This is a genomic window from Arthrobacter sp. 2RAF22 (assembly GCF_052115325.1).
GTDB lineage: Bacteria > Actinomycetota > Actinomycetes > Actinomycetales > Micrococcaceae > Arthrobacter.
This window is the reverse complement of record NZ_JBFRGL010000012.1, coordinates 56658-111078: the sequence shown is the minus strand read 5'-3', so window position 1 is coordinate 111078 and position 54421 is coordinate 56658. Positions and strand designations below refer to the sequence as shown.

Sequence of the window (54421 nt, the reverse complement as noted above, 5' to 3'; positions counted from 1 at the left end):
TTCATCAACGGCTGGATCCTGGTCAAGACGAAGCTGCCGTCCTTCATCGTGACGCTCGCGACGTTCCTGATGCTCACGGGCCTGAACCTGGCCCTGACCCGGCTGATTGGCGGGTCCGTGTCCTCGCCGTCGATTTCCAAGCTGGACGGGTTCGAGTCGGCGCATGCGGTGTTCGCGTCGTCGGTCAGCATCGGCGGGGTCGAGGTGAAGATCACGGTGTTCTTCTGGATCATCCTGGTCGCGATCGCGTCCTGGGTGCTGCTGCGCACGAAGGTGGGCAACTGGATCTTCGCCGCCGGCGGGGACGCGAACGCTGCCCGTGCGGTGGGTGTCCCGGTGACCAAGACCAAGATCGGCTTGTTCATGGCGGTGGGGTTCTGCGGCTGGGTCCTGGGCATGCACAACCTCTTCGCGTTCGACGCGGTGCAGTCCGGTGAGGGCGTGGGCAACGAGTTCCTGTACATCATTGCCGCGGTGATCGGCGGCTGCCTGCTCACCGGCGGGTACGGTTCCGCGGTGGGCGGGGCGATCGGTGCGTTCATCTTCGGGATGGCGAACAAGGGCATCGTGTACGCSCAGTGGAACCCGGACTGGTTCAAGTTCTTCCTGGGCCTGATGCTGCTGCTGGCCACCATCGTGAACCTCATCGTCAAACGCCGCGCAGAGCTCAAGTAGAAGGGGCGCAAGAGAATGAATGCCAAACAGATCGACCAGCAGACCCTGCTCAAGGATGAGAAGGACCCGCTGACCCACACYCCCGTGCACCTGCTCTCCCTGGACGCGGTGGGCAAGCACTACGGGAACATCATCGCCCTGCGGGACGTGACCATGGCCGTGGACAACGGCCGGGTCACCTGCGTGCTGGGGGACAACGGCGCGGGCAAGTCCACGCTGATCAAGATCATCGCCGGCCTCCACCAGCACGACGCCGGGGTGCTGAAGATCATGGGGGAGGAGCGGAAGTTCAACTCCCCCCGCGACGCCCTGGACGCCGGCATCGCCACGGTCTACCAGGACCTGGCCGTGGTGCCGTTGATGCCGATCTGGCGGAACTTCTTCCTCGGCTCGGAACTGACCACCGGCTGGGGCCCGTTCAAGTCCATGGATGTCCAGAAAATGAAGGACATCACGCTCAAGGAACTGGCCCAGATGGGGATCGACCTGCGCGATGTGGAACAGCCCATCGGCCAGCTCTCCGGCGGTGAACGCCAGTGCGTGGCGATCGCGAGGGCCGTGTACTTCGGGGCGAAGGTGCTGATCCTGGACGAACCCACCGCCGCGCTGGGCGTGAAGCCATCGGCTACTACGACAAGAAGGACATCACCCTGGACGAACTCACCGCCCAGATGGCCGGCGGCGCGGAACTGGCCGAACTCGCCCACGAACTCGAACAACTCGGCGGACACACCCAAGCCCTCAAGGAAGTCCAAGCCGAAGTCGCCGAAGTCGCCGACGCGGCATACGAGAGCAACACCAAGCGCCACTAAGCGCGAACGTTTACAACCTGATGGAGCAACCATGGAAATGCTAATAGCCGGAAACTGGCGCGGCGCCGCCGACGGAAGGACCGAGGAAGTCCGCTCGCCCTACGACGGCCGGACGATCGACACAGTCCCCGTTGCGACGGTCCAGGACGCCCAAGCCGCCCTTGACCGTGCCGAAATCGGCGCCCACCTGCAAAGGACAACACCGGCCCACGTGCGTGTCGATATCCTCCTGCGCGCGGCCGCCCTGGCGGATGAACGTGCCGAGGACATTGCCCAGACTATTAGCGCCGAATCCGGCAAGCCCATCACGGAAGCCCGGGGCGAGGCCAGTCGCTCCGGGAACATCATCCGCCTCGCCGCCTACGAAGGGAGCCAGCTGTACGGCTCCACGCTTCCTTTGGACGCAAACGCCGGGACGGGTTTGGACAAGATCGGCTTCACGTTGCGGCAGCCTGTGGGCATCGTCGTCGCCATCACGCCGTTCAACTACCCGGCCCTGCTGGTGTTGCACAAAATTGCACCCGCGCTGGCAGCCGGTAACGCCGTCGTCCTTAAACCGGCCCGCGCAACGCCGCTGACGGCGCTGAAGCTGGCGCAGTGCTTCGTCGACGCCGGCCTGCCGCCCGACGCGCTGTCCGTGATCACCGGGCCCGGCAGCTCCCTGGGCGACGTGCTTGTGACGGACCCGCGGGTCCGCAAGGTGTCCTTCACAGGCTCCACCAGCATCGGAACGCGCATCAGCTCGATCGCGGGCGTGAAGAAGCTGTCCCTTGAGTTGGGTGCTTCGTGCCCGGTGATCATCCTGCCGGACGCCGACCTCGAACTCGCCTCCACTGCGGTGGCGGCTGGCGGCTACGTCAACGCAGGCCAGGTGTGCATTTCGGTGCAGCGGGTCATCGTTGACCGCCGCGTCGAGAAAGACTTCCTGGACGCGCTGGTCCCGAAGGTCGAAGCGATCGCCGTGGGCAACCCCAAGGAAGAGGATACGCGCCTTGGCTCGCTGATCTCCGAAGAGGAAGCCTCACGCGTCCACACCTCGATCCTCGAGGCCCGCCATTCCGGCGCCCGTGTCCTCACCGGCGGTGACCGTGACGGCGCCGTGGTGACTCCCGCCGTCGTTGCCGGCGTCGACCCCCGGTCGCCGCTGAGCCGGAACGAACTGTTCGGGCCCGCCGTCGCGGTCTCCTCCGCGCCGGACATGGAAAGCGCCATCGCGATGGCCAACGACAACGAGTACGGACTCGGCGCGGGAATCTTCACGAGCGACGTCGCCGGTGCGGTACAGGCCATGCGGCAGATCGACGCCGGCAACATCCACATCAACTGGTCGCCGCTGTGGCGGGCCGACCTCATGCCCTACGGCGGCTTGAAAGGCAGCGGAATCGGCAAGGAAGGCGTCCGCTCTGCTGTCCAGGAAATGACCGAAGAGAAGACGGTCGTCCTGCACGGGCGCCCCTGGTAACGACGACAACGGGAATAAGGCAATGACCACCACACCATCGCAGACCATCAGGCTCACCACGGCCCAAGCGGTCATCAAGTACCTCTCGGCACAGTATTCGCTCGCCGACGGCGTCCGCCGCCGCTTGGTCCCCGCCGCCCTAGGCATCTTCGGCCACGGCAACGTGGCAGGCCTCGGCCAGGCACTGGACGAACTGGCCGACGACATGCCCTTCATCCAAGGCCGGCACGAGCAGTACCTGGCGCATATCTCCACCGCATATGCCAAGGCGAGCCGCCGGCAGGCAGTCCTCGCCGTCACGGCGTCCATCGGCCCGGGCGCGCTCAACCTCGTGACCGCCGCCGGCCTGGCAACGGTCAACAGGGTCCCGCTCCTGCTCCTGCCCGGTGACACCTACGCCACGCGGCACCAGGGCCCTGTGTTGCAGCAACTGGAGCACCCCACCGAGGCAGATGCCACGGTCAACGATGCGTTCCGCCCCGTATCGCGCTTCTTCGACAGGATCAACCGCCCGGAGCAGCTCCTGACCGCCCTTCCGCAGGCAATGCGCGTGCTCACGAGCCCCACGGATACGGGAGCCGTGGTCATTTCGCTGCCCCAGGACGTGCAGTCGCACGCCTACGACTTCCCGGCAGAATTCTTCGAGCCGCGCGATTGGAAGATCCGGCGTCCGCTTCCGGACCTGGAAGAGGTCGACGACGTCGCCCGGCTCATCCGTTCGGCCGAGCGTCCCGTGATTATCGCCGGCGGCGGCATCCACTACTCCGACGCCCACGCGGCGCTCGAGGCGCTGGCAGGCCAGGTCGGAATTCCCGTCGTCGAGACCTTCGGCGGCAAGGGCGCCGTGACCAAGGACGAATGGTGGCAAGTGGGCGGCGTCGGGCTCGAGGGCAACTTCGCGTCCAACACCCTGGTCAAGCAAGCCGACCTGGTCCTCAGCGTCGGCACGCGCCTCACCGATTTCGCTACCGGCTCCCAATCGATCTTCGAAAACCCGGACGTCCGATTCGCGTCCTTGAACATCGTGGACACCGATACCCGCAAGCAAGGCGCCACCGGCATCCTCGCGGACGCCCGCTTGGGCCTGGAGGCACTTGCCCGGGCACTGGAGGGCCACAGCACCGCTGAAAGCTGGCAGGAAACAGTCCATTCCGAGAAGGCGAAGTGGGCGCCCATCCGGTCCCAATGGCTCGACGCCGACACTGCCTACCGCCCGGAAGACCACCCGGACGCGCCGGTCACCGGAGCCGTCCTGACCCAACCGCAGCTGATCGGACTGATGCAGGAGCACGCCCGCTCCGGCGACACCATCATCGCCGCAGCAGGAGGACCTCCCGGTGACCTGCAAAAAGTCTGGGATGCCACGGGCAACCGCAATTGCCACCTGGAATTCGGTTTCTCTTGCATGGGTTACGAAATCGCAGCCGGCATGGGCGTCCGCCTGGCCGAGGGCAACAACGACAACCGGGTGGTCACCTTCATCGGTGATGGCACGTTCCTCATGGCACCCACGGAAATCCTCACCGCGGCCCAGGAAGGCCTCAACGTCACGGTTGTCGTCTCCGAGAACCACGGCTACCAGGTCATCCACCGCCTGCAAATGAACCGCATGGGACGCGAATTCGGCAACGAGTTCCGCTACCGCACCACCGGTGGCAGCGTCGCCGTCGACGACGCCCCCAATGCGCGGCTGGACGGCGACTACCTCAAGGTGGACCTCCGGCAGATCGCGGAAGGCCTGGGTGCCCTCGCCATCCGGGCCACCACGGCGGCAGAGGTCCGGGAAGCGCTGGCCTCCACGCGCGATACCCAAGGACCCGTCGTGATCGTGGTGCCCACTGTTCCCCACGTGGACCTGCCTGGCGGCGACGTCTGGTGGGACGTAGCTCCCGCGGAAGTGTCCGGACAGGAATGGGTCCGTTCATTGCGCTCGGACTACGAGAAGGCAAAGAGCCGCCAGCGGTGGTTCGGATGAGCGACTCGGGTGGCCGCAACTACGACGGCGGACCGCTCGACGGCGGCCGGCTGCGGCGCCGCTTGGCGGCCGGAGAGGTGACCCTGGGAACCTTTGTTGGCATGGCATCCGCAACCGCGGTGGAAGTGTGCGCCGCTGCCGGCGCGGACTGGGTGCTCGTCGATCTTGAGCACGGTTCCGGCGGTGAGGATGCGGTCCGCGACGGTGTCCTTGCGGCCGCAAGCTACGGCGTCCCCACCCTTGTTCGAGTGGAGAGCGGAGAACGGATACGCATCGGCCGGGTCCTGGACCAAGGCGCGGCAGGCATCATGGTGCCCCGCCTGAATTCGGTGGAGGAAGCCGGCCAAACCGTGAAGCACATGCTGTATCCGCCGTACGGCGACCGCGGCGTGGCAACGTACAACCGCGCGTGCCGCTGGGGCATGGACCGGGCTCCGCTGACCGCAGACCAGCAATCAGCCGTGGGAATCGTCCAGATCGAAACCCTGGACGCACTGGAGAACGTGGAGGAGATCGCGGCGCAGGACGGCGTGGATGTCCTTTTCGTCGGACCGATGGACATGTCCTTCGCTTTGGGTGTCCCGATGCAACTGGACAGCAATGTCTTCCAAGAGGCACTCCAGCGGGTAGTCGCGGCCGCGCAACTGCACAACAAAGCTGCCGGCATCCTCGCGGTGGACGGCATGGCGGCGGCCAAGTACGTCCGCCAAGGCTTCCGGTTCGTGGCCATCGGCTCGGACTCCACCATCATGGCGGCGGCGTTCCGGGACGCCTTCGACACAGCCCGCAACTGACAAGAATTTTCAACGAGAAAGGCATGAACGTGAGCCCAGAATCCCGCACAGTCGGTGTAGGCCTTATCAGCGTCGGATGGATGGGAAAGCTCCACTCGCGCGCCTACCAGACGGTCCCCTACGCCTACCCCGAGCTTGGCTTGACCACCAAGCTCGTCATCGCGGCGGACACAGCGCCGGACCGGGTGGACTACGCCCGCGATGTCCTCGGCTTCGCGGAAGGAACCACCGACTACCACGATGTCCTGAACCACCCGGACGTCGATGTCGTTTCCATCTGCGCCCCCAACTTCCTGCATGCCGAAATCGGCATCGCGGCTGCCAAAGCCGGCAAGCACTTCTGGATCGAAAAGCCTGTTGGACGCGGCTACGAAGAAACCGTAGCCGTGCAGGAAGCCGCCGTGGAGGCCGGCGTCGTGACCTCCATCGGCTACAACTACCGCCACGCCCCGGCCGTGGAGCACGCCAGGAAGCTCATCGCGGACGGGCGCCTTGGGCGCATCACGAACGTCCGCGCAGTGTTCTTCTCCGGATACGCTTCCGAGCCCAACGGCGCTTTGTCCTGGCGCTTTGACCGGAAACTCGCCGGCACCGGCGTGCTGGCGGACTTGTTCAGCCACGCAACCGACCTGTGCCAATATGTAGTTGGGCCCATCGCCGAGGTAACCGCGCTCACAAGCACGGTCTACACGCAGCGCCCCAAGCTGGCGATGGGGTCAGGGACGCACTTCGCGGTGATCGAAAACGGTGAAATGGGAGAGGTCGAGAATGAGGATTACGCTGCAGCGCTGGTCCGCTTCGGCCCGTCCGCCCGCGGGGCAGGCGCCGTCGGCACCATCGAATCCTCGCGCGTTGCCGTTGGACCCGAATGCGGTTACCAGATCGAAGTCTACGGGACCGAAGGCTCGCTCAAATGGGACTTCGAGCGCATGAACGAACTCAAGGTCTGCCTGGGCCGCAACAACGACGAGCAAGGCTACACCACGGTCAACGCCAGTCCCCGTCACGGCGATTACGCTCACTTCCAGCCCGGGCCCGGCAACAGCATGGGTTTTGACGACCTCAAGGTCATCGAAGCCAAGAAGTTCCTGGTCGCCGTCACTGGAGGAGCACAGGAAAACTCCAACATCCACGACGCCGCATCGGCCGCTGCCATTGTCAGCGCCGCCGAAGCGTCCTCGCTGTCAGGTCAATGGCAGAAGATCGAGGAAATCCACGGCACCACGGCAGCGCGGGCATAACCATGGCACCTCCATCCGCCCGGCGGCCGACGATCATGGACGTGGCAGAACGCGCCGGCGTTTCCAAGTCCTTGGTCTCCCTCGTGCTGCGCGACTCACCGCGCGTCAGCGACGAACGCCGCCAGCGGGTGCTCAAGGCTGTTGAAGAGATGGGCTTCGAGTTGAACCTCGCAGCCCGGTCCCTGGCAACACGGGACAGCGGAACCATCGGTGTGCTGGTCAGCGACATGCACAACCCGTGGGCCTTTGACGTCGCAGACGCCGCACGGACCGTACTTGAAGAGGCCGGGCACACCGTCCTCTTCAGTGCGGTCACCGCGGCGGGCAGGGGAGTGGACCAGTCCATCCTCCAGGCCTTCCGGGACTTGCGGGTCGCGGGCCTGCTCGTCGTCGGAACCGTGCCTGACAAAGCACCGTTCAGCCGTGCCGTTTCCGGCGGGGCTGTGGTCTTTGCAGGTGGCGGACCGGACTACATCGATACCGCCGATATCGTGCGGAGCGACGATGCCCTCGGCATGTCCATGGTTGTTGAGCACCTGATCGCCCAGGGACACGAGAACATCGTGCACCTTGGCGGCCTGGGTGGCTCGGTTGGCCGCGAACGCGTGGACGGGTATTCGGCGGCAATGGAAGAGCACGGTCTGGCCCGTTATATCCGCGTGGTCGACGCCGACTTCTTCCAGGAGTCCGGCTATGTTGCCGCCCAAAGGGCGCTTGGTTCCCGCTCCACGCACCAGCGCCCCACGGCGCTGGCCTGCATCAATGACCTCGCCGCTTTTGGTGCCATGACCGCTGCCGATGAACGCGGCGTCGAAATAGCCGTCACCGGTTATGACAACATCGCGCTCGGTGCAATGCCGCGCCTGGGACTGACCACCGTTGACCCGGACAGCTCCACCATTGGCGTCACAGGGGCCAAGACCCTCCTGGAACGCATCCATGGTGAAGGCAGCGGCTTCGTCCACCATTCCGTCACGCCCCACTTGGTCGTGCGGAAGTCCAGCCTCCTGGGCCTTTAAAACCGAGGCCTCTAACACCTCGTAACTACGCCGTTTTCGGCGCAGCCCCATACCTCCACATCTTCAAGGATGACGATGGCTTCCATAACCACACCCCAAATCTTCGTCGCTCTCGGCAGCGTTGAACCCGACCTGGTGGAACCGCTCCTCTCTGAACACCAGCGACTCATTCAGGACCCCACCGACGAGGACCTGGCCAACGCCGATGCAGCAATTGTCAGGGCCGCCTACCGCGTGGACCGGGAACTGTTGGACCGCATGCCGGCGCTCAAAGTCATCGCCCGGACCGGCGTCGGAACCGAGCTCGTGGACGTCGCCGAGGCCAATCGACGGGGAATTCCGGTGGTCATCACGCCCGGGAGCAACACCGCCTCGGTGGCCGAAGGCGTGTTCGCCCACTTGCTCGCCCTGGTCAAGAAGCTCTCTCCGCTGACCGCGCTGGTCCGTGAGGGACGCTGGGAGCAGCGGGCCGCCGTCGGCGTCGGAGACCTCGAGGGATTCACGCTCGGCATCATCGGATACGGCCGCATTGGCCGCCGGGTGGCGCGGATCGCCGAAGCCTTCGAGCTCAAGGTCCTCGCCTATGATCCGTTCGCGGAGGTTCCCCCGGAAATCCGGTGCGACACCGTAGAGGAGCTCCTTGAGGGCAGTGACTTCACTACCCTCCACGTGCCCCTGACACCCGAAAACCAGAACCTCATCAACGCGGACCGCCTCAAAGCCATGAGGCCCGGAGCGGTCCTCATCAACTGCAGCCGTGGAGGCCTCATCGACCTCGACGCCGCCCACGAGGCGCTGCAGTCGGGACACCTGTCCGGTCTAGGCCTGGATGTGTACGATCCCGAGCCACCCGCGCACCACCCGCTGTTCGACCACGAAAACGTGGTCCTGACTCCGCACTTGATGGGCTTCACACGTCAAGGCATGGCGCACACCGTCAGGGACGCCGCCCAGGGTGCGGTGGACGTCCTCGCCGGCCGCGCGCCCGCGGCGGTGGCCGGGCCATGACCGGTCCCTCAGTTGAGCATGTCCCCTTCAACTCTCCAGAACCAAGCCAAGGCCCCGGTCTTCTCCGGGCAACCCGCTAGAAAGGACCCCACATATGTCCACTGATCGACCCCTCAAAGTCGCGCTGTTCGGATCGGGCCGTATCGGGCAAGTCCACGCCCGGAACATCGCTGCCCACCCGGACCTGGAATTGGCCTGGATCGCCGACCCCTTCATCGAAGGGGCCCGCACGTTGGCGGCGGGGACCGGAGCCATCGCCGTCGAGACTGCCGACGAGGTCTTCGCGAAAGGTGACCTTGACGCCGTCGTGATCGGCTCGCCCACCARCACGCACGTCGAGCTGATCTCGCGTGCCATGGCGCAAGGCGTGGCGGCCCTCTGCGAGAAGCCAATCGACCTCGACATCGACCGTGCGCTCGCATGCCGCGACGTGATCAAGGGAAACAACACTCCCCTTATGCTCGGGTTCAACAGGCGCTTCGATCCCAACTTCGCGGCCATCCACCGCCGTGTTGTGGCGGGCGAGATCGGCCGCCTCGAACAGCTGACCATCATCAGCCGCGACCCCGCGCCGGCCCCGGCCGCCTACATCGCCACCTCGGGAGGGATCTTCCGGGACATGAGCATCCACGACCTGGACATGGCCAGGTTCTTCGTGCCGGACATCATCGAAGTTTCCGCTGCCGGTGCCAACGTGTTCTGCGACTACATCGAGGAAGCCGGTGACTTCGACTCCGTGGTCATCACCCTCCGGGGACGCGACGGCGAACTTGTCACCATCACCAACTCCCGCCACAGCGCCTACGGCTACGACCAGCGACTGGAGGCGTTCGGCAGCGAGGGGATGCTCAACGCGGGCAACGTCAGCCCGACGACGGTGCGCAAGTACGGTGCTACCGGCACCGAAGAGGCGGACGCCTACCTGCCGTTCTTCCTGGAGCGTTACGCCGAGGCCTACCGGAACGAGCTGGACAGTTTCGCCAAGGCCATCCGCTCGGGCACTGCCTGCAGCCCGGGATTCGACGACGGCCTGCAGGCGCTAGCCCTGGCCAACGCGGCCGAGGAGTCCGCCCGTTCGGGCCGCGCAGTCAAGATCGAGAACTCAGTCAAGGTCGAGAACTCAGTCAAGATCGGGCACCCGTAGCCATGCCACTTCTCCAAGACAAAGTGATCCTCATCAGCGGAGGTACCCAAGGTTTGGGGGCCGGCGTCGCACGACGCGCAGCTGCCGAAGGTGCGGCCGGCATCGCGGTCACCGGGCGGAACGCGGACTCAGGTGAACGGCTCGCCGCGGAGCTCACAGCCTCCGGCGTCGAGACCCGGTTCATCAAGACCGACCTCGCCGACGTCGAACAGGCCCGGAACTCGGTGCTTGAGACGATCAACGTCTTCGGGCAACTCGACTGCGCGGTCAATGCGGCCGGCCTGACCACCCGCGGCACCATGCTGGACACCACGCCCGAGCTTTTTGACGCGCACATCGCGGTGAACCTGAAATCGCCGTTCTTCATCATGGCCGAAACCATCAAGCATCTTTGTAGCAGGGGTGTGCCAGGAAGCATCGTGAACGTCATCTCCATCGCTGAACTTGGCGGGCAGCCGTATTTGGCGCCGTATGTGGCCGCCAAGGCCGGCCTGGCCGGGGCGACCCGCAATGCGGCGCATGCGCACCGCTGGGACAAGATCCGCATCAACGGGCTGGACATCGGCTGGACCGCCACGGACGGGGAAGCCGAAACCCAAAAGAAATTCCACGGCGCAGGGGAGGACTGGCTCGAAAAGGCCAACGCATCCGTCCCCATGGGAAAGCTCGGGCAAGTGGACGAGATCGCCGAATTCATTGTCTTTCTCCTCTCCGACAGGAGCGGTGTTGTCACAGGCTCGGTCATCGACTGGGACCAAAACGTATACGGAGGATCAGATTGAGCACCATCACCAAGCGCCTTGCCGCAGCACCCATCTCCTGGGGCGTCTGTGAAGTCCCCGGATGGGGCCACCAGCTCGAGGCCGACAGGGTCTTGTCCGAAATGACCGCCCTGGGCATCAGCGCCACCGAGTTCGGCCCCGCCGGCTTCCTCCCCGAGCAGGCCACCCAACGCGCGGAGGTGCTGAAGCGGCACAACCTCCAGGCCATCGGCGGATTCTTCCCAGTCATCCTGCACGATCCGTCCAAGAACCCCTTGGATGTCGTGTCGGCTGAGCTGGACGCGTACGAAGCAGCCGGGGCCAGCGTCATGGTCCTCGCCGCGGAGACCGGCGTCGCAGGCTACGACCAGCGCCACGAGCTCGACGCCGAAGGCTGGGAGCTGTTCGGCAGGAACCTCGACGCCGTGGTCAAAGCCGCCGCTGACAAAGGCATCCAGGCGGTGGTCCACCCGCACGTGGGAACCATGATCGAAAGCACCTCGGATGTTGACCGGGTTTTGAACGACACCGCGGCAAACCTGTGCCTCGACACGGGCCACCTGCTCATCGGCGGCACCGATCCGGCCTTGCTCGTCCGCGGCTACGCTGCCCGCATCGGCCACACCCACCTGAAGGACGTGCGAACCGCCGTCGCGCAGCGGGTCCAGGCCGGGGAGATTTCGTACACCGACGGCGTCAAGGCAGGGATGTACGTACCGCTGGGTCAAGGCGACGTCGGCATTGCCGGAATCGTCCGGGACCTGCTGGATGCCGGCTACGAAGGCTGGTTCACCATGGAGCAAGACACCATCCTCGAAACCGAACCCACCGACGACGGCCCGGTCCGGGATGTCCGGCAGTCCGTGGCCTTCCTGCGTCAACTCGAAACGGAAATCGAGCGATGAGCGCGGTCCGCTGGGGAGTGCTGACCACGGCACGGATCGCCCAGGGCAGGTTCCTGCCCGCCATGAGCCGTGCCCGGAACGCCGTGGCGTCGGCCATCAGCAGCCCGAACGGAAAGGCCGCCGAAGTCGCAGAGCGCTTCGGTATCCCCGCCGCCTATTCTTCCCACGAGGAATTGCTCGCCGATCCAAGCATCGAAGCCGTCTACCTGCCCTTCCCCAACTCGCTGCACGCCGACTGGATTGTTGCGGCCGCCGAGGCTGGAAAGGACATCCTTTGCGAGAAGCCGCTCGTCGCCAACACCCACGACTACCGCCGGGTGCTGGAAGCCTGCGAACGCAACGGGGTGAACCTGATGGAAGCGTTCATGTACCGCTTCCACCCCCAGCACCAGAAGGTCCGTGAGTTCATCGACTCGGGCAAGATCGGCGAGTTGGTGTCCATGCACGCCCGCTTCCATTTCGTCATGGACCGAAGCGAAGGCGAGGTCCGCCTCCAGCCGGGAATGGACGGAGGTGCGCTCAACGACGTCGGATGCTACGCCGTCGACATCATGAACATGGTCATGGGCCGCGCGCCGCAAACCGTCTACGGCAAAGGCACAAGCCGCACGGACCCGGTGGAAACGACCATGGCCGCGATCCTGGACTATGGGGACGTCCTGGGAACACTGGACTGCGGCTTCGAAGGCCCGCGCACCAACACGTTCCAGATCATCGGCACGAAAGGCCACATCACCCTGGACAAGGCCTTCGACCCAGATCCGGGCGAAATTGCCCGCGTTACCGTGTCCTTCCGCGATGGCCGGAGCGAGTCTGTCGACATCGGGGAAGACCCGTTCAAGACCGAAATCGAGCGGTTCAGTGCGTGGGTGCGTAACTCCGGACCCGAACTCGTCCAGAGGGAATTGACCGAACAGAACCTGGCCGTCCGCCTGGCGCTCCAGGAATCACTCGCCACCGGCTTGCCGCGGGATGTCAACGACGTACATGCCGTGGAGCACCACCTACTACAGGAGCAGTAATGACCATCATCAACCACTTCATCAGCGGAGCCGAGACTGCGGGCAGCGGAACGGGTACCAAGCCCGTCTACAACCCGGCCACAGGTGCCGTGACGGCCGAGCTTCGCCTGGCCAACCTGGCTGATTTGGACGCCACCGTCGCCGCCGCAAAGAAGGCTGCTGCAAGCTGGGGCGACATTTCGCTGGCCAAGCGCACTGCCGTGCTGTTCAAGTTCCGCGAGCTCGTCGCTTCCCACGTGGACGAACTCGCGGCCCTGATCACCGCCGAACACGGCAAGGTCCTCAACGACGCCAAGGGCGAGATCGGCCGTGGCTTGGAGGTTATCGAGTTCGCTTGCGGCATCCCGCAGTTGCTCAAGGGTGAGTACTCGGACCAGGTCTCCACCGGGATTGATGTTTTCTCCTTCCGCGAGCCAGTCGGCGTCGTCGCGGGCATTACGCCCTTCAACTTCCCGGTCATGGTGCCGCTCTGGATGGCGCCGATGGCGATCGCGACAGGCAACGCGTTCATCCTCAAGCCTTCGCACCGCGTTCCTTCGGCCGCGATGCTGCTGGCCAAGCTGTTCCAGGACGCCGGGCTGCCGGACGGCGTCTTCCAGGTCCTCCACGGAGACCGCGATGTCATCTCCGGGCTCCTGACGCACCCGGACGTGGACGCCATCTCCTTCGTGGGTTCCACCCCCGTTGCCAAGCACATCCTTGAAGTGGCGACGGCGCACGGCAAGCGGGTCCAGGCTTTGGGCGGGGCGAAGAACCACGCAATCATCATGCCCGACGCCGACCTCGACAACGCCGCCGACCACCTGGCCGCAGCCGCGTTCGGTTCCGCCGGTCAGCGGTGCATGGCAATCTCTGTTGCGGTGGCCGTCGGCGATGCCGCCGATCTGCTGGTCAAGAAGGTCGAAGAGCGTGCCCTCGACGTCAAGGTCAAGAACGGCACCGACGCAGACGCGGACATGGGTCCCGTGATCAGCCCCGAATCCCGTGAGTTCATCGTCAAGACGGTGACAGAAGCAGAACAGGCCGGCGCCGCGATGGTCGTGGACGGCAGGGACTTGGTGGTTCCCGGGCATGAGGAAGGCTTCTGGGTTGGCCCCACCGTGATCGACCACGTCAAGACCGAAATGAGCGCTTACCAGGAGGAGATCTTCGGGCCTGTCCTGGTGGTTGTGCGCGTGGAGGACCTGGATGAAGGCATCAGGCTCATCAACGCCAATCCCTATGGCAACGGCACCGCGATCTTCACCTCCTCGGGAGCGTCCGCCAGGAAGTTCCAACGTTCAGTGGACGTTGGAATGATCGGCATCAATGTGCCGCTGCCCGTTCCGGTGGCGTACTACTCCTTCGGCGGCTGGAAGGCATCGCTCTTCGGGGACAAGCACATCTACGGACCCGAAGGCGTGTCCTTCTACACCCGCGGCAAGGTCATCACCTCCCGCTGGCCCGAACCCACCCACGCCTCAGGAGCTTCGTACAACTTCCCCTCCAACTAGTCGCCACTCAACTGACTCGCAGTAGATGTCGTTTTGAGCCCTCATAACGGCATTAACTGCGAGCTAGTTGGGTCGACGGGTGTTTCGAAACGATGGCAGGATCGAAGCATGACTGTGTCGTTCACATGCCACACGCGTATCGGGATGGAACCGGGGGAGCTCTTCGACCTCGCCCGCAATGTCGACGCGCACGTCGGCTCCATGGCCAAGTCCCGGGAACGTGCGGTTGCCGGCGTCGTGTCCGGACTGCTCTCGGAAGGCGACGAGGTCACCTGGCAGGCCTGGCATTTCGCTGTACCTCTGCGAATGAGCAGCCGCATCACCCGGTTTCGATTCCCTGAATCGTTTACGGACGAGCAAGTGCGTGGCCCCTTTCGCTTCTTCCGGCACGTGCACGAGTTCATTCCCGACGACGGCGGTACGCTCATGATCGATCGCGTCGAGTTCGCGGCGCCTTTCGGCGTTGTGGGCCGGATTGCGGAGAAGGCTTTCCTCGGGCGATACCTGCGGAACCTCATCGAAAAGCGCAACGAATACCTTGCCCGCAACGGTGCCGCCGCATGATCAGGACGGCCCGCGCGGACGAACTGGAACGGCTCCGGGGGATCGAGTTCGCCGCGGGGGAGATCTTCCGCTCCTGTGGAATGGACGCCATCGCAGATGACGAGCCATTGACCGTTACGGAAATGGCTCTCTACCAGGCGCGCGGTGGTGCCTTGGTCTTTGCCGACACGTCAGATGTTCCCGTGGCCTATCTTCTGATTGAGCACCTCGACGGCAATGCGCACGTGGAGCAATTGAGCGTCCATCCGTCGCATGCGCGGCAAGGTCTCGGGAGCGAGCTGCTCGATGTTGCCGAAAAGTGGGCTCAGGCCGAGGGCTTGGAGTGGCTGACCCTGACCACTTTCCGGGATGTTCCGTGGAATGCGCCCTACTATCGCAGGCTGGGTTTCGAGGAACTGGGCCCGGAGCTGTTGGACGATGGACTCCGGGGCATCCTCGAATGCGAGGGCTTGGTGGGCCTGAGCCGTTGGCCCAGGATCGCCATGCGGCGGCGCGTCAGGCCGATCCGCGGACGGAAAGATTCTGTCAGTCTGTATTGACAGGCTCACACTGTCAGTTCAAACTGACAGCATGAATGGTGATGAGCTGACTTCCCACATCCCGGCGACGGACCCGGCAATCGGGCTCCGCGCCGTTGGTGCCCTGCATCGCTTGGCTGAGAAGGTGGAGGCCACCAACGTGGCCCTCGCGCGGGAGCACGGTTGGTCCTGGGAGCAAATAGGTGATGCCTTGGGCGTCTCCAAGCAGTCGGTCCACGCCAAATACGGAAAGTGAGTCTGCCATGTTTGAACGATTTGCCGGCGAAGCCAGGACCGCTGTCCATGCCGGCGCCGAGGAAGCCAAACGCCGTGGAGACCGGAGAATCGGCACGGACCATTTGCTGCTGGGATTGCTTCACGACCCCGGGAGCTGCCGGACGTTGGAAACGGACCTCGAATCCGCCCGCGCCCAGCTCGATGCCCTCGACCAGCAGGCGCTGGAAGCCGTTGGCGTGACGCTGGGGGACTTCGGCCCGCTGAATGCGCCGAAGGGAAGCAGCCGGACTACCTTCACCTCGGCCGCCCGCTCAGTCATTCAGGACTCACTGATGCTGACCACGCGGGAGAAGGCCCGCAGGATCAGCACGCGGCACCTCTTGCTCGCACTGCTGGAGCGGCGCGAACCGGATCCGGCCGCCGTCCTGCTCCATAACCTGGGCGTGGATACCGCGGCACTCAAGGACAGGCTGCAGAACCCAGGTCCGGGAACTGAGTGAGGCGGCCCGAACCTGATTGTTTTGCGCGGCAATATTCCGCTCGAGTGAACCACAGCTGAGTGAATCCTGTAAGCTCCCACAGGATCACGCAGCCGCCTTTTGAGGGGAACCGCCCGTGCAGGACACCATTACCGTACGTCCATCGTGGGGTCGTCGCCTTGCCGGAATCGAAGGCCTCCGAGGCATTGCGGCCCTATCGGTGATGGTTTACCACCTTGCTTTGACGACCTCATTCCAAGTGCAGACCGGGCCGTTGGAAATTCTCTTTTCGCTTTGCAACCAGGGCCTCACCCTGTTCTTCGTCCTCTCCGGCTTCCTGTTGTACAGGCCCTTCGTTTCCGCGATCGTGCAGGGCAGGCAGCTGCCGTCCATCCGCCGCTATGCATACAACAGGCTGCTGCGGATTTATCCCGCGTACATCGTGATCTTCGTTGTCACCGGACTCTTCGTCGGTTCCGTGTACCTTCACGGCAGCACTCACGGGTTCGGCCCGGAAAACATAGGCAGGCTCACGGATCCCCTCAAGATCGCAGCCAACGTACTTCTTGTTCACATGTTCATTCCGGAGTACGTCATGAGCGGCCTGCCGGTGTCGTGGTCATTGACGGCTGAGATCACCTTCTATTTTGTTCTGCCCTTGGTGGCCTTTCTTGCCCTGTGGAGGATTCGAAAAGGATCGAGGAAGACTGCCGCCTTGGTGTGCGCGCCGCTTGCCATGGTCATCGTCGGCCTGGGCATTACGCTTTGGGCCAGTGACGCGGCAAGCCGAATGAGCCCGATCGATGCGGCGAACTTCGGCTTCGGGCAGACTGGCAGTGCAGTCTTCCTTCGGAGCTTCCTTGCGCAGGCGGATCTCTTTGGATACGGAATGCTCGCCGCCGTGGCAGTGGTCGTGATCCACGAACGCGGCGTGGAGCGGGTGCAGACCCGGGTCAAGGCAGCACTAGTCCTGGTCGCGGCGCTGATCGAGCTCCTGGCCCTTGAATTCGCCCGACCCGTAATTTCCACGGTCTCCGGGGTGGCTGCGGCGTTGGTATTGCTCGCAGTCGTATTACCGTCATCCCGGGGAGACGACCTGAATCGGACGGCCCGTGTTCTCGAATGGTTGCCATTCCGCTTCACGGGCGTCATGAGTTACAGCATCTATCTCTGGCATCTGCCCGTCATTTTTTGGCTAATGGGGCATCACCGGACGTTCGGCCAAAACACTCTCGCCTTGCCGCTCAACGGGCTCCTCGTCCTGGCCATCACACTGTCCTTGTCCACCTTGACTTACTACTTTGTAGAGCGCCCGGCGATGAAGCTGAAGAGGCCGGCGTTGAAGGTACAACAACCCGAACCTCAACAGGAACTAAGCGTTAAGCGCTGAGGATGTAGAATCGGCCTCCTGTCTGCAATTTTCTTTTGGGGGTCCCCGCTTGGCTGTCCTGACCGTGCGCCGTCGCGCCTTTTTCGCTCCTACTGTCCGCTCGCGGAACCCTGTGGTGTACGCGTCGATCGTCCTGGTCTCGACACTGATTTCGCTGGCGCGGCTCCCGGGCCCGGCTATCGGAACCCTGTGGGCCGAAGATGGCGGGATCTTCATCAATGACGTGCTCAAGGACGCAGGCCTCCGGGGCATCTTCGCCCCCTACCAGGGCTACCTCCACGTCGTGCCCCGCGGGGTGGCGTGGCTGGTCGTAAGACTGCTTCCTGTGGACGCGTGGGCGATCGCGGTGACCGTGGCGGCGTGCCTGATCGTGGGCGGCGTGGCCGCGCTCGTGTTCCACTGCTCGTCCGCGCTGTCCAGTAATACCTGGGTCCGGCTTGGGTTCGCAGCGGTGCCCGTCTTGGTCGCTGCCAGCCCGGAGGAAGCTCTCGGAAACCTCGCAAACCTGCATTGGTACTTCCTGTACTTGGCGCCGTGGCTCCTTTTGAAACGGCCCCGGACATGGGCCGAGGGTGTCCTCCTGACAGTTGCGGCGCTGCTCGTGGGCCTTACGGAAATACAGGCCGCAGTGTTCGTCCCCCTTTTTCTCTACAGGCTGCGGGACGCACGCCTTTGGGGTCCGAGGCTAGCCCTCCTTGTTGGCGTTGGGGCGCAGGTTTTCACGACGCTGGCGTTCCCGCGCGAAAACCCGGCCGCACCGCCGGTGAATTGGCTATCGGTCGTATACGGGTGGTTCGTCGACGGCCCGTCCGCCGTAATGTTCGGTACCGCCGGACAGATATCCCGCGTGGTAGTCCGTTTCGGTTGGGTGCCCGTGGTGCTGGCGGGGGCCCTCTTCCTTGCAGCGACCGCGCTCATCCTTGTTCGGGGTGGAACGCGCGAGAGGGTTGCCGCAGGCGCGTTCCTGGGCGGCTCGGTCGTCATAGCGTGCGCAGCCGTGGCCCTGAACTTCCGGCCGTTCCTCGACTACGCCGCTTTCGACGACGCCGGCTGGAACGCCTTGCACCTCGGGCGGTACGCTGTTGCGCCGTCCATGTTCCTGCTCGCACTCTTGCCGCTTCTGGGCGAGGTTCTGGGGCGCTCTGCACGGCCGGCGGTGCTCGGCGTTTTGGCCGTGCTGATGCTCGTCTACTTCTTCCCCGTGGCCGTGGGGCGCGAGTTCGGACCAATCTGGGCGGACCATCTCGAGCAGGCCCGAGCGGCATGCCGGACGCCCGGGGCCGAACCGGAGCAGATCGTTCCGATCGCCCCGACGGATTGGTCGATCAAAGGCGTCAACCTCCCCTGTCGCATCCTCGACTGACCCGGATGGGGGGTCCGTGCGCTAGGTAGTGATGAGTTCGGCTTCGCTGCGCTCAACATTCCGGGGAAAACGCGGGATGCGCGGAAAGAGGATCCTGTGTGAGATGACTGAACCCGCAACAAGTACCAGGAGGTATGCGGTTGTCAGCCCTTCCCAAGTGAAGGGCGGCTGCCACAGCGGATCGAACATTTCCGTCCAGTTCGTATGGGTTTGGAGACCTATCGTGTACCGCCGGAGGACAAACACAAAGAGGTAAACGTGTACGCCAACGGCTCCGGCAAAGAGCCACGGAGACAGGGAACGCGCCCATGGTCCCCGTGGTGTCGGGCGCATGCGCATGGCCACTCCGCAGGCGAGCAGAAGCAAGACAAACAGGGCCAGCAAGTATCTGCCCTGCCAGATGTAGCCAATTTGCTGTATTACCTGGGCCTGAAGGATGGGCGGCAGGATCAATACAGCGACAAGCAGGATCCAGACTGCGGGCCGGGCCCGCAGAGGCCGTGCGGTGAGGCCGCCGATGATGACGGCCGCAAAGGCAAAGTGCCAGAAGGCGTAGACGGCGGCGGGTGCGCCGGTGTCGAGCCAGCCCATGATTCCGATATAGCCGGACGCATAGTCGAATGAGCGGTCCAGCATCGTGACGAAGGCCTGGTCCGGTGTCACATCACTGGGGGTACCCGTCAGGCTGCTCAGGCTATTGGCCGCGACCAGCCAGGCGAGACTGGCAGCGCAACCAAGGCCGATGAGCGCGGTCATGGCCAGGCCCAATCGGTTCTTCACGACGGCGACCATCGGCTTTATTCCGAAAATCAACACGGCTGAAACTACCGCCACCGCCAGCCAGAGCAACGAAAGAGCGCGGGTATTGGCCAAAACGGCTCCGGAAATCCCGACAATAACGATGCTTGTCCGAACGTTCTTGAGATTCCGGTAATTCTCGAGAACGACGCATAGGTTGAGAAACAAGGCAGAAGTCGTAACCACTTCAAGCGCGTTGGGATTGATCGAGCCGTTGAGAAAAAGCACCATCGGCGTGATGGAAACCAGGCAGCTCGCCATTGGCCAGAAGCGACGGCGCAATGACGCCGCAGCGCCGATGGTGGCCGCAAGGAACACTGAGCAGATCAGGGCACTGATCAGGCGCATCAGGTAGATCGCGGGCTCGCCCGCCATGAACCGTGAGGGAAGGCCGACCATCGCGTAGTACATCGGGTTGTAATTGCCGGCGCTCGTTTGGGCTTGCACGAGGTCCCGCGCTGCGGGGTCGAGTGGAGGTGCGCACGCAGGCGTCATGGCGATTTTGAAAGCGAAGCAACCTTGGGCGCTGATGGTGGAAATGTATCTCGGAACCGTGACAATAGTCTGCTCGCCCTGCTTGCCTGTTGAGCTTCCCGTGAGCTCACCACGGGCGACTGCCGCGGCTTTGATGGTGTGGGCCGGCTCGTCGGGCACTGACATCAGGGGTGAGGCGAACACCCAAATCATGGAAAGCACGGCAATGATGGGGAACGCAATGAACGTGAACCGCAGTGTGGGCAGTGCGCCCGGCCTGCGTGCTGCGCGTGGCAGGGCTGGAGAATTGGTAACCATCGTCCTGATACGTTATCGCACCCGATCGCCAACAACCCGGCTGGACGAGACCGCCTGAAGCCGGTCGAAACAGGCCATCGGCACGGTTTGGCGGTTCGATGCGCGGCGTTTCGCTGGAACCGGAGCCGTTATGATTGATCGAGCCTTGCGGTCGCTGAGGCGAGGCTGTCTCCGCCGGAAGCCGCAGTTTATATGACATTGACGATTTTGGGGTGCTAACAGTGGCGCTAGACCCGCGTGCTCAAGTGACGCGCTTGGTGGGCTTTGTCCACCGTAGCCACCTCTTGAAATTCTTGATCGTGGGAGGGCTCTCCTTCGCCATTGATCTTGGCCTGCTGGTTCTGTTGCACGAAGGCTTTGGGGTTGACTTGTGGTTTGCCACGCCAGCTGCTTTCCTCGCGAGCCTCGTCTTCAACTATTTCGTCCAGCGCTCATATACTTTCCAGTCCAATAACCGGCAGCACGTCAGCATGTTCCGGTACGGCCTCCTAGTCGTTTTCAACGTCTTCGCAACGGACATCATCGTCAATCTTTTCGATAGCCTCGCCCTCACCTATGCGGGTGGAAAAGTAGTGGCCACGGTTTCGACAATGACCTGGAATTTCTTCCTCTACAAATACTGGATTTTCCGCACCGATGCCCGTAACTCCGGGAAAGTTCAACAAGACGATTCCGAATTCAGCCCCACTGCCGCAGACGGCTGATCAGCCGGCTACCAGCTCTACCTCGTAGCCGTCGGTATTCACCAGATAGGCGGCGTAGTGGCCCGGCCCGCCGGCGTGGGGATATTTGCTCTCGAACATCTCGTACCAGCCCGAGTCCGCGCCGAGCTCCCGGAGCCGGTCCACGTTCTCCCTGGTGCCGGCATGGAAGGCGAGGTGGTTGAGCCCGGGCTCCGTCCTGCGGTGCGTGCTTCCCGTGAGGGCCGCGGACTGTTCGATCACGATGTACGTGCCTCCGAGTTTCCAACTGCAGCCCTCGGGCCACTCCTGGAATTGTTCGTAGCCCAGTTCGGCCAGCAGCCAGCCCCATTCTTCCTGCGCCCGGCTGATGTGGGGTACCCAAATTTCTACGTGGTGCAGCGAACCCACCGGAACATCAGCCATGCGCAGAGTCTACGTTTGACGGGGGCCCGCGGGAATGCCGGGCAACTCCACGACAAATGCCGCGCCGCCCTCACGCGCCGCGCGCACACTGATGCGACCGCCCATCCGCTGCACGATCCTTGCCGCGATGGACAAACCGAGTCCGCTTCCAACCGGCCGTTCTCCGCTGTATCTGGCAAAGAGCGCACCGCGTTCGAACGCGACGGAGGCATCCGCCTCCGTGAGGCCAGGGCCGCCGTCGCGCACTTCAACGGTGAGTCCGTTGCCGGAAAGGTAAGCGGCGAGCACAACGGGAGCGCTTTCAGGGGTCACGCGCAGCGCGTTTTCCAGCAAGCCGTCCACCACTTGGCGCAGGCGCTGGCCATCGCTGCGGACCGGCAATGGCCCGGAAGGCAGTTCGAGCCGACCGGCAATTCCGTTCTGGACGCACACCGCTTGCCAGGCCTGCCAACTCTCGCGCAGGATCAAGGATGCGTCCACAGGCTGGAGTTCCACGCGGAAATCATCGGACTCAAGCCGTGCCAATTCCAAGAGATCGCGGACAAAACGGTCCAGGCGGTTGGTTTCGGCCACGAGCGTCCGTCCGACCCCGCTCACGTCGTCTCCGCTGACAACGCCATCGGCAAGCGCTTCGGCGTAGCCCCGCAGCGCGGTAAGTGGTGTCCGGATTTCGTGCGAAATGGAGAGCAGGAACTCGCGTTGGCGGCCCTCGCTGGTCCGGAGCGCTGCATCGAGGGCCGCCAGCGCCTGCGACACCTCCACCACTTCGGCCGGGCCGCCGGGTGCTACGGCCACGGATCGTTCTCCGGCTGCGAGCCGATGGGCCGAATGCGCCGTACGCACCAGCGGCCGGCTCAACCATTGCGCCAACAGGCCACCGGCGACGATGGCGAACACCAGGCAGACCGCGAGGGCAATCAGCATGCGGCTCAGGAGGGGAGCGGCGGCCGCGCGGATTTCGGACACGGGCTGCGCCAGCACCACGCCTCCGCCGGCCGCCAAGGGCCGGGCCTCGAGGACCACGGTGTTCTGTGGACCGTTCACCGACGTCGAGACCGACTTTCCGGTCAATACCTCCGCGACGGTCTTCGCATCCACCAGCCTCGCCCCGCCGCCTGTCACGCGGCCGTCGGTGCTGATTTGCGCGAGCCTCGCGCCGTGCGTGAGCAAATCTGTGCGCAGGTCTTGCAGGCTCCCAAGGCTTGACTGCTTGCTGAGGGAATCGGCCTCGACCGCGAGGTACTTCTTGGCTTCGTCCACCGCCGTGGCGTTGACCAGCTGCGCCGCCAGAAGGCCGGCAAGTACGACGGCGACGGTCGCGACGGCGGCGATCACCGCCGTCGTGCGTCCGGCCAGTGTGCCGAACCAGCGCCTCACGTGGCTCCTCCGGCGCCGGGACGGAGCACGGACGAATGGGGAGGCGCGGCCGAATAGCCGACGCCGCGGCTCGTCGCGATGGGGGAGTGCTCGCCGAGCTTGGCACGGAGCTGCGCGATGTGCACATCCACTGTCCGCCCGGCGGCATAACTGGCCTGCCCCCACACGGCGGACAGGAGCTGCTCCCGGGAAAAGACCCGGCCAGGCTGCGCCATGAGGTACGCGAGGAGGTCGAATTCGGTGGCCGTCAGGGTGAGTTCCTCGGTTCCCGCGCGTGCGGTCCGGTTGAGCGGATCCAGTTCGACGCTGCCCAGCACGAGCGGTTTGGAACGTGGGGTTCCTTCGGTCCGGCGCAGGACCGCCTTGACCCGCGCCACTAGTTCGGAGGGCGAAAACGGCTTGGTGAGATAGTCGTCCGCGCCCAATTCCAGGCCAAGGACGCGGTCCACCTCCTCATCCCGGGCCGTGACGAACAGTACCGGCGTCCAGTCCTCTGCCTGCCGCAGTTGCCTGCAAAGCTCGATCCCGTCCAGACCGGGCAGGCCGACGTCGAGAATCACCGCGACCGGTTTGAGTCGCTTGATCTGTGCCAACGCGGACACCCCGTCCCGCTCAACGTGTACACCGAAACCCGCGCGGCCCAGATAGAGGCGCTGGATATCGGCAATTGCCCGTTCATCCTCGGCAATCAGCACCAATCCGCGGCTGTCTTCCATGCGTCCATTCAACAGCAAGGATCAAGCCTGTGGAGCGTCCTCGTCGGCCGCCGGGGACGGTTTTACATTCCTCGAACATTGGCCGAACAATCAATTCATGCGGCCGGACCAGAGTGTGGTGAAGAGCGCCGGCGGATCGACCACCGGCCGGAACAAAGGACACGGACCATGAACAACAGCATCCCGAGCTCCAGCACTCCCGTTGAGGGGCGCAAGCGTACCAAAGCGCGCACCGCCGTCGTCAGCGTCCTCGCAGCAGGCCTCCTGCTGGGCGGCGGCGTGATCGCCGCCAACGCTGCTACCTCAAGTAGCCCGAGCACGACGGCGGCAGCCACCTCCCAGCCCACCGCGACGGCCGGGACTGCAACAGCGGCGGCGGCCAAGACGGCGCTCGCGCGGCATCCGCTCGCGGCGGCCCTGCGGTTCTTCGTGAACGGTGACAGCAGCAAACCGAACTACGGCCAACGCGCCGCGAAGATCGCCACGTTCATCCTGGACAAGCGCCCGAAACTGGCCGCGAAGCTTCCAGCCGCGCTGCAAGCGGACCTGAAAGCGCTGAAGGACGCAGCCGACGGCGACCGGGTGGCCAAGGCAACCCACATCAGGGACACAGCCCTGAACGGCGGCTACGGCCCGAAGATCCAGGCGCAGGCAAAGCGGATGCAGGAGCAGAAAGCCGACCGCAAGGCTTAAACGACGGCAAGGCTGGTTATTTGTGGCGGGACCGCCACAAATAACCAGCCTTGTTGTGCAGACGCGGGCCGCCCGCAGCCCCGTCCGCCCTGTGTCTGGATCGGCAGTGTGCCTAGGCCGGAACCGGGTCCCGGTCCGGATCCGCCGCTACGAGGGGCCCGTCGTCGAACGGCATTTCGTCGAGGTCGATCAACGGGTTGGTGTCCTGGGTGGCAACCAGCTCGCGGGCCTCGGCCTGCGTGTCCACGCTTGGCATGGAGCCCGGAAGTGGCCGCTGTGCGGATTCGCGCAGGAAGTAGATGGCGATTGCGCCAACCACGGACGTTCCCATGAGGTAATACGCGGGCATCATGTCGTTGCCGGTGCCTTGGATCAAGGCGGCGACAATGAATGGCGTGGTGCCGCCGAAGATCGCTACGGAGAAATTGTAGGCGATGCCCATTCCCCCGTAACGGCTCGAGGTCGGGAACAGCGCCGGAAGCGCGGAGGCGAGGTTGGCTATATAGAACGTGACCGGGAAGGCGATCAGGGCCAGGCCGGCAAGCGTGGACCAAATGTCGCCGATGCCGATCAGCAGGAAGGCCGGAACAGCGAACACGACCGTGCTGACGGCCCCGATCCACAGGACGGGCCGGCGGCCGATCCGGTCGGAGAGCTTGCCCGTCAACGGGATGCAGACTGACATGACGACCAAAACGGGGATGGTCAGCAGCGTGCCATGAATAGGGTCGTAGCCCTTGGACTCGGTCAGGTACGTGGGCATGTAGGAAGTCAGCATGTAGCCCACCGTGTTGGCGGCTGCGGCTAGGATCATGGCGAGGATGATCTGGCGCCAGTAAGCCTTCACGATGCCGATGGGACCCTTGGCTACCGCGGCGTCGCCCGCTGCGGCGTCCGCGGCGAGGGCTTCCTGGGCATCCAAAGTGGCTTGGAACTGGGGTGATTCCTCGATCTTGCTACGGAAGTACACGGCGATGACGCCGAGCGGACCCGCAATGAGGAAGGGCAGACGCCAGCCCCAGTCCTCCATGGCCGATTGGCCGATGGTGAGCTGCAGGATGGACACGAGCGCCGCGCCAAGGGCGAAGCCGATGTAGGAGCCCATGTCCAGGAAGCTCGCGAAGAAACCGCGGCGCTTGTCCGGAGCGTACTCGCTCACGAACGTGGTGGCGCCGGCGTACTCGCCGCCGGTGGAGAAACCCTGGACAAGCTTCAGGATGACGAGCAGTGCCGCTGCCCAGATACCGATTTGTGCGTAACCGGGCAGGAGTCCGACGGCGAAGGTGCTTGCCGCCATCAGCAAGAGTGTTGTGGCGAGCACCTTCTGGCGGCCCACCTTGTCGCCCAACCACCCGAAGACAACGCCGCCGAGGGGGCGTGCCACGAAGGTTGCGGCGAATGTTCCCAGCAGGAACAAGGTCTGCACGGACTTGTCCGCCTCGGGCAGGAAGACCGGCCCCATCGTGGTGATGAGGTAGCCAAACACGCCGACGTCGTACCATTCCATCGTGTTGCCGACGATCGTCCCGCCGAGTGCTTTTTTCAGCATGGGCTGGTCAACGACGTTGACGTCGGATACCTTGAGTCGACGGCGTGTTGGAAGTTTCAATTTTGAGGCACCGCGTGGTGCGTTCTTGCTCGTTGCAGCGGCGTTCCTAGCGCCTGCTGAAGAGTCGGTGATGCTTCGGTCTGTGGGCATTTGTGTTTCTCCTAGGGAGATCATTTGCTTGCGACATACAGCTGCTCCGCTCTGGGCAGGGTTTCAATTTTACGCGAGATTCGCCCAATCTTAGAGTTAGGCTCCGAATTTCGGGGCCATTCCGGGCCCTTTCGGGCACAAATGTCTGACATCCACGGACCCCCTGCAGCCCCGGAATCACGCGGATTTTGGCGTGTTCCGGAGGTGCGTTACCAAATTGTTTGATTCAGGGCCCCGGAACGCACAGTTTGCTGATCATTTCCGGTGGATTGCCCGTTGTTTTCCCAACACCACCGTGGCATCGAATTCTCCAGAATGGACCACCCGCGCGGACAGCCCGGCGTCCTCGAACAGGGCCGCCGTCGTCGCGGCCTGCCGGACGCTCGTTTCGATCAGTAGCCGACCGCCGGGAGCCAGCCACAACGGAGCCTCCCCAGCGATCCTGCGCTGCACATCCAAACCATCCGAGCCGCCGTCGAGCGCCACCCGCGGTTCATGCAGCCGGGCCTCTGGCGGCATCATCCCGATCGAGTCCGTGGGGACGTAGGGAGCGTTGGCCACCAGGACGTCAACCCGGCCGCGAAGAGCGTCCGGCAGCGCCGAATAGAGATCGCCTTCGTGCACCTGGCCGCCCACCGGGCCGAGGTTACGGCGGGCGCAGCGGACCGCAGAGGGGTCGACGTCGGCCGCGTGAAGCTCGATGCCGCCCGCCGCGGCAAGCAAAGCGGCGCCGACGGCACCCGAACCACAGCAAAGATCGACGACGACGGCGCCCGGCCGGGCGAGGTGGGCCGCCGCCTGGACGAGGTACTCCGTGCGGCGCCGGGGGACGAAGACGCCAGGGTCCACGGCGATGTGTTGGCCGCAGAACTCTGCCCAGCCCAGGAGGTATTCAAGGGGTAAACCCGAGACGCGTTGTTCTACCAGACGGTCAAGCTCCTCGGGAGCGTGCGCCGCGGCGATCAGGAGCCGGGCCTCTTCTTCGGCGAAGACGCAACCGGCAGAACGGAGCCGTGCCGTGACGGCGGAATGGGACGGCTGGAACGTCGGTGCTGGCATAAGAGAGCCTTTCGGGGTACCGAGGGGTGCTCTCCGGGCCATGCTAGCCGAGGGTGGAGGCGGGAACCACGCCTGAAACGGCTTCGGCGAAAGCCGGGGTTCACAAACACAACCCGGAGTGTCTAGGGTGGGTGCATGGGAACACTGATTTTTGAATAGGCCAGCGGGTCACCGCTGAGTTTGAACCGACAAAAATCCATGCCTGTTGAGGCTTCGCCTCCGCGCCGTTCCTGTTGCTTTCACTAGACCCAGGGTCTCGCAGCGGACGTCGCGTCCCGATACCTCCTCCGGCACATCAAGAGCTCTAAGGAGTCCACTGCATGACACCGAACACACCCGAAACCGACGCCGGGCAGGAACCAGAAGCGCAGGAAACCGTCGCCCCGGCTGCCGGTGTCAGATCGAAACTGACTGACGCCCAGAAGGAGATGCTAGCCAGCAAGTCCCGTGGCGGGGCAGGGAACGGCTGGCAAAGCACCGGAAAAGGACACAAACCCACTCAGGCGAGTGGCAAGCTGGCCAAGTCCGAGAAGAAAGTCCGCTGGTAGATCCTGCAGACAAGCGGACCGCTCCCACCTAGTATGGAAAATCCCTTCGTTTCAATGCAGAAAGGAAGAACAATGGCTGCGAAGCACGTTGAGCAACAAATCAACTCCGAGGTGGCCAGCCACTTGGTCGAGTCCATGGATAAAGCGCCCATGCCAGCCCCGGCAACGGTGGCCATGGCCCTCGGCTCGACCCAAGGACCGGCCTGGCCGGACGTCAGCGGCAAGGCCAAGCACCCCAAGGACCGCGGCGCAAGCCACGGCCGCGTAGGCCAGCAGGCGGCAGTCACCGCGGTCCACCGCACCAGCCGTCCGCAGATGCCGCACTCCTCTTAGGAACCCACCCTCCTCAGCCCAACTGACTCGCACTTAATGTCGTTCTGAGCCCTCATAACGACATCTGCTGCCAGTTAGTTGGGCTGAGTTACGTGCGGGAGGCGTAAGCGTGCGGGCCTGGGTTATGCGCGCTCGACGTCGTCGGGAGACTTGTCGGGGCGCCAGCCGCGCCAGACGGGATGGCGCATTCTCTCGGCGCCAGTCCAATCGCCGAACGTCACCTCTCCCACGAGCTCGGGCGAAACCCAGTGCGCCGTGGCGGCGTCCTCGGCCGGGATGTCATGGAACGGAGAGTCCGGGCGATCGAGACCTTGCAGGCGCTTCAGGATGTCGCGCAGTTGCCAGTCCTTGAACCCTGTGCCCACCCTGCCCGCGTAGCGCAGCTTGTCGCCGTCGGGAATCCCCACCAGCAACGCGCCAATGGTCCCCAGCCTCGTCCCGGAGCCGGGCCGCCAGCCACCCACCACCACTTCCTGCGTGCGTTCCAACTTGAGCTTGATCCAGGACCTGCTGCGCCGCCCCGGCTGGTACCGGCTATCCGCGCGCTTGGCCATGACGCCCTCCAAGCCAAGCTCGCCGGCGCTGGCCAGGATGTCGTCAAGGTCATGTTCCAGGATCTCGGACACATGGATAGGGGAGCCCTGGGCCGGCAGCTTGGCGCGGAACTCCGCCAGCTTTTCCCGGCGCTCGCTGAGCGGCAGGGAGGTGAGGTCGGCACCGCCGTGGGACCCGGCGTCGTACAGGAGATCGAACACCATGAGCTGCACGGGGACCGCGGCCCGGGCACGTTCGACGTCGCCGGGCTTGAAGAGGTTCATCCGCTTCTGGAGCAGCTCGAAGCTGGGCCGGCCGTTCTTGCTGAGTGCGACGATTTCGCCATCTGCCACGAAGTCGTGGTCAGGCCAATAGCGCGGATCCGCCAGTTCGGGGTAGGTGGGTGTCATGTCGATCCCCGAGCGGCTGGTCAACCTGATCTTGCCGCCCGAGCCTGAAACGATCGCCCGGAAACCGTCCCACTTGAGCTCAAACAGCCAGTCGCCGGAGGAGACATCGGCGGTTGTCCCGGAGGTTGCGAGCATGGGCGCGTAGCTGGGGGTCCCGATCGGTTGGGGCCGGGAGTCAGGCAACAGCACCGTCCGATGGCCCGGTTTGTCCTTCATCAGGTGGATCAGCCATTGCGACGGCGACTCCCCGGTGTGGATGAGCGCGAAGCGGCGGGTCCCGTGCAATCCGCCGCCGGGCTTTCCGGTGAGGGTAGCGATGACTTCCTTGCCGTCGCGCCATTTTTCGCACTCGAACTCGCCGCTGTCCCAGATGCTGACCGTCCCGGCACCGTATTCGCCCTTCGGAATGATGCCCGCGAATTGCGCATACTCCATCGGGTGGTCCTCCGTGCGCACCGCGAGGTGGTTCTTGTCCGGAGTGTCGGGCACGCCCCGCGGCAAGGCCCACGACGCCAGGACGCCGTTGTGCTCCAGCCGGAAATCCAGGTGGAAACGGCGGGCATGGTGCTCCTGGATGACGAAAATTCCGCCGGGCGGATTGGGTTCCGCGTCGGACTGGAGGGGGCGCGAACCGGCTTGGTGCTCGACGGCGGGAAACGGTTCGGGGGTCCGTTGCGGATCGCGCTTGTCCACGTAGCTGGCCAGCCGAGGGTTCACGGCCACACCCCCGACGGCGGTGCTGACGCCGGCCGCGCCGGTGCCCGCGCGGTGCGAGTGGGGCAGGCCGCCGTCGTCGTTCTTGGTTCTGGAACCGCCGTTCGAGTGCGAAGTGGCGTGCCCGCCCGCCACCGCGGCGAAGGGGTCCTTTCCCCCTTTGACGCGCGCCATGACGGCCGTGAAGTCCAGATGCTCGAGCTTGGGCGATGCGAGTTCGCGCCACGTCCTCGGGGCGGCGACCATGGGGTGGGCCCGACCGCGGAGGGAGTACGGCACGATGGTGGTCTTGTTCCCGCTGTTCTGGCTCCAATCCACCAGCACCTTGCCGTTGCGCAGGGTTTTCTTCATGTCGCTGACCACGAGGTCCGGATGGTCGGCCTCAAGCGAGCGCGCCAATTCGTGCGCGAACGCGGAGACCTGCTCCCATTTGCGGGTGCCATCCAGTCCGGCGTAGAGATGGATCCCTTTGCTGCCGCTCGTCACAGGAACCGGATCGAGGCCGATGTCCTGCAGGATGCTGCGAGCCAACTTGGCGACTTCGACGCATTCGGAAAGGCCGGTGCCGGGACCGGGGTCGAGGTCCAGGACAAGGCGGTCCGGCGGCAGCATGGTCCCGTCGGCGTCCACTTGCCATTGCGGCACGTGGATTTCCAAGGCGGCAATCTGGGCCAGCCAGGTGAGCGTGGCGAGGTTGTTGACGAGCGGATAAACGTTGCTGTGTTCCCTGTGCTGGATGGTGACCCGGGGAACCCATGACGGCGTGGAGTCGTCCAGGTTCTTCTGGAAGAACATGGGCCCGGGATCCGACGTGGTCCCTACTCCGTGGACCCAGCGCTTCCGTGTGGCGGGCCGGTTGGCGGCAGCCGGGATCAGGAACGGGGCAACGGCGGCATAGTATTCGAGCACTTCGGCCTTGGTGGTGCCAGTCTCCGGGTAGATGATTTTGCCCAGGTTGGTGAGCGTCAGTTCATGGCCTTCAACGTTGACGCGTTCCTTCTGGCTGGTTGCCACCTCTTCACCTCCGCCGTGTTGTGATGTTCACTTAGTGCATGAGGGCCATATGGAAGGGTTCTATCGCGTTCGGGCTGGTCAACGTACCCGTCAAGCTCTACAGTGCCACCGAGGACCACGATGTCAGTCTCCACCAGGTCCACAACAAGGACGGGGGCCGAATCCGTTACCAGCGGAAGTGCGAAATCTGCGCCTCTGTTGTGGATTACGAGGATATCGACAAGGCCTACGAAGAGGAAGGCCGCACCGTGGTGCTGTCGGCGGCCGACTTGAAGTCGCTGCCTGCGGAGAACAGCCGCGAAATCGAGGTAGTGGAGTTCGTTCCAGCTGAGCAGTTGGACCCCATCATGTACGAGCGGCCCTATTATCTCGAGCCGGATTCCAAGTCGCCCAAGGCCTACATGCTTCTTCTGCGCACTTTGCAGGACACCGAGCGCGTGGCCATTGTGCAGTACGCCCTCCGGCAGAAGACCAGGCTGGGCGCACTGCGGGTACGGGGCGATGTGCTGATGCTGCAATCCCTGCTCTGGGACGACGAAGTCCGCGAAGCAAACTTCCCTTCGCTGGAAACCGACGTCAAGATCTCGGACAAGGAACTTGAGATGTCCTCGGCCCTGGTGGATTCCATGGCGCGCGACTTCGAGCCCGAGCAATACACCGACAACTACCAAGTTCAATTGCGCCAACTCATCGCGGCCAAACTCGAAAAGGGCGACTCCATCGACACCGAGGAGACGTTCGGTGTGGCAGCCAGCGAAGGGGAAGGTGGCGAGGTCATCGACCTCATGGAAGCCCTCAAACGGAGTCTCGACAAGAAGCGCGGCAAAGCGTCTGCCGGCTCGTCCGACGAGTCCTCCGCTGAAGGGTCCGACGACGGCGCCAAAACCAAGGCGGCCAGCAAGCCGCGGGCGAGGGTCAAGAAAGCCTGACGCGCCGCCGTCGTGCGCTTCGTGAAAGCTGGGCATGCCCCCCGTGGCCTGCGCCGGAGCCAGGCACATGTCCCATGGATGGCCTAGTGGTTTCGCAACGCAGAGATCAGCTCGGATTTCTTCTTGCTTGAGTACCCTGTGAGCCCCAGTTCCTTCGCCCGGGACTTCAATTGGGGCACAGTCCAGTCTTCATAGTCGCCCGAGGTGCCGCCGCGTCGGCCGATTTCCTTGCGGCCCTCCTTGGCAGCGGCATTCGAGATCCTCGCGGCCTTTTCCTTCGAGGCGCCATCCTCACGGAGGCTTTCGTAGAGTTCCGGATCCTTGAGGCTGGGATTCTTCTTGTTTGGCATGCGATCCTCCTTTGGTCAAGATCCGGGCTAGGACGGAAGCTCCATCCGGAACCCGCAGCGGCACTGCAACACCTTTGTGGCCAGGTACACGTCGAGAAGGTCGACGGCGGGGTCTTCGGTGGACACCGGTGCATACACGCTGTGGAATCCGGTTCCTGAGATCTTCATGGGTTCGCCGCAGTGGATGTATTCGCCGCCGAATTGCAGCACACCTGACACCGTGCCTCGCTGGTTCAGGATGGCTGCGACGTCCTGGAATGTTGCGGCATGCGCGTAGAACATATCGCATTCCACGCAGGTGTAGGCGACATCCACGAACTCTGCCGACGGTGGCTTCAGGGGCTCGATGGAATCGAGAATCACGTACTCGGCGGTGCCGCAATGGCCGCACCAGATTCGTTCCCCTTTGGGGAGGGGCGCGCCGTTGGGAACAAGCGGGTCAGAGATAGTCGGCATCGACTTAACTCCTTGAACCAGGAAGTGCGGCTCCCGCGCGAGGCGGAAGCCGCACTTCGAGCGGATTTAATCCTTCTTGAAAGCGTCCTTGACCTTTTCACCGGCCGATTTCAGGTCGCTCTTGCTCTGATCCATCTTGCCTTCGGCTTCGAGTCTCTCGTTACCCGTCAGCTTTCCAGCCGCTTCCTTGGATTTGCCTGCAAGCTTTTCTCCGGCGTTCTGGATCTTGTCATCTGCACCCATGGACGTACTCCTTTGCTGGTAAAGGGACTTTCTTCGATTCGCCAAACGGTGTGGGGCCTGGCCGACAGGGCCAGGCGTCCTCACTGCAGTTGCCGGTCAAACTCCGTGTGACCTGCGGCCGGACATGAAGCTAAGGAGCCAGCCGATGGCCGCGACAATCAGGAGGACCACGCCGACCCAAAGGAGCCAGCTCACGGCCTGCGAGAAGCCGCCGACGAGCAGAAGAACGATTGCCACAACGCCTGCAATGATCAGAAGAGTGTTCACAATGACACATTCCTTACTTCAGCGGGACCGCTGGCAAGCGCCCGGGTCCCTTGCGATGTATTCGGTTGTCAGTTCGCTTGCGAACCGTTGTTCCCCGCCAGGCCCGAAGGCCCCGTGCAAGGTCTTGCTGTAGTGATACCGCCCCGGATTTTCAGGGTTTTCGTCCGGTAAGAACCGGCATCGACTTCCTCCATGGTACTACTAAGCACCCTTATCAAATCAAGTACTAAGTACGCTTACAAAGATTTTTGGATATCGTCGTAGGCTAAACGGAAGGTCGAGCGCAGGTTTCCTGCGCTCGCATCGGACGGTCGTTTAGGAGGAGAAAACGTGAAAGCATCGCAAACCCTGGCAGATAACCTCCAGTTGGTCCTGACGGATCTCATTGAACTCCAGCTCCAAGGAAAACAGGCCCATTGGAACATTGTTGGCCCTAATTTCCGGGACTTGCACCTGCAGCTCGACGAACTCGTCGCAGCCGCCCGGGAGTTCGCCGACGAAACCGCCGAAAGGATGCGGGCGCTCCATGCCCTTCCCGATGGCCGGAGCACCACCATCGCCGCCTCAACAAGGCTGGAGCAATTCCCCGCTGGATTGACCAAAACCAAGGACGCCGTGAAGCTGATCACCGATCGCCTGGAGCGGACGGTCCAGACCATGCGTGATGTCCACGACGAAGTAGACGAAGAAGACCCCACGACGGCGGACCTGCTCCACGCGTTCATTGCCCGTTTGGAGCAGCTCGCTTGGATGATCAGTGCCGAGATCATGTCGGCCAGTGCGTCCGTGGCAGATCCACAGGAAGCCTAGGAACCCGGCGAACGGCGTCAGTGCATGCCACGGCTCCGCCGCAGTAAACCGGGCACTCCGGGCATTTCCCGGCGAAGGTCCGGCCGCGGATTCAGCTACTACTACCCGGACGGATCGCTTATTTCGGGCGGGGAGCGCAAACGCCTCGACGCGATGGCGATACCTCCTGCATGGGCCGATGTCTGGATATGTCCGTTCGAGAACGGACATATCCAGGCAATGGGAGTGGACGACGCCGGACGTAGCCAATACATCTACCATCCGGAGTGGCGTGCCCGCCAGGATACTGAAAAGTTCGCCCGGGCCGCGCGGCTTGGGTCCCTCCTGCCGCAGGCGCGCCGCCTGGTCTCCAGGCATCTGCGGGAGTCACCTTCCGAGAAGACTAAAACCTTGGCCGCGGCCGTACGGCTCATGGATCTCGGTGCCTTGCGCGTTGGTTCCGATGGCTACACGCGCCGCAACGGCTCATACGGGCTCACCACGCTGAGGTGCAAGCACGTGAAGCTCAACGGGGAAACGGTCTCCCTGCATTTCCCGGGGAAAAGCGGCCAAACCTGGGATTCCACCATCGAGGACCCGGTGCTCGCCCGATTCCTCGGACCCTTGGCAGGCAGGCCAGGCAAAGAGCCCCTACTGGTCTTCCAGAATGGTGAGGGAAGCGTCTCCCTGAATGCCGCGATGGTCAACGAGTACCTTCGCCACATCACCGGCGGCGACTACACGGCCAAGGACTTCCGCACGTGGAAAGGCACTGCAGCGGCCGGAATGGCGCTCGCAGGCCCGGCTTCAAAAGTGCCTGCCCGCAAACGAGTCCTCGAAGCAATCAAGCAAACCGCCGAACTTCTCGGCAACACGCCAACGGTGGCGAGGGCAGCCTACGTCGATCCTCGGATCGTGGAGGGTTTCCTGGCGGGTGATCTCGAACAGCTCAAGGCCAGCGAGTCGGATATCGCGGCCTACTTGGGGTCACTGCCTTGAATAATTTGCCCTGAAAAACAAAAGAGCATGCTCCCCGTTGGCTACGAGGGATGGACAGATGAGGAATATGTCCATCCCCGAGTGCCAAGGGAGAGCATGCTCAGGGGGGTTACTCGGCGTCGTGGTCCGTTTCGAGGATCTTCACGAGGCGGTCCAGGGCTTCGTCGGCCCCGGCACCTTCGGCACGCAGGACAACGACGTCGCCGAATGAAGCTCCGAGGCTCATCAGGGAGAGGATGCTCGCGGCATCCATGGCGTCGTCGGCGGGCTCGCCTTCGCGGGCGATGGTGACCTCGATGTCCAGCTCGCCGGCGGCTTCGGCGAAGATGGCTGCCGGGCGTGCGTGCAGGCCGACGCGGCTGGCGATGGTGGCGGTACGTTCGGACATTGTTGCTCCTTCGATTGTGGGCTTGGGGAAAGTCTAGAGACCCAACTCGTCCAGGATAGGCAGCTGGGCGCGAACGGCTTGGCGCGCGGCGGATGCACTCGGGGCGGACAGCGCCGTCGTCGCGAGCTGTTGGGCCTGCGCCACGGTGACGGTGGCCAGGACAGCGGAAACGGCAGCCAGGGCGCGGGCGCTCATGGAAAGCGTCGCGACGCCCAGTCCAACGAGTACGACGGCGAGGGCGGGGTCCGCGGCTGCCTCGCCGCACACTCCCACGGGCCGGAGGTTGCCGCCCGAGCTGGCGGCAGCGGCGCCGTCGGCGGTCAACTTCACGAGCTGAAGCACGGCCGGCTGCCAGGGGTCGTTGAGAGTGGCGAGAGGGCCGAGCTGGCGGTCCGCGGCCATGGCGTACTGGGTAAGGTCGTTGGTTCCGAGCGAGGCGAAGCTGACTTCGCGCAGCACGGAGGCTGCGGTCAAGGCAGCCGACGGGACTTCGACCATGACGCCCGGGGTCTTCAAACCGGCGGCGGAGCAGAGTGCAGCGAAATGCGCTGCTTCCTCGGCCGTGGAGATCATGGGAGCCATGACCCACACTTCGGCCCGGTGGGCGGCCTCTGCTGCCGCGATTGCCGCCAGTTGGCGTTCGAGGACGCCGGGGGACGTGAGGTCGGTGCGGTACCCGCGGACACCCAGCGCAGGGTTGGGCTCGTCCGCGTTGGTAAGGAACGGCAGGGGCTTGTCTGCCCCTGCGTCGAGGGTTCGGACCACCACTTTCTTGCCCGGGAAAGCAGCGAAGACGGCGCCGTAGGCGGCGATCTGCTCCTCGACGGTGGGTTCGTCGTCGCGATCCAGGAAACAGAATTCGGTGCGCAGCAGACCGACGCCCTCGGCACCGGCGTCGGCGGCCTTGACGGCGTCGGCACCCGTACCGACGTTGGCGAGCAGCGGAACCCGGAACCCGTCGGCCATGACGTTGCTCCCGCTGAACGCGGCAACGGTGGATGCCTGGGTGGCCCAAGCCTTGGCCGCAAGGCGGAGTTCCTCACCAGGGTCAACCGTGATGGTGCCGGCAGCGCCGTCGAGGTAGACCTCCGTGCCGTCCCCGATCTCGTCGACACCCGGGGCGGCGACGATCGCGGGCAGGCCGAGGGCGCGGGCCAGGATGGCGGTGTGGGACTGGGGGCCGCCGCTGGAGGTGATCAGGGCGATCACCTTGGCGGGGTCCAGGGTGGCGGTGTCTGCCGGGGCGAGGTCCTCGGCGGCCAGGATGAACGGAACGTCGGACGCCGGGATGCCCGGCGCGGGCAAACCGCGCAGTTCAGAGACGATGCGGGCGCGGACGTCCAGGACGTCGGCCACGCGTTCTGCCATGTAGCCGCCAAGGGCCTTCAACGAGTCTGCAACCGTTGCAGCGGCCTCCCAGATGGCCCGTTCGGCGGTGCGTGCGCCGCCCGGAGCCTCGGGGGAGAGGAGCCTGATGGCCGATTTCACCAGCATGGGATCGGCGGCCATCAGGGCTGTTGCTTCCAGGACCTCTTTGCCTTCGCTGGACGCCGTCGCGGCCCGGGCACGGAGTTCCGCCTGCACGGCCTTGGCGGCATCCTTGATGCGCTGGCCCTGCGATTCGACGGTAACGTCCGCAGGAATATTGACGTTCTCACGGGGCTCTTGCACCGGCTTCGGCATCTGCCGGACCGGCCCCAGAACACGCCCCGGGGCAACGCCTACACCTGAAAAGGTCTGCATGGAATAGTCCTCTACTTGCTTATTGGCGGGTTGTTCAGGCCGCGACGGGAACAGGAGCCTGCTCTGCCTCGACCGGCTTCCGGACCGCCCAACGCTTGAGCGCGAGCAGGACCAGGGCGGTGACGACTACGCCGACTGCGATCGATGCGATGAACATGAACACGTTGCCGATAGCGAAGAAGACGAAGATGCCACCGTGGGGTGCCTGGGAGGTAACTCCGAAGGCCATGCTCAGCGCACCGGTCACGGCGCCACCCACCATGCTTGCGGGGATCACGCGGAGCGGGTCGGCAGCGGCGAACGGGATGGCGCCTTCAGAGATGAAGGAAGCACCCAGCAGCCAGGCGGCCTTGCCATTCTCGCGCTCGGCGAGGCTGAAGCCCTTCTTGTTGAGCACGGTTGCCAATGCCATGGCGAGCGGCGGCACCATCCCGGCGGCCATGACGGCAGCCATGATCTGGAGCGGGGCCGGGTTGGCGAGGCTGCCGGCGCCGAGGCCGGCTACGGCGAAGGAGTACGCAACCTTGTTGACCGGACCGCCCAGGTCGAAGCACATCATGAGGCCAAGGATGATGCCAAGCACGATCGCCGAAGTACCGGTCATCCCGGAAAGCCAGGTGCTGAGGCCCTTGGAGATGGCCGCGATCGGGCCGCCGAGGAAGAGGAACATGGCGCCCGAAGCGACGATCGATGCGACGAGCGGGATGATGACCACGGGCATGAGGCCGCGCAACCAGCGTGGAACGGAGAACGTGCCGATCCAGTGTGCCGTGAGGCCAGCGAGCAGGCCACCTACCAGGCCACCGAGGAAGCCGGCGCCCATGTAGCCGGCGACAGCACCGGAGACGAAGCCCGGGGCGATACCAGGCCGGTCCGCGATGCCGTAGGCGATGTAGCCAGCCAGGGCAGGGACGAGGAAGCCGAGGGACAACGCGCCGATCTTGAACAGCACGGCTCCGAGGTAGGCGCCGAACGGACCCCATGCATGGACCGGGTAATCGGTGGGCAGGTTGACGAGGGTGTTCGCGGCAAGGATCTTGTCCGCAACTCCGGCGATTTCGTAGCTGCCCAACAGGAAGCCGAGGGCTATCAGCAGGCCGCCACCGGCGACAAACGGGATCATGTAGCTGACGCCGGTCAGCAGGACTTTCTTGACCTTGGTGCCGAGGTGCTCGCTTGCAGCTGCGGATGCCTGTTCGGCGCTCTCTTCGGCACCGAAATGCGGGACGCGGTGTGCATGTGGGTCGGATGCGGCGGCGAGGGCTTCTTGCACCATCTTGGCCGGCTCGTCAATGCCGCGCTTCACGGGAGCGTTGATGACGGGCTTGCCCGCGAAGCGTTCCTTGCCGCGGACATCGACGTCGACCGCGAAGATCACGGCGTCGGCGGCGGCAATCACAGCCGGGTCCAACGCGGTGAATCCGCCCGAGCCTTGGGTTTCAACCTGCAGGTCGACGCCCGCTTCCTTGGCAGCGGCCACGAGGGAATCGGCTGCCATGTAGGTGTGGGCGATGCCAGTGGGGCAGGCCGTGACGGCGACGATGCGCTTCGGGGCCGCGGCAGAAGCGGCACTCGCCGAAGCCGGGGCGGCCTCGGTGGCCGGTGCCGCCGACCCTGCCGCATGGGCAGCCGGCTTGTCTGCCAGTGCGCCGTCAACCAGATCGACGATGTCCTGCTCGGTGGCAGCCGCACGCAGGGCCGCAGTGAAGTCCTTCTTGATGAGGGAACGGGCCAGCTTGGAGAGCAACTTCAGGTGCTCCTGGTCCGCTCCTTCCGGAGCAGCGATGAAGAAGATGATGTCCGCGGGGCCATCCTTGGCACCGAAGTCCACCTTGTTCGAGAGGCGGGCCATCGCAAGGGCCGGCTCGGTTACTGCGATTGAGCGGCAGTGCGGGATGGCGATGCCGCCGGGTACGCCCGTGGCAGTCTTTTGCTCGCGGGCGAAGGCGTCCGCGAAGAGCCCTTCAACCTCGGAGGCGCGCCCGGCTGCGGCAACTTTGCCTGCCAGGAAGCGGATGACATCGGCGGGGGAATCGCCGAGGTTCTGGTCGAGGGCGACCAGTTGGGGGGTGATGAGCTGGGTCACTGTTAGTCCTTCTGAAGGGCCGTGATGGTAACGGCGTCGGGAGTTGTTTGGTGGACCGCCGGGACAGTGGAGCCCGGCAGCGAAGCAGCGGCGGCACCATGTGCCACAGCCTGACGGAGGCAGTCCTGCGAGGTTCCGCCGTTGGTGGCGGCCAGCAGATAGCCAGCAAGGGATGAATCGCCGGCACCAACTGTGCTGACGGCTTGGATCGGCGGATGCGTGGCGAACCACGCGCCGTCGGCGGTTACCAGGACGGCGCCCTTGGAACCGAGTGTTGCGAGTACTGCACCCACACCGCTGGCGACGACGGCGGCAGCGGCCCTGGCGGCAAGGCCCGGGTCCGCTTCCAGTTCGTCAGCCGTGTGGACGTCTGTGAGGCCTGCTGCGGCGGCCAGTTCGGCCAGTTCTTCCGCGTTGGGCTTCAGGAGATCGGGCTTGCCGCTGATGCCGTTGGAATCGCCGCTGATGGCGGCTGCCAGCGGGGCGCCGGAGGAATCGATTGCGATAAGCGGGGCGTCGCCGTCGTGCGTTGAACGGAGCCTGCGGGCGACCGTGGCGTAGAAATCCGCCGGAACTCCTGGTGGGAGCGATCCGGCGAGTACCACCCAGCTGGCGCCACGGGAGCGGTCCAGCAGCAGCCCGATCAGGGCTTCCTGCTCGTCCAGGCTCAACTCCGGGCCGGGTTCGTTGATCTTGGTGGTGACGCCGTCCGGTTCGGTGAGCGTCACATTGCTCCGCAGCGGCGCGCTGATGGGAAGCGCCGCGTAGGGGACGCCGTCGTCGAGCAGTCCGGCGAGGACGGGATCGGAATCCCCGCCCGGCAAGACAGCAACGGTGTCCAGGCCCGAGGCGACAAGCGCCCGGGAGACATTGACGCCCTTGCCGCCGGAGTGCTGGTGGACGGCGACGGCGCGTTGAACCTCGCCGCGGGCCAAGGGGGCCGGGAGCTCCACGGTGCGGTCCAAGCTCGGGTTGGCGGTCAGGGTGACGATCATGCGATCACCACGTCGACGCCGGCCTCAGCCAAAGCGGCAGAGAGCTCTTCAGAGGGTTCGTGGTCAGTAATCACGGTGTCCACATCTTTTAGGGCGGCGAACTGGACGAGGGTTTCCGCGTCCAGTTTGGAGGAGTCCGCGAGGACGACGACGCGCCGTGCGGACGTGACGAAGGCGGCCTTGACGGCGGCTTCTTCGGGGTCAGGGGTGCTGAGCCCGAACGTGGCGTGGATACCGTTGGCGCCGACGAAAGCGATGTCCGGGCGGAGCCGGGAAGCGGCCTCGACCGTGGACTGGCCGACGGCGGCCTGGGTGAGACCGCGGACGCGGCCGCCCAGGATCTGGAGTGCGATGTGCGGGTTGCCGGAAAGCCGTCCGGCAATGGGGATGGCGTGGGTGATAACCACCAGTTCTTCACGCGGGGCGTTCCCGTTCAGGGACGCCGTGCGCTGGGCGGTCCGCTGGTCGAGTAAACGGGCGAGTGCTTCCGTGGTGGAGCCGGCATCGATCAGGATGCTGCCGGCTCCGTTCTCGGGGATGAGGGCAAGGGCGGCCTCGGCGATGCGGACCTTTTCCGGCTGGCGCTGGATGGCCCGCTCAACCACGCTTTCCTCGCGGGTGCTGAGGCGGTCCGACGGGACGGCCCCGCCGTGGACGCGGCGAAGGTTGCCGGCGGATTCGAGGGCAGCGAGGTCACGGCGGACCGTCTCTGTGGTGATGCTGAATCGGTCTGCAAGGTCCGTGACGCTGACCCGCCCACGCTCGGCGACGAGCTCGGAGATCAGCTGTTGGCGCTCCTCGGCGAACACATACCCTCCATTGCGTACAAGCTGTAAGTACACCAGTGACAGTCATCACATGATGTGGAATTGCTTGACTCTATCTTTGTTCATGTTGGTCTGTCAACAGAAAACAACATAAACAAAGATCTTTGCTTTGGTTTGGGTTTGTTGAGGTGTGGTTTGGGTGCTAACGCCGGACCGGAGGCCGCCCTATGGCCACTCGATCTCCCCTAGGCCCGGGTAGTCGATGGGGAGGTTGTCCGGGTCCGGGGGATCGGGCAAGCGGGACTGGGTAGGGGAATCCGGTTCGTGCCGGTTCTTGTTCCTCTTTTGGTCCAGTCCATCGGAATCTTGCGGGGAGTCGTCTTCGGGCCGGCGCTGCTGTGTACTTTCAAGCTTCATGGTGTTTCCTTCGGGTAATGCTGCACATTGTTGGCTAAGCAGGTATTTCCAGCTCGAACCCGCAACTGCATCTCAAGACCTTGGTGTGGAGCCGGGCTTCCGGGGGAGAGCTGCGCGATCGGGGCACGCCCGTCGTCGGTGCCCTGAAGCTTCGCAGCGCGGTTTTCACCTCACGGAGTGGTTCGCTGCAATGGAAATAGTGGCTTCCGAACTCCAGGAGGCCATCCTGAATCCCCCGACGATTCAGGATGGCCCCCGCCTGCTGGACGGTGGCCGCGTGGCTGTAGGAAAACCCGCAGGAAGTGCACGTGTAGAACACGGCAAGCTGTTGGGAAGACCTTGGAGACCCGGCCTGGATGGACTCGATGATCAGGTGCCTGTCCGTTCCGCAACGGGCACACCAAAGGGGGGTAGCCCCAGGCTGATGTGGTTCGTGGGGGACGGCGGATTCGGAGACGGTCGACATCGACTAGCTCCGCGCCGGTAACAGGCATTTGCTCATCAGGCAGCACCTTCACATTGAGTGACATGGCGCCCGGCTGCTTGAGCGAAAACAGGCCGAAGGCTCGACCCCTGTCCGGAGTTCTGCACGGACTGTAGAAGAATTGTGCACTCTGTACCCCCGGGGCGCAAGACCGGCGGAACGTTTGTCCAGTTGGTGGACGCTGCATCGTGCGCCTTTTTCTGCCATTGCCGCCCTGCTGCTCCTAGACTGAGCCATGGACGAAATGGGCCTGAATGCCTCGGTAGTGGGACAACTCCAGGATTTGGTCATCGACAGTGAAGACGTCAGCGGCTTCCTCGAAGACCTTGCGGTGTTCACGGCCTCGTCGGTGTCCGCTGCGCGCGGCCAGGACGTCCTGTGCGGGGTCACGTTGAGCCGGCGCCGCCGATCGATGACGGTCGCGGGGAGCAGCCACGAAGCGCGCCTCATTGACGAAGTGCAGCAAGCCTATGGAGACGGGCCATGCCTCGAGGCGATGAGAACCGGGAAGTCCGTGCTCGTCCGGGATACGTCGACGGACTCCCGGTGGCCTGAATACTGTTCCACGATCGCAGAGCGCGGGCACTTGGCGGTGCTCTGCGTCCCCTTGCGCCTGGAAGAGGGCGCGACGGCGGCGATCAACCTTTTCGCTCCGCACTCCGATGCCTTCGACGAGGCCTCCATCCGCAGTTGCGAGCAATTCGCGAGCCAGGCAGAAAAGGCTCTGCGGCTGGCGGTCCGAATCGGTGCCAGGCAGCAACGCGCAGAGGACCTCGAGCAGGCCATGCGTTCCCGGACCGCCATCGATCTGGCAACCGGCGTCATCATGGGCCAGAACAGGTGCAGCCAGGAGGAGGCCTTCAGGATTCTAAGTAAGGCCTCGAACGGCAGGAACCAGAAACTGAGGGACGTTGCGGAATCCCTTCTCCAGTCCTTGACGAACGAAACGCCCGTCTCACACTTCGACGCATAGAGGGCCCCGCTAGCTGCGCTCCGCGATATTTTTGACGCTCTCCACGAGGCTGTCCCACATGCCCTTCGAATGCGACGCTTCTTCCGCGCTGGCGTTGTTGTCCTGCGCCAAGGTCAGCTTGGTCATCCCGCCTTCCGGCTCCAAAGTCCACGTCAGCGTGTGGTAGTTCCCGGGAGTGTCTTCTTGGTCGGACAACGGACTGAAATGGGTGTTTACCAGCCGCTTCCCTGGCTCGAACTCAAGGATGACACCCTTGTCCTCATAGTCTTTGCCCTTCCAGACCCCGCGCCAAACAATAGGTCCGCCAACCGTCCAGTCGGTGACCACCTCAGTCCCGAACATGAACTCCTTGATGGCCTGGGGATCGGTGAGTACCGACCACACCCGATCGGCGCTTGCATGGATCGTGATGGTTGAACTCGCAATGAAGTTGCCTGCCATGTCCATCTCCTTTTCACGTGGTCGGCGTCCGGGCGCCGGCGCAACAGAGTCTACGCCCGGGAGCGACGGCCGGCGGAGAGATGCCGAATTGCGCTCTCCGTCACGTCAAGAGATTCAGGGTGTTTTCTCTTAGGCTCGCAGCACGTCTCAGAATTGTGGCTCTGAACTGCGGCGATAGTCGGATTTCGATGGTCATTAGGCAGTTCGCCCTCGGGGTAGATGCAGCATCGTGCAGTTTGCCCACGTCCGGAAAAGCCGGGTCCGTAGCGTGATGTCTCACACATCGAGTTCCCATTCAGAACCATGAGGAGACATACATGCCGAACTACAGGGTGTCCATGGACATCGGTGGAACGTTTACCGACATTGTCGCTTACGATCAGCACGCCGGAACCTATACGGCCACCAAATCATCCACTACGCCGGGGAATCTGAGCGCGGGCGTCATCGCCGGCCTCGAGTCCATTGTCGACGACCTGTCCGACATCGAGTTCCTGGTCCACGGCACCACCCAGGGATTGAATGCCTTCCTTGAGCGTCGCGGCGTACCGGTGCTGCTGCTGGCCACCGCCGGAGTCGAAGACACTTATCACATTGCCCGCGGCCCGCGCCTTGAGCTCTACAACGCCCAGTACCGCAAGCCTTCCCCGCTGCTCGAGCGCAAGGATGTCATCGGTGTGGGAGGGCGCCTGGATGGGCAAGGCCTCGAGATCAGGCCATTGGACGAAGTTGCCGTCCGTCAGGCAGGCCGTCGGGCAGTGGCCGAAGGTTATGGCGCAGTCGCCGTCGCATTCCTGTTCAGCTACAAGAACCCCGCTCACGAACTTCGGGCCCGGGAAATCCTGCTCGAAGAACTAGGCGAAGATTTCACCGTTTCGCTTTCCCACGAGGCCGCGAAGGAATGGCGCGAATACGAGCGCACCTCATCCGCCGTCGTCGAGGCCTACACCGGACCAGTGGTCCGCAACTACCTCCTGGACCTCGAAAAGAAGCTCGGGGACCGCGGTGTGGAAGCCCCGCTGCACATCATGCAGTCCTCCGGCGGGGTGCTCACCGCTGAGTCCGCACGGAAGCGCCCGCTCCAGACCCTTCTCTCGGGCCCGGTCGGGGGCGCCATGGGCGACGTCGAACTGGCCGGCGTTTCGGGAAACCGCAACCTGATCGGCGTCGACATGGGCGGAACGTCCTTCGATGTCTCATTGGTAGTCGACGGCAAGCCCGACGTCTCCACGGAGGCACATCTTGAAGGCCTTCCAATGCTCATGAGCGTGGTCAATATTCACACCGTGGGCGCTGGCGGCGGCTCGGTCGCCTGGCTCGAAGCCGGTGGCCTCAGGGTCGGCCCGCGTTCCGCGGGAGCCACTCCCGGACCTGCCTGCTACGGACGTGGAGGCACGGAACCTACCGTCACCGACGCCAACCTGGTGCTGGGGCGCGTGGACCCTGACTGGTTCGCAGGCGGACAGGTGTCCTTGGACCGGGAAGCGGCGATCGCCGCCCTGAAAACGGTTGGCGACCGGCTCGGTCTGGACCCCATTGCCATGGCCGAAGGGATCTGCGACGTCGCCAACTCCCAGATGGCCCAGGCGATCCGGACCATCACGATCTCCCGCGGGATCGAACCCCGGGACTTCGCGCTCGTGGCATTCGGGGGTGCTGGTCCCATGCACGCAGTCTTCCTCGCCAAGGAACTGGGCATCCCGGAAACAGTCGTCCCCCGGTTCCCCGGAGCGTTCTCGGCCTGGGGCATGCTGCAGACCAACATCCGCAAGGACTTCTCGGAGCCGTATTTCTACCTCGACGAGGATATCGACGTGGCCCACATGGCCGGCGTGCTGCGGTCGATGGAGTCTGAGGGCCTGAGCTCCCTGGCCTCCGAGGGCGTGCCGGAGGACAGCCGCCTCACCAATGCATCAGTGGATGTCCGCTACCAATCGCAGGAATTCTCCCTGAACGTTCCGCTCGCCTCCGCTGACGAACCGGAATCCACCGACTTCGTTGCCGCGTTGGCCTCGCGTTTCTCAGCGATGTACCACGAGCGCTATGGGCATTCCAACCTCGGGGCGCCCATCGAAATCGTGGCGCTACGGACGCAGGCCGTCGGCGACCTGGGCCGTCTTGATGCGCCACGTTTCGCCACCGCACAGAGCGCTGAGTTCAAGCATGAAATCCGCCCGGTGGTGTTTGAGCACATCGAACACCAGACCACCGTGGTCCGCCGTGACGACTTGGCCGCCGGCCATGCCTTCGAAGGCCCCGCCATCATCGTGGAACAGACCGCCACAACCGTGGTGCCCCCCGGCTTCGACGTCATCGTCGACGAATTCGGCTCACTGATCATCCGCACTCAAGACGTCGAAGGAAACTGAGGTACCAACAATGACAATCACTGCAGTCAAGACCCTGGATCCAGTCACCGTGGAGATCATCCGCAACGCGCTCACCAGCGCCGCGGACGACATGAACGCCACCCTCATCCGCTCCGCCTACTCACCCATCCTTTACGAAGGAGGGGACTGCGTCGTGGCGCTCCTGGACACCGAGCACCGCGTGCTCGGACAGTCCGCTGGGCTGCCACTGTTCTTGGGCAACCTGGAAACCTGTTCCATCGCGGTGGAAGAACTGTACGGCCGCGACGTCTGGAAGGAAGGGGACGTCTGGATCCTCAACGATTCCTATCTTGGCGGAACCCACCTGAACGACGTCACCATTTTTGCCCCGATCTTCGACGATGGCGCTGTGGTCGGCTTCGCAGCCACCCGTGCGCACTGGATGGACATGGGCTCCAAGGACGTCGGCGGTTCCATGGATGCGACGGACATCTTCCAGGAGGGCTTCCGGATGGGCCCGGTCAAACTGATCGAGGCAGGCATTGAAACCTCCGTCGTGGATCTGATCCGAACCAATGTCCGCTTCCCCTACCAGACCATCGGTGACATGCACGCGATGATCGCCGCCCTTCGGATGGGCACCACCCGGATGAAGGAGCTCGTGGGCCGTTACGGGATGGACCAACTGGACGCTGCCCGGGATGAGATCTTCCGTCAGACGGAGGAAATCGAGCGCGAGACCGTCCGCAACATTCCCGACGGCGTCTACGAAGCCGAAGGCGTCCTGGACAACGACGGCATCAACCTGGACACCCCGATTCCAATCAGGCTAAAGATCACAGTCTCTGGCGACACCGTTGATTTCGACGTAACCGGATCGGCTGACCAGACCATGGGGCCCGTCAACTGTGGCGCCGCCCAGGCAGTCTCCGCACTGCGGGTCGGCTACAAGCTCCTTGTCAGCCCGGACTCCAACTCGAACGGCGGGTCTTTCCGGCCGTTGACCACCCAGGTGCGTTCGGGTTCAGTTCTCGGCGCGGTGGCGCCAGCCCCGTGCCAGTGGTACTTCTCCCACCTCGGACTACTGATCGACCTGGTTTCCAAGGCCATGGCACCGGCCATGCCCGAGCGGGTTGCCAGCGCCAGCCACGGCGACTCGATGATCATCACTGCAGCCGGTTTCGATCCTCGCTTCGGCCGGAACTTCGTGACCATGGAGGCCACACTGGGCGGTTGGGGAGCCTGGCAAGGCACCGACGGCGAGTCCGCGATGATCAACAACGTCAACGGCTCCCTCAAGGACCTGCCCATCGAAATGATGGAGACCCGCTACCCATTCCGCATCAACGAATACTCCATCCGACCCAACTCCGGCGGCCCCGGCCAGTGGCGCGGCGGAAACGGAGTCATCCGTGAATACGAGTTCCTGGCCGACTGCGTCGTGGGGCTCTGGTTCGAAAGGTCCAAGACCCCGGCCTGGGGACTGTTCGGCGGCTCAGACGCCCAAGGGCCCGAGGTTGTGTTCAACCCAGGTCGCAGCGATGAGGTCCGCACTCTGAAAGCCAACGCCCGCAAGGTCAAGGCCGGCGACATCGTCCGGCTCGCAGTCGGCGGCGGCGGCGGCTTCGGGGACGTCTCCCAGCGCTCCCGGGACGAGATCACCTACGACATCGTCAACGGCTTCATCACCGAGGACTTCGCCAAGACCCACTACGGATACTAAGCCCCGCCCACAGAAGGACACCCAATGAAAAACATAAAGAAATCAGCCGCAGCCGCGGCGCTCATCGGGCTAGCGCTCCTGACGTCAGCCTGCACCCCACCCACGCAAGCGGCCGCCGGACCAGCTTCGACGGCGGACGCCGGCAAACCCCTCAACGTCGGATTCTTCGGCTTCGCCAAGTCGAACGGCTTCGCCCAAGGAACCTTCCTCGGCGTCCAGCAGGCGGCCAAGGCCAACAACGCCAGCGCTACGTTCGTGGACCCCAACTTCAACGCCCAGACCCAGGTCCAGCAGATCCAGGACGCAGTCACCTCAAAACAGTTCGAGGTGATCGTTATCCAGGCGAACGACAACCAGGCCCTCATTGCGCCACTGCAGCAGGCCGTCCAAGCTGGCATAACGGTGGTGGTCGAGTTCTCCGTTATCGGTCCGAAGTTCGACACTATCCAGCCCCAGGTCCCCGGTGCGATCAGCATCGTTGACCTTCCCACCAGCAACGGCAAGATGCTAGGCCAAATGGGCAAGGATGCCTGCGCCAAAGTCTCCAAAGACACCTGCAAGGTGGCCTACCTCGAGGGATTCAAGTCCCTGCCGCTGGATAACGCCCGGACCGAAGCAGTGAAAGCTGAGCTGGCCACTGATCCGAAGATCAAGCTGGTGGCCAGTGTCGAAGGCGGATACACCCAAGACAGCGGCCGGCAGGCGTTCCAGAACGTTTCCCAGGCCAACCCGGACGTCGATGTCGTCATCGGTGCATCCCAGGCGATCACGGGTGCGGCCGCTGCGGCTGGCAATAGCAACATCAAGTTCATTGGCAACGGCGCATCTACTTCGAATGTCGAGGCCGTCCGATCCGGTAAATGGTTCTCCATCTACGTCAGCGACGTGGTGGCGAACGGCGCCAAGGCCACGGAACTCGGCCTTGCCAAGGCCCGGGGACAGCAGGTGGAGACGGCAGTGGACGAGGCGAGCTTGGCTCCCAACAAGGCCAAGGGCACCAAGGAAGCCCTCGACGCCGTGAACTACGTCTCGAAGTACTCTGACTAGCCGACTTATCACCCTCGTGGTCCTGTCTTGCCGGGGCTGAAATCCCGGCAGGGCAGGAGCCCCCGCCCCGGTCCCGGCAGGACCGGCCAAACGTCCATTCCATCTCCCGAGGTCAATATGGCTATACAACAGTTGGATACACCAGAGCGAGTCAATCGGAGTGCCGCTCCGGAAATCACCGTCTCCGGAATCGGAAAGCGGTACGGTGCCAGCACTGTGCTCCGCGATATCACGTTGTCGGTGGCTCCGGGGGAAATCCACGGCATCATGGGGGAAAACGGTGCTGGCAAGAGCACGCTGCTGAAGATCCTCGGCGGCGCCATCGCGGCAGATTTCGGCGTCGTCAAGCTTGATGACCGGGAGGTGAAGATCGCCGAGCCCAGGGACGCCATCGCACAAGGAATATCCCTTATATCCCAAGAGCTGGCACTCGTTCCTGGCCTTTCAGTGCTGGAGAACGTCTTCCTGGGCCGATGGGCCAACACAGGAAGCCTGCTCCGTTCGCGGCGGGACGCCGATCACTTGGAGCGCCTCCTGGCCGAGACCGGCTTTGAGCTTGACCCCCGGGCGATGGCGGGGGACCTCCCGATCGGTCTGCAGCAGCAGGTCGAAATCCTGAAAGCCCTCGCCCGTGGCGCCAAGGTGCTGTGCATGGACGAGCCGACGGCGGTCCTGAACGAGGCCGAGAAAGCAAAGCTGTTGAAGGTGATCAGGAGCCTCGCGCGTTTAGGCACCACCGTCATCCTCGTATCGCACTATCTGGAGGAAGTCCTGGGTCTAGTGGACCGAGTGACCATTCTCCGCGACGGACAGCACATCACCACTGAGGACGCCTCGGGGCACACGCCCGAGTCGCTCGTCGGCCTGATGGTCGGCAGGGAGGTCGATTTCCTCATTCCGGAGGTTCGGCCGGTACCCCCGGAAGCAAAAACGGTGGTCCAAGTGGCGGGACTGAGCAGCTCAAAAGTGAAAGACGTCTCCTTCACGGTCCGCCAAGGCGAAATCCTGGGTATCGCTGGCCTGGTGGGCAGTGGCCGCAGCGAGACCCTGCTCGCCATGTTCGGTGCTGATCGAACCACCAGTGGATATGTCCAGATCAACGGCCGACGCCTCCGTGCCAACTCCATCCGGGAAGCCATCAAAGCCGGAATGGCCCTCGTCCCCGAGTCGCGGAAAGAACAGGGCCTAGTCATGTGCCGGCCGGTGGACGAAAACATCGCTCTTTCCACCTTGTCGGGCCGATCACTGGGCGGTTTCGTCAGGGTAGCCCGGGAAAAGGCAGCCGTATCCGAAATCAGCCATTCCGTCGACCTGCGCGGCGCCCGCCGCGGCTCGCTAATTGCCGATTTGTCCGGAGGAAACCAGCAGAAGGCGCTCTTCGCCAAGTGGCTGCTCAATCCTCCGGCGGTGCTGCTGGTGGACGAACCCACGCGCGGTGTCGACATCGCGGCCAAGGCTCGCATCCACGGCATGATCGCTGACCTCGCAGCAAAGGGCACGGCTGTCGTCGTTGTCAGCTCCGAACTCGAGGAAGTCATCGGCCTATCCCACCGTATCCATGTCATGAGGCAAGGCCGCATCGTTGCTGAATTCGACCGGAACGCCTCCCGCGATGAAGTCATGGCTTCCGCATTTCTGAAATAGGTGAATCAAATGACCACAGTTACTGCTGCCGTGTCCGAGCCGGCCGAGAAGAAATTCAAGCTCAATGTCAGGGATTTCGGGATCGTCTTCGGACTGATCGCCATCATGCTGCTACTGACCCTCAATACCGGAACGTTCCTCACGGGCCGAAATTTCATCAACCTGTTCGACCAAGCTGCCATCGTGGGACTGTTGGCCGCTGCCGCCACACTGTGCATCGTCAGCGGTGTCTTCGATCTTTCCTCCACCGCAAACTTGGCTGTCTCCGCCATCGCCGGAGTGATGATCACCCAGCACTTAGGGGTGATCGCGGGATTCGTCGGCGCATTGTTGGTGGGAGCCGCCCTGGGAACCGTCACCGGCCTGATCGTGGTCAGTACGAAGGTGAATTCCTTCATAGGCACGCTGGCGGTGAGCATCATTTACCGCGGCCTGGCCATCGTGATCACGGGCGGAGCCATCGTCGCGCCGCTGCCCGAGCAACTTGCCGCCTTCCAGACGTGGACCTGGCCCAGTCTCTTCGGCCTCACTGCGGGCTCCGTGCTCATGGTAGCCATGACGATCGTCCTAGGCATCGTCCTCTGGCGCACTACGTTTGGCCGCAGGATTTACGCCGTGGGCGGCAACAAGGAAGCGGCACGCCTTAGCGGTATCCGCACCGGTTCCATCCACGTCGCCGTCTTTGCCATCAGCGGCCTGTGCTCCGCGATGGCCGGCATGATTCTTGCTTCGCGCGCAGGCTCAGCCCAGCCAGCCATGGCCATCGGCATCGAACTCACGGCCATTGCCGCCGTGGTCATCGGAGGCACCAGCATTCTCGGCGGACACGGTGCTATGTGGCGGGCCTTCGTGGGAGTCATGATCCTGACCGTCATCGGCAACGGCTTCAACCTGCTCCACTGGGACACCACCTACCAGCAGGTTGTCACCGGCGTCCTCATTCTGCTTGCAGTCGCCGCGGACGGATTGTTCTTCCGCAAGCGCACGGGCTAGGCCCTATCGGGGGACGCTATATACATGGAACATGGTCATGACCTGGTGAGGGAACTGCGGCAGGCTGAACAGGAGGCCGAACAATGCGCATAGGGCTGCGGTTGCAGGGAACAAGCTGCCGGACCTTGGTGCTCGACGGGCACAGCGTGGTGGCCGCCGCGGCTGCGGAGCGATGCAGCACGCTTGCGGAGGCCGTCGACACCACCTTCGAAGAGCTTCGCCACGAGCTTGGTGCGGAAACTACGAAAGTAACGGATATTACCTCCGACGCCGGAAGCGTCCTCGCTGCGCGGAAACTAGCCTCGGTCATCGCGATCCGGATTTCGCCCCGCCCGCCTGCGGACGCGTTCCACGTGACTGGGCTGCCGGCACTCGTGGTACCCGTGGTGGCCCGGACAGTCCACGTCGGCGGAGGCCACGACCTGCGAGGACGCCCCCTCGCTCCGCTAGGTTTGGAGGCTTTCCTGACCGAACTTCCGGACATCCTCTCCGGAGACGTACGGAACATTGCAATCACCTCCGTGGGGTCGACAGCGTCGAAGGATCACGAAACGCGCATTGCCGATGCCATCCTGTCCAGTGACAGCGAAATGCGCATCAGCATCTCCAGCGACTTCTATTCCAGTGTTTTCCGCGACCGTGACTACACAGCCATCCTCAACAGCGCCCTCATGGAAACAGGAGAGGACCTGGTCGCGATGCTGGAAGCGTCGGGACGGCGGCATTTTCCCTCCGCCACGATGTGGTTCGCCAAGAACGACGGCGGCCGCGCGCCGCTCGCGCGGCTGGCAGTGATTCCGATTCACGGGTTGCGCCCCGAACCCGCTATGCAGATCCTCGGCGCGGCTACCTTGGCCGGCGCCCCGGATGGGGAGGTCGTCATCTGTGCGGACTCTGGGGTCACCGTGGGCCAAATCCGCGGGGGTCTCCCTGCTACGCGAAGCGTCATCCGCCAAGGGTACGAGGCGAGCCTCGCCAGCAACGCCGCCGTCGTCGAACCGTACACGGCCGACCATCCGGTCCGCCCTGCGGTCCCCTCGGTGGTTGCGGACCTCCGAAGCGGGCAGGACACCCCGCTCCCGTTCGGGCTGGTTCCCACGCTGGCAGCTGAGCACGACGCTGCGCAGGTGGGCTCCGCCGTCGCGCCCCTGACCGCCTGGATCGACAGGTTGGAGACTGTTAGCGGTCGGGCGGACCTCCAGTTGGTGCAGCGTCGCGCGGAAGAAGATGCCGAGTCGGCAGCCGTTCAGTTGGGGGCGAGCCCCGGGCTCACGCGGATCATTGAATCGAACGTCTATGCCATGCCGTATGGCAACCCCGGCATCGTGCGGATCAGGGTCCAAGCCGCTGGTGAAGCCTCCGGGGACACGATTGAAGATGCCCCCGAAATACAAGGACGGGCACCCTTCGGGGCGGAAGAGGGTGTCATTCGATGAGCGCCCTGCTGACGGTGGAGGATGTCCGGCACCTGCGGACCGGCGCCCACTTCCTGGCCTGCACCATCGACCCGACAGCCATCTACGTTTACGCGGAGATGATTGAAAGGGCCATGGAAAACCGCGTGTTGGAACTCATCTCGATTGACGAGCTGGCCCCCGATGACCTCGTGGTTGCGATCGGAATGGTCACTCAGGGTCTCCTCATCGCGGATATGCCTCCTGTAGGTGATGAGTTCATCGGGTGCATCCGTGCCATCGAGGCCAACCTTGGCCGGCAGGTGCGGGCGATCTATTCGCTCGCCGCCGCCAACATCAACGGAATTGTTCCCCTCATGGTCGGGCTGCAGTCCTCGCTGCCGGTGATTGATTCCGACCCCATGGGCCGTGTATTTCCCTTGATCAGCCAAACAACGCTGAACATCGGCCACGTCCCCATCAGTCCGATCGCCCTCATGGGAGTTACCGGCGAACGGGCTGTGGTGGAGGCTGAGAACCCGCAGCGGGCCGAAACCCTGGTGCGGGCACTCGTCACGGAGATGGGTGGGTGGGCCGCTACAGCCATGTATCCGTGCTCAGCGGGCCAAATGCGCGAGCACGGAGTCCACGGCTCCATCAGCCGGATGATCCGAATCGGGGAGATTCTCGACGGCGAAACGTCGGTTGGACGCAAGTTCCAGCAGCTCGCTGAATTTCTGGGTGCCACCCGGATTGCCCGGGCCCGGGTGAGTCACGTCGAAGGCCTGTCGCGCCCTTCGGACCTAGGCCTTCCGGCGCTGCCTTCCAGCGTGACGCTCGTGGACGAACGATCCGGGCAGATCATCCGCTTGGAGATCCAGAACGAAATCTTGCTGGCCCTCGTCGACGGCGCCATCGCAGCTGCCGTCCCGGACATCGTCTCGCTGCTCAACTCCGAGCACGGCACGGTCGTCAACATCGACGATGTGCGGGTGGGCGATGTCATTGACGTCCTGAAGATCAAGGCCGCGGCGCAGTGGTACTCGGAGGCAGGCCTTGATCTTGCTGAACCAAAGGCCTTTGGTATTCCGATCGAGCACCCAAGGCGGCAACATGCGTAGGTCGAAAAGCGAGAACCATCTGGATGTCGCCGCGCTTCTGGCGCACGGCTCCCTCCGCGGCACCACCCCGCTGTATCTCACTCCGTCCAGCGCGGCAATCGACGGCGTCGTTCTTGTCTCCCAGCTCGATGCCATCCAGCGGGTGCGGCCCAACACCGTCATCGTCCTTTCAGCGGAGATGGGCTCCGGCGGCTGGCTGGTGTCCGCAGCTCTGCGGCACGCCTGGGAGCGGAAGGCCAGCGCCGTCGTCGTCGCTGGAAGTACCTACTCCAGCGCAGTGATCGGCCTCGCCGAGCGGCTGGGTATCACCTTGCTGGCCGCCGAGGGCGACACGTCAGGCATTGCCCTCGCACTCGCCGCTGAAATCGGCGCTGCCCTTTCCGTGGTGGACGCTGAGCTGGCGCGGTTTGCCCGAGCGGTCGCGAAGGACACGACCTTGGGAGCTGTCCTGAATACCATCTCCAGGGAGCTGGACGGTATTGAAATCTTGCTGGAGTACGACGGCGTGAGCCTGGCGTCCGCGGGAACGCCCACCCGGGAGGCAGTCGAAATCATCACCGTGGATGTTCGCGGTTCGAATAGCTCCATCCCGTCCAGGCTCACCGCGAGGGTACCAAGATCCGGAGTCCACAACCTGCAGCTCGTCCGGTCGATCCTCGAGGTGGCAACGCCGTCGGTAAACGCTGCGTGGCTGTTGGGAGATGTCCTCGACACTGCGCGTGCAGTACCCACGGCGGCCCTTGTCGGCTTGAACCACGACCCCGGCTCCTCCTGGACCACGTTCGTGGAACGTCACCGGCACTTGCTCTCCCAGCTGGGCTGGCGTGGGGAGGAGCAATATGTGGCCGTGTGGATCCGCAGGGCGTCGTTGGAAGCTCATCGCCCGGAGCTCACAGCGGTGCTGCGGTTGCTCTGGCGGAAGGTCACAGTCCGCAGCCCCCTGGCCGAAGTCCACGGTGGCTGGCTCGCCCTTGTTCCCGTCAGATACCAAGAGTCGGCGGACCAGCTCGAAGCGCGGATCCGGGTCCGTCTCGGGAAGTCTTTAGAGGAACTGGGGCTGGGGGCAGGACTCTCTCGGTGGCGCGAGGAACCCGTGGCACTGCCGAATATCGTCCGTGAATCCCGTTTGGCCGCTGAATCCGCTCTCTCGACGGGACCCGGCACCGTGGCAGGCTTCGCCAACCTCG

The 54421-nt window shown here is 64.0% G+C and carries 52 protein-coding genes and 1 pseudogene (1 of these 53 running past the window's edge); 35 read left to right on the top strand and 18 right to left on the bottom strand.

Going from position 1 to position 54421, the window contains the following annotated elements; translation table 11 throughout:
• From AB4068_RS11235 to AB4068_RS11145, 19 genes and pseudogenes are all read left to right on the top strand, one after another.
• On the top strand, nt 1–675 hold a 675-nt coding region (locus AB4068_RS11235), incomplete at its 5' end, for an ABC transporter permease (protein WP_441433400.1).
• A 15-nt stretch (nt 676–690) separates the two neighbouring features.
• Nucleotides 691–1487, top strand: a pseudogene (locus AB4068_RS11230) (ATP-binding cassette domain-containing protein).
• 31 nt (nt 1488–1518) lie between these two features.
• Complete coding sequence (locus AB4068_RS11225) at nt 1519–2949, top strand: aldehyde dehydrogenase family protein (protein WP_306964416.1); 1431 nt, start codon at nt 1519–1521, stop codon at nt 2947–2949.
• Nucleotides 2950–2971: 22 nt separating this feature from the next.
• Nucleotides 2972–4924, top strand: a complete 1953-nt coding sequence (gene iolD / locus AB4068_RS11220) for a 3D-(3,5/4)-trihydroxycyclohexane-1,2-dione acylhydrolase (decyclizing) (protein WP_441433399.1) — start codon at nt 2972–2974, stop codon at nt 4922–4924.
• A complete protein-coding gene (locus AB4068_RS11215; protein WP_332602590.1) occupies nt 4921–5718 on the top strand; it encodes an HpcH/HpaI aldolase family protein in 798 nt (265 codons plus the stop codon). Before iolD ends, AB4068_RS11215 begins: the two co-directional genes overlap by 4 nt.
• A gap of 23 nt (nt 5719–5741) precedes the next feature.
• A complete protein-coding gene (locus AB4068_RS11210; RefSeq protein WP_306964423.1) occupies nt 5742–6959 on the top strand; it encodes a Gfo/Idh/MocA family protein in 1218 nt (405 codons plus the stop codon).
• A gap of 2 nt (nt 6960–6961) precedes the next feature.
• Nucleotides 6962–7978, top strand: coding sequence for a LacI family DNA-binding transcriptional regulator (locus tag AB4068_RS11205; RefSeq protein WP_306964426.1), 1017 nt, complete (start codon nt 6962–6964; stop codon nt 7976–7978).
• A gap of 75 nt (nt 7979–8053) precedes the next feature.
• Nucleotides 8054–8986 (top strand): hydroxyacid dehydrogenase, encoded by a 933-nt coding sequence (locus AB4068_RS11200; protein WP_441433398.1) that lies wholly within the window; start codon nt 8054–8056, stop codon nt 8984–8986.
• 94 nt (nt 8987–9080) lie between these two features.
• Nucleotides 9081–10130, top strand: a complete 1050-nt coding sequence (gene iolG, locus AB4068_RS11195; protein WP_441433397.1) for an inositol 2-dehydrogenase — start codon at nt 9081–9083, stop codon at nt 10128–10130.
• Between the two features lie 2 nt (nt 10131–10132).
• A complete protein-coding gene (locus AB4068_RS11190) occupies nt 10133–10912 on the top strand; it encodes an SDR family oxidoreductase (protein ID WP_441433396.1) in 780 nt (259 codons plus the stop codon).
• The gene (locus AB4068_RS11185) at nt 10909–11796 is read left to right on the top strand and encodes a sugar phosphate isomerase/epimerase family protein (RefSeq protein WP_441433395.1); all 888 of its coding nucleotides are present in this window, start codon (nt 10909–10911) and stop codon (nt 11794–11796) included. The genes AB4068_RS11190 and AB4068_RS11185 overlap by 4 nt, the downstream gene beginning before the upstream one ends.
• Nucleotides 11793–12818 carry a Gfo/Idh/MocA family protein gene (locus tag AB4068_RS11180; RefSeq protein WP_306964437.1) on the top strand — a complete coding sequence of 342 codons (1026 nt, stop codon included), beginning with the start codon at nt 11793–11795 and terminating at the stop codon, nt 12816–12818. Before AB4068_RS11185 ends, AB4068_RS11180 begins: the two co-directional genes overlap by 4 nt.
• Entirely contained in the window at nt 12818–14311 is a 1494-nt protein-coding gene (locus AB4068_RS11175; RefSeq protein WP_441433394.1) for a CoA-acylating methylmalonate-semialdehyde dehydrogenase, read from the top strand. Before AB4068_RS11180 ends, AB4068_RS11175 begins: the two co-directional genes overlap by 1 nt.
• Nucleotides 14312–14419: 108 nt before the next feature.
• A complete protein-coding gene (locus tag AB4068_RS11170) occupies nt 14420–14875 on the top strand; it encodes an SRPBCC family protein (RefSeq protein ID WP_441433393.1) in 456 nt (151 codons plus the stop codon).
• Complete coding sequence (locus AB4068_RS11165) at nt 14872–15414, top strand: GNAT family N-acetyltransferase (protein ID WP_441433392.1); 543 nt, start codon at nt 14872–14874, stop codon at nt 15412–15414. The genes AB4068_RS11170 and AB4068_RS11165 overlap by 4 nt, the downstream gene beginning before the upstream one ends.
• A gap of 31 nt (nt 15415–15445) precedes the next feature.
• A complete protein-coding gene (locus AB4068_RS11160; protein ID WP_284990792.1) occupies nt 15446–15649 on the top strand; it encodes a hypothetical protein in 204 nt (67 codons plus the stop codon).
• Between the two features lie 7 nt (nt 15650–15656).
• Nucleotides 15657–16130: a Clp protease N-terminal domain-containing protein gene (locus AB4068_RS11155; protein WP_059388391.1), complete on the top strand. Its 474-nt coding sequence runs from the start codon at nt 15657–15659 to the stop codon at nt 16128–16130.
• Between the two features lie 115 nt (nt 16131–16245).
• Entirely contained in the window at nt 16246–17499 is a 1254-nt protein-coding gene (locus AB4068_RS11150) for an acyltransferase family protein (protein WP_306964448.1), read from the top strand.
• A 49-nt stretch (nt 17500–17548) separates the two neighbouring features.
• Nucleotides 17549–18862, top strand: coding sequence for a hypothetical protein (locus AB4068_RS11145; protein ID WP_441433391.1), 1314 nt, complete (start codon nt 17549–17551; stop codon nt 18860–18862).
• Nucleotides 18863–18883: 21 nt separating this feature from the next.
• Here AB4068_RS11145 and AB4068_RS11140 read toward each other — a convergent pair whose 3' ends face one another.
• Nucleotides 18884–20452, bottom strand: a complete 1569-nt coding sequence (locus AB4068_RS11140; RefSeq protein WP_441433390.1) for a DUF2142 domain-containing protein — start codon at nt 20450–20452, stop codon at nt 18884–18886.
• Between the two features lie 221 nt (nt 20453–20673).
• Between AB4068_RS11140 and AB4068_RS11135 the strand changes: the two genes are divergently transcribed.
• On the top strand, nt 20674–21156 hold the full coding sequence (locus AB4068_RS11135; RefSeq protein ID WP_441433389.1) for a GtrA family protein: 483 nt from the start codon (nt 20674–20676) through the stop codon (nt 21154–21156).
• Here the strand turns inward: AB4068_RS11135 and AB4068_RS11130 are convergent, their stop codons facing one another.
• The 3 genes from AB4068_RS11130 to AB4068_RS11120 are packed head-to-tail and all read right to left on the bottom strand — an operon-like array spanning nt 21157 to nt 23651.
• Nucleotides 21157–21558, bottom strand: a complete 402-nt coding sequence (locus tag AB4068_RS11130; protein WP_284990784.1) for a VOC family protein — start codon at nt 21556–21558, stop codon at nt 21157–21159.
• Between the two features lie 9 nt (nt 21559–21567).
• Nucleotides 21568–22935, bottom strand: a complete 1368-nt coding sequence (locus tag AB4068_RS11125) for a sensor histidine kinase (protein ID WP_307053861.1) — start codon at nt 22933–22935, stop codon at nt 21568–21570.
• Entirely contained in the window at nt 22932–23651 is a 720-nt protein-coding gene (locus AB4068_RS11120) for a response regulator transcription factor (protein ID WP_059388398.1), read from the bottom strand. Before AB4068_RS11120 ends, AB4068_RS11125 begins: the two co-directional genes overlap by 4 nt.
• A 168-nt stretch (nt 23652–23819) precedes the next feature.
• Here AB4068_RS11120 and AB4068_RS11115 point away from each other — a divergent pair, with 168 nt between their 5' ends.
• Nucleotides 23820–24344, top strand: coding sequence for a hypothetical protein (locus AB4068_RS11115; protein WP_332602581.1), 525 nt, complete (start codon nt 23820–23822; stop codon nt 24342–24344).
• Between the two features lie 112 nt (nt 24345–24456).
• On the opposite strand, the gene AB4068_RS11110 is transcribed toward AB4068_RS11115, so the two are convergent.
• Both AB4068_RS11110 and AB4068_RS11105 read right to left on the bottom strand, forming a co-directional pair.
• Nucleotides 24457–26043 carry an MFS transporter gene (locus AB4068_RS11110; RefSeq protein ID WP_441433388.1) on the bottom strand — a complete coding sequence of 529 codons (1587 nt, stop codon included), beginning with the start codon at nt 26041–26043 and terminating at the stop codon, nt 24457–24459.
• A gap of 255 nt (nt 26044–26298) precedes the next feature.
• Nucleotides 26299–27102 carry a putative protein N(5)-glutamine methyltransferase gene (locus AB4068_RS11105; protein WP_441433387.1) on the bottom strand — a complete coding sequence of 268 codons (804 nt, stop codon included), beginning with the start codon at nt 27100–27102 and terminating at the stop codon, nt 26299–26301.
• Between the two features lie 320 nt (nt 27103–27422).
• Between AB4068_RS11105 and AB4068_RS11100 the strand changes: the two genes are divergently transcribed.
• Both AB4068_RS11100 and AB4068_RS11095 read left to right on the top strand, forming a co-directional pair.
• Nucleotides 27423–27650, top strand: coding sequence for a hypothetical protein (locus AB4068_RS11100; protein ID WP_059388400.1), 228 nt, complete (start codon nt 27423–27425; stop codon nt 27648–27650).
• A gap of 72 nt (nt 27651–27722) precedes the next feature.
• The gene (locus tag AB4068_RS11095; protein WP_284990778.1) at nt 27723–27983 is read left to right on the top strand and encodes a hypothetical protein; all 261 of its coding nucleotides are present in this window, start codon (nt 27723–27725) and stop codon (nt 27981–27983) included.
• A gap of 122 nt (nt 27984–28105) precedes the next feature.
• Here the strand turns inward: AB4068_RS11095 and AB4068_RS11090 are convergent, their stop codons facing one another.
• Nucleotides 28106–30655, bottom strand: coding sequence for an ATP-dependent DNA ligase (locus AB4068_RS11090; RefSeq protein ID WP_441433386.1), 2550 nt, complete (start codon nt 30653–30655; stop codon nt 28106–28108).
• A gap of 38 nt (nt 30656–30693) precedes the next feature.
• Here AB4068_RS11090 and ku point away from each other — a divergent pair, with 38 nt between their 5' ends.
• On the top strand, nt 30694–31584 hold the full coding sequence (gene ku / locus AB4068_RS11085; RefSeq protein WP_307053865.1) for a non-homologous end joining protein Ku: 891 nt from the start codon (nt 30694–30696) through the stop codon (nt 31582–31584).
• Nucleotides 31585–31667: 83 nt separating this feature from the next.
• Here ku and AB4068_RS11080 read toward each other — a convergent pair whose 3' ends face one another.
• The 4 genes from AB4068_RS11080 to AB4068_RS11065 all read right to left on the bottom strand — a co-directional run bounded on the left by AB4068_RS11080 (nt 31668) and on the right by AB4068_RS11065 (nt 32900).
• The gene (locus AB4068_RS11080) at nt 31668–31934 is read right to left on the bottom strand and encodes a DUF7218 family protein (RefSeq protein ID WP_284990774.1); all 267 of its coding nucleotides are present in this window, start codon (nt 31932–31934) and stop codon (nt 31668–31670) included.
• A gap of 27 nt (nt 31935–31961) precedes the next feature.
• Entirely contained in the window at nt 31962–32390 is a 429-nt protein-coding gene (locus AB4068_RS11075; protein WP_059388402.1) for a hypothetical protein, read from the bottom strand.
• A gap of 66 nt (nt 32391–32456) precedes the next feature.
• A complete protein-coding gene (locus tag AB4068_RS11070; protein ID WP_059388403.1) occupies nt 32457–32633 on the bottom strand; it encodes a CsbD family protein in 177 nt (58 codons plus the stop codon).
• 96 nt (nt 32634–32729) lie between these two features.
• Complete coding sequence (locus AB4068_RS11065) at nt 32730–32900, bottom strand: DUF2207 domain-containing protein (RefSeq protein WP_139359614.1); 171 nt, start codon at nt 32898–32900, stop codon at nt 32730–32732.
• A gap of 330 nt (nt 32901–33230) precedes the next feature.
• On the opposite strand from AB4068_RS11065, the gene AB4068_RS11060 reads away from it, so the two are divergent.
• Both AB4068_RS11060 and AB4068_RS11055 read left to right on the top strand, forming a co-directional pair.
• Nucleotides 33231–33710, top strand: coding sequence for a Dps family protein (locus AB4068_RS11060; protein WP_284990772.1), 480 nt, complete (start codon nt 33231–33233; stop codon nt 33708–33710).
• 24 nt (nt 33711–33734) lie between these two features.
• On the top strand, nt 33735–34688 hold the full coding sequence (locus AB4068_RS11055; RefSeq protein ID WP_441433385.1) for a DNA topoisomerase IB: 954 nt from the start codon (nt 33735–33737) through the stop codon (nt 34686–34688).
• Between the two features lie 109 nt (nt 34689–34797).
• Here the strand turns inward: AB4068_RS11055 and AB4068_RS11050 are convergent, their stop codons facing one another.
• The 6 genes from AB4068_RS11050 to AB4068_RS11025 form a co-directional block, all read right to left on the bottom strand.
• The gene (locus tag AB4068_RS11050; RefSeq protein WP_059388405.1) at nt 34798–35076 is read right to left on the bottom strand and encodes an HPr family phosphocarrier protein; all 279 of its coding nucleotides are present in this window, start codon (nt 35074–35076) and stop codon (nt 34798–34800) included.
• 33 nt (nt 35077–35109) lie between these two features.
• Nucleotides 35110–36819 carry a phosphoenolpyruvate--protein phosphotransferase gene (gene ptsP, locus AB4068_RS11045; protein WP_441433384.1) on the bottom strand — a complete coding sequence of 570 codons (1710 nt, stop codon included), beginning with the start codon at nt 36817–36819 and terminating at the stop codon, nt 35110–35112.
• 34 nt (nt 36820–36853) lie between these two features.
• Complete coding sequence (locus AB4068_RS11040; protein WP_306964480.1) at nt 36854–38905, bottom strand: PTS fructose transporter subunit IIABC; 2052 nt, start codon at nt 38903–38905, stop codon at nt 36854–36856.
• A 2-nt stretch (nt 38906–38907) separates the two neighbouring features.
• The gene (locus AB4068_RS11035; protein ID WP_284990768.1) at nt 38908–39900 is read right to left on the bottom strand and encodes a 1-phosphofructokinase family hexose kinase; all 993 of its coding nucleotides are present in this window, start codon (nt 39898–39900) and stop codon (nt 38908–38910) included.
• A complete protein-coding gene (locus AB4068_RS11030; RefSeq protein WP_284990903.1) occupies nt 39897–40709 on the bottom strand; it encodes a DeoR/GlpR family DNA-binding transcription regulator in 813 nt (270 codons plus the stop codon). Before AB4068_RS11030 ends, AB4068_RS11035 begins: the two co-directional genes overlap by 4 nt.
• 183 nt (nt 40710–40892) lie before the next feature.
• Nucleotides 40893–41084 (bottom strand): hypothetical protein, encoded by a 192-nt coding sequence (locus AB4068_RS11025; RefSeq protein WP_059388408.1) that lies wholly within the window; start codon nt 41082–41084, stop codon nt 40893–40895.
• A 719-nt stretch (nt 41085–41803) separates the two neighbouring features.
• On the opposite strand from AB4068_RS11025, the gene AB4068_RS11020 reads away from it, so the two are divergent.
• Nucleotides 41804–42541, top strand: a complete 738-nt coding sequence (locus AB4068_RS11020) for a GAF and ANTAR domain-containing protein (RefSeq protein ID WP_059388409.1) — start codon at nt 41804–41806, stop codon at nt 42539–42541.
• A 9-nt stretch (nt 42542–42550) separates the two neighbouring features.
• Here the strand turns inward: AB4068_RS11020 and AB4068_RS11015 are convergent, their stop codons facing one another.
• Nucleotides 42551–42982, bottom strand: coding sequence for an SRPBCC domain-containing protein (locus tag AB4068_RS11015; protein ID WP_332602573.1), 432 nt, complete (start codon nt 42980–42982; stop codon nt 42551–42553).
• A gap of 317 nt (nt 42983–43299) precedes the next feature.
• Here AB4068_RS11015 and AB4068_RS11010 point away from each other — a divergent pair, with 317 nt between their 5' ends.
• The 8 genes from AB4068_RS11010 to AB4068_RS10975 all read left to right on the top strand — a co-directional run.
• Complete coding sequence (locus tag AB4068_RS11010) at nt 43300–45351, top strand: hydantoinase/oxoprolinase family protein (protein ID WP_284990765.1); 2052 nt, start codon at nt 43300–43302, stop codon at nt 45349–45351.
• Nucleotides 45352–45361: 10 nt separating this feature from the next.
• Nucleotides 45362–47035 carry a hydantoinase B/oxoprolinase family protein gene (locus AB4068_RS11005; protein ID WP_284990764.1) on the top strand — a complete coding sequence of 558 codons (1674 nt, stop codon included), beginning with the start codon at nt 45362–45364 and terminating at the stop codon, nt 47033–47035.
• Nucleotides 47036–47059: 24 nt separating this feature from the next.
• The gene (locus AB4068_RS11000; RefSeq protein ID WP_059388412.1) at nt 47060–48082 is read left to right on the top strand and encodes a sugar ABC transporter substrate-binding protein; all 1023 of its coding nucleotides are present in this window, start codon (nt 47060–47062) and stop codon (nt 48080–48082) included.
• A gap of 117 nt (nt 48083–48199) precedes the next feature.
• The gene (locus AB4068_RS10995; protein ID WP_441433383.1) at nt 48200–49726 is read left to right on the top strand and encodes a sugar ABC transporter ATP-binding protein; all 1527 of its coding nucleotides are present in this window, start codon (nt 48200–48202) and stop codon (nt 49724–49726) included.
• 9 nt (nt 49727–49735) lie between these two features.
• Nucleotides 49736–50719: an ABC transporter permease gene (locus AB4068_RS10990; RefSeq protein WP_059388414.1), complete on the top strand. Its 984-nt coding sequence runs from the start codon at nt 49736–49738 to the stop codon at nt 50717–50719.
• A gap of 83 nt (nt 50720–50802) precedes the next feature.
• Nucleotides 50803–52155, top strand: coding sequence for a hydantoinase/oxoprolinase N-terminal domain-containing protein (locus AB4068_RS10985; RefSeq protein ID WP_441433382.1), 1353 nt, complete (start codon nt 50803–50805; stop codon nt 52153–52155).
• Nucleotides 52152–53234 (top strand): DUF917 domain-containing protein, encoded by a 1083-nt coding sequence (locus tag AB4068_RS10980; protein ID WP_284990760.1) that lies wholly within the window; start codon nt 52152–52154, stop codon nt 53232–53234. Before AB4068_RS10985 ends, AB4068_RS10980 begins: the two co-directional genes overlap by 4 nt.
• On the top strand, nt 53227–54421 hold the 5' portion of the coding sequence (locus tag AB4068_RS10975; RefSeq protein WP_253257244.1) for a helix-turn-helix domain-containing protein. The gene runs 341 nt beyond the window's last position; the window shows 1195 of its 1536 coding nt (coding positions 1–1195); its start codon is at nt 53227–53229; the stop codon falls past the right edge of the window. Before AB4068_RS10980 ends, AB4068_RS10975 begins: the two co-directional genes overlap by 8 nt.

Bases quoted from the DNA above. Each gene is read 5' to 3' on its own strand.
- iolD (WP_441433399.1), top strand. From the start codon at position 2,972: ATGACCACCACACCATCGCAGACCATCAGGCTCACCACGGCCCAAGCG.
- AB4068_RS11115 (WP_332602581.1), top strand. From the start codon at position 23,820: ATGAACAACAGCATCCCGAGCTCCAGCACTCCCGTTGAGGGGCGCAAG.
- AB4068_RS11020 (WP_059388409.1), top strand. From the start codon at position 41,804: ATGGACGAAATGGGCCTGAATGCCTCGGTAGTGGGACAACTCCAGGAT.
- AB4068_RS11005 (WP_284990764.1), top strand. From the start codon at position 45,362: ATGACAATCACTGCAGTCAAGACCCTGGATCCAGTCACCGTGGAGATC.
- AB4068_RS10990 (WP_059388414.1), top strand. From the start codon at position 49,736: ATGACCACAGTTACTGCTGCCGTGTCCGAGCCGGCCGAGAAGAAATTC.
- AB4068_RS11205 (WP_306964426.1), top strand. From the start codon at position 6,962: ATGGCACCTCCATCCGCCCGGCGGCCGACGATCATGGACGTGGCAGAA.
- AB4068_RS10980 (WP_284990760.1), top strand. From the start codon at position 52,152: ATGAGCGCCCTGCTGACGGTGGAGGATGTCCGGCACCTGCGGACCGGC.
- AB4068_RS11190 (WP_441433396.1), top strand. From the start codon at position 10,133: ATGCCACTTCTCCAAGACAAAGTGATCCTCATCAGCGGAGGTACCCAA.
- AB4068_RS11025 (WP_059388408.1), bottom strand. From the start codon at position 41,084: ATGAAGCTTGAAAGTACACAGCAGCGCCGGCCCGAAGACGACTCCCCG.
- AB4068_RS11015 (WP_332602573.1), bottom strand. From the start codon at position 42,982: ATGGCAGGCAACTTCATTGCGAGTTCAACCATCACGATCCATGCAAGC.
- AB4068_RS11210 (WP_306964423.1), top strand. From the start codon at position 5,742: ATGAACGTGAGCCCAGAATCCCGCACAGTCGGTGTAGGCCTTATCAGC.
- AB4068_RS11155 (WP_059388391.1), top strand. From the start codon at position 15,657: ATGTTTGAACGATTTGCCGGCGAAGCCAGGACCGCTGTCCATGCCGGC.
- AB4068_RS10995 (WP_441433383.1), top strand. From the start codon at position 48,200: ATGGCTATACAACAGTTGGATACACCAGAGCGAGTCAATCGGAGTGCC.
- AB4068_RS11180 (WP_306964437.1), top strand. From the start codon at position 11,793: ATGAGCGCGGTCCGCTGGGGAGTGCTGACCACGGCACGGATCGCCCAG.
- AB4068_RS11175 (WP_441433394.1), top strand. From the start codon at position 12,818: ATGACCATCATCAACCACTTCATCAGCGGAGCCGAGACTGCGGGCAGC.
- AB4068_RS11035 (WP_284990768.1), bottom strand. From the start codon at position 39,900: ATGATCGTCACCCTGACCGCCAACCCGAGCTTGGACCGCACCGTGGAG.
- AB4068_RS11080 (WP_284990774.1), bottom strand. From the start codon at position 31,934: ATGCCAAACAAGAAGAATCCCAGCCTCAAGGATCCGGAACTCTACGAA.
- ku (WP_307053865.1), top strand. From the start codon at position 30,694: ATGAGGGCCATATGGAAGGGTTCTATCGCGTTCGGGCTGGTCAACGTA.
- AB4068_RS11170 (WP_441433393.1), top strand. From the start codon at position 14,420: ATGACTGTGTCGTTCACATGCCACACGCGTATCGGGATGGAACCGGGG.
- AB4068_RS10985 (WP_441433382.1), top strand. From the start codon at position 50,803: ATGCGCATAGGGCTGCGGTTGCAGGGAACAAGCTGCCGGACCTTGGTG.
- AB4068_RS11010 (WP_284990765.1), top strand. From the start codon at position 43,300: ATGCCGAACTACAGGGTGTCCATGGACATCGGTGGAACGTTTACCGAC.
- AB4068_RS11095 (WP_284990778.1), top strand. From the start codon at position 27,723: ATGGCTGCGAAGCACGTTGAGCAACAAATCAACTCCGAGGTGGCCAGC.
- AB4068_RS11160 (WP_284990792.1), top strand. From the start codon at position 15,446: ATGAATGGTGATGAGCTGACTTCCCACATCCCGGCGACGGACCCGGCA.
- AB4068_RS11200 (WP_441433398.1), top strand. From the start codon at position 8,054: ATGGCTTCCATAACCACACCCCAAATCTTCGTCGCTCTCGGCAGCGTT.
- AB4068_RS11050 (WP_059388405.1), bottom strand. From the start codon at position 35,076: ATGTCCGAACGTACCGCCACCATCGCCAGCCGCGTCGGCCTGCACGCA.
- ptsP (WP_441433384.1), bottom strand. From the start codon at position 36,819: ATGCAGACCTTTTCAGGTGTAGGCGTTGCCCCGGGGCGTGTTCTGGGG.
- AB4068_RS11105 (WP_441433387.1), bottom strand. From the start codon at position 27,102: ATGCCAGCACCGACGTTCCAGCCGTCCCATTCCGCCGTCACGGCACGG.
- AB4068_RS11070 (WP_059388403.1), bottom strand. From the start codon at position 32,633: ATGGGTGCAGATGACAAGATCCAGAACGCCGGAGAAAAGCTTGCAGGC.
- AB4068_RS11100 (WP_059388400.1), top strand. From the start codon at position 27,423: ATGACACCGAACACACCCGAAACCGACGCCGGGCAGGAACCAGAAGCG.
- AB4068_RS11075 (WP_059388402.1), bottom strand. From the start codon at position 32,390: ATGCCGACTATCTCTGACCCGCTTGTTCCCAACGGCGCGCCCCTCCCC.
- AB4068_RS11000 (WP_059388412.1), top strand. From the start codon at position 47,060: ATGAAAAACATAAAGAAATCAGCCGCAGCCGCGGCGCTCATCGGGCTA.
- AB4068_RS11215 (WP_332602590.1), top strand. From the start codon at position 4,921: ATGAGCGACTCGGGTGGCCGCAACTACGACGGCGGACCGCTCGACGGC.
- AB4068_RS11140 (WP_441433390.1), bottom strand. From the start codon at position 20,452: ATGGTTACCAATTCTCCAGCCCTGCCACGCGCAGCACGCAGGCCGGGC.
- AB4068_RS11120 (WP_059388398.1), bottom strand. From the start codon at position 23,651: ATGGAAGACAGCCGCGGATTGGTGCTGATTGCCGAGGATGAACGGGCA.
- AB4068_RS11055 (WP_441433385.1), top strand. From the start codon at position 33,735: ATGCCACGGCTCCGCCGCAGTAAACCGGGCACTCCGGGCATTTCCCGG.
- AB4068_RS11130 (WP_284990784.1), bottom strand. From the start codon at position 21,558: ATGGCTGATGTTCCGGTGGGTTCGCTGCACCACGTAGAAATTTGGGTA.
- AB4068_RS11165 (WP_441433392.1), top strand. From the start codon at position 14,872: ATGATCAGGACGGCCCGCGCGGACGAACTGGAACGGCTCCGGGGGATC.
- AB4068_RS11225 (WP_306964416.1), top strand. From the start codon at position 1,519: ATGGAAATGCTAATAGCCGGAAACTGGCGCGGCGCCGCCGACGGAAGG.
- AB4068_RS11110 (WP_441433388.1), bottom strand. From the start codon at position 26,043: ATGCCCACAGACCGAAGCATCACCGACTCTTCAGCAGGCGCTAGGAAC.